Below are 57,671 nucleotides of genomic sequence, written 5' to 3' on the forward strand. Positions count from 1 at the left end.
TCTTCTGGGCCTCAGAGCTGACCGCGAGGTCCGGTGTGATGCCCCGGTCGTCGACGCTGCGGCCCGCCGGAGTGCGGTAGTGGCCCACGGTCAGCTCGGCCACCGCACCGCCCGCGAGCTTGCTCGGCATCTGGACGGAGCCCTTGCCGAAGGTGCGCGAGCCGACCGTGACCGCGCGCCCCCGGTCCTGCAGCGCGCCGGTCAGCAGCTCGGCCGCGCTCATCGTGCCGCCGTCGATGAGGACGACGACGGGGCGCTCGGTGTCGCCCCCCGCGTCCGCGTACAGGGCGCGCTGCTCCCCGTGCACGTCATAGGTGGCGACCAGGCCGCCGTCCAGGAAGGCGGAGGCCGCGGTGACGGCCTCCGTGACCAGCCCGCCGGAGTTGCCGCGCAGGTCAAGCAGCACACCGGCGCCCGCGGGTGCCTTCCGGACTGCGTCACGGACCTGAGTGCCGGAACCCTTGGTGAACGAGCCGACCTCGATCAGTACGGCCGAGCCGGATTCGGGCCGTTCGGGGCCGAGCCGCCGCACGGTGACCGCCTCCGTGGTGAGCCGGGCCCTGCGCAGCGTCTCGGTCCGGCTGACGGAACCCCGCTGCACCCCCAGCACCACGGCGCTCCCCTCGGCCGCGCCCTCGCGGTCACCGCGCAGCAGGGCCACCACGTCGGAGACCGGGCGCCGGTCGACCCGGCTGCCGTCGACCGTGCGGATCAGGTCGCCCGCGCGGACACCGGCCCGGTCCGCGGGGCTGCCCGGCTGGACCCGGGCGACCGCGACCAGCCCGTCGGCGGAGCGCCTGGCTGCGATCCCGACGCCCGTGTACGAGCCGTCGAGGGCCTGCTCGAACTCCTCGTACTCCCGCTCGTCGTAGACCGCGCCCCAGCGGTCCCCGCTGCGGCTGACGACCTCCTCGGCCGCCTCCGTACCGGACTTGCCGTCCGCCACCGCGTCGGCTGCGGCGTCGGCCACCGCGTCGCGGTCCGCGACGGAGGCGACGGACCGGGTCTGCGCGTCCCGGCCCCGCCCGTCGCCGCGGGGCAGCGAACCGGTGGCGGCGCCGGTGGCGAGCACACTCGCGAAGACCAATGTCAGGGCAGCCCCGCGGCAGAGGCCGCGGGACCCTGCACGGTGCACGGGGCCAGACATGCTGCCTAGCCTAGGACAAGGCTCCGGGGCGCACGGGCTGTTGGCCGCGCGCCCCGGGAGGCGATCGTCATACCTTGAGGTACTTGCGCAGCGCGAAGAGTGCGGCAACCGCGGGCATCAGCAGGCCGATCGCCAGAACCAGCGGGAGCTTGGTGAGCACCGCGTCCCAGCCGATGAAGTCGATCAGGTTCAGCTTGTCCTGGAGCGCGAGGCCGCCGTCGATCAGGAAGTAGCGCCCGGCCAGCAGCATGACGCAGGCCAGCACGCCGCCGATCAGTCCGGCGAACGCGGCCTCCATGATGAACGGCATCTGGATGTAGAAGCCGGAGGCGCCGACGAGCCGCATGATGCCCGTCTCCCGCCGTCGGCTGAACGCGGACACCCGGACGGTGTTCACGATCAGCATCAGCGCGATGACCAGCATCAGCGCCATCACGAACAGCGCGGCGACGTTCATGCCGTTCATCAGCCCGAAGAGGTTGTCCAGGATGCTTCTCTGGTCCTGGACCGACTGCACCCCGTTGCGTCCGGCGAACGCGGTCGCGACGACCTTGTACTTCGTCGGGTCGTGCAGCTTGACGCGGAAGGACTCCGGCATCTGGTCCGGCGTGATGTTGCCGGCCATCGGGGAGTCGCCGAACTCCTCCTGGTAGTGCTTGTACGCCTCGTCGGACGATTCGTACGTCACCGTCTCGACGACGTCCATCTTCTTGAGATCGCCCTCGATCTCCTTCTTCTGCTGCGCGGTGACAGCGCCCTTGGCGCACTGGACCACCGTCTCCGCATCACCCTTGCCGCAGAGGTAGATGGAGACGTTGACCTTGTCGTACCAGTAGTCCTTCATCGTGCTGACCTGCTCGCGCATGAGCAGCGCGCCGCCGAACAGGGCAAGCGAGAGGGCGACGGAGACGACGACGGCGAAGGTCATCGTGAGGTTGCGACGGAGGCCGACGCCGATCTCCGACAGGACGAACTGGGCGCGCATGGCGTCCTTTCAGTACTCGGTGCTCAGTGCTGGTAGCCGTAGACGCCGCGCGCCTGGTCGCGTACGAGACGGCCCTGCTCGAGCTCGATGACGCGTTTGCGCATCTGGTCGACGATGTTCTGGTCATGGGTCGCCATGATCACGGTGGTGCCGGTCCGGTTGATCCGGTCCAGCAGCTTCATGATGCCGACGGAGGTCTGCGGGTCGAGGTTGCCGGTCGGCTCGTCCGCGATCAGCAGCATGGGCCGGTTCACGAAGGCCCGCGCGATCGCCACGCGCTGCTGCTCACCGCCGGAGAGCTCGCCGGGCATCCGGTCCTCCTTCCCGCCGAGACCGACGAGGTCGAGGACCTGCGGGACCGCCTTGCGGATCTCGCCGCGCGGCTTGCCGATCACTTCCTGGGCGAACGCCACGTTCTCCGCGACGGTCTTGTTGGGAAGCAGCCGGAAGTCCTGGAAGACGGTGCCCAACTGGCGCCGCATGTGCGGCACCTTCCAGTTGGACATGCGCGCGAGGTCCTTGCCAAGGACGTGGACCATGCCCTGGCTGGCGCGCTCCTCACGGAGGATGAGTCGCATGAAGGTGGACTTGCCGGAGCCGGAGGAGCCCACCAGGAAGACGAACTCGCCCTTCTCGATATCGAGAGACACATCCCGTAGAGCGGGACGGCTCTGCTTGGGGTAGGTCTTGGAGACGTTGTCGAATCGGATCACGGATGCACCACGGTCGGCCGGGAGTAGGTGAGCGTGACCATACGCGAACCGGACTGACGCGTGCAGGCGCGCGTACCGGGATGGGTGATTTATGCCGGAACGCAAGCGGACGCGAACCGGGAGCTTCCGTTACCTGTCCGGCGGGCCGCGCCGAAATCCTCGCGAGCTGGCACAGTGGTAGGGGGAACGGTCGCGTTTCCGTGAGCGTTGTGCGGAGAGAAAGCTTGTGCGGCTCCGCCGCGCGGGAGGAGGAAAGCGCATGACCTATGACCGATTGGTGTGCGCGAACTGTGCGGCGCCCGTGGCCGAGGGCCGCTGCCCCGTGTGCCGGGCCAGCCGCGCGCGGCTGGAGGAGCAGGGACAGGGCCAGGGTCCCTTCGGCGGGATGAACCCCATGATGCTGATCGCCCTGCTGGTGGTGCTGCTGTGCGCCCTTGCGCTGCTCGCGCACCAGGCGGCGTGACCGGGAGCGACCACCTCGTTACCTGAACTCCCCCGTCCCGGTCGCGCCGGAACGGTCGTCCGGTACGCCCCTGTGACCGACTGCGGCACGGTACGGCGGCCGATGGGGCCGATTCCGTGGAAACCCGCGCCGAAGGGGCCCTCAGGGGCGGGGAAGGGCCGTACACGCACAGGGACCCGGTCCGCCGAGGCGGACCGGGTCCCTGTGGTCGTACAAGTACCGCTTGGGCCGTCAGGCGGCCGTGCGGCCGTTCACCAGGCGCGGGAGGATCCGGAAGCCGATGCCTCCGGCGATCATCGTCGCGGCACCGATGAGCAGGAACGTGGTCTCGGCCGCACCGGTCTCGGCGAGCTCGTCCTTGCCCTTGCCCTGCTCGGCCGGCTGGTTGCCGACCGAGTCGGTGTCGGTGTTGTCGGCGCACTCGGCACCGTTCAGGTCGACGGTGCAGTCGCCGCCGCTACCGCCGTCGGTCGCGGAGCCGGAGCCGCCGGTGGTGGTGTCGCCGCCCGAGGCGTTGCCGCCACCGTTGGAGTCGCCACCGCCGACAGCCGCGTCGCCACCACCAGCGGCAGCGTCACCGCCACCGGTCGCGTCGCCACCGCCGACAGCCGCGTCGCCACCACCCGCGGCGTCGCCACCGCCGACAGCAGCGTCGCCACCGCCTGCGGCGTCCTCACCACCGGCAGCAGCGTCACCGCCACCCGCAGCATCTTCACCACCAGCAGCAGCGTCGCCACCGCCTGCGGCGTCCTCACCACCAGCAGCAGCGTCACCGCCACCCGCAGCGTCCTCACCACCAGCAGCAGCGTCACCGCCACCCGCAGCATCTTCACCACCAGCAGCAGCGTCGCCACCGCCTGCGGCGTCCTCACCACCAGCAGCAGCGTCACCGCCACCCGCCACGTCGGCGCCACCGGCGACATCCGCGCCACCCGCGACATCGGCGCCACCGGCCGCGTCGCCACCACCGGCCGCGTCTTCGCCACCACCGGCCGCGTCTTCGCCACCAGCGGCGGCGTCGCCGCCACCCGCCGCGTCGTCCTGGCCGTCGATACCGATGTTCACGCCGTCCTGGTTGGCCTCGGCGTTGACGCCGATACCCGGGACGTCGACGCCGATCCCGACGGCCTGCGCCGCACCCGCGGCGGTGAGCGAGGCGCCTGCGGCAATGACCGCACCCGCGGCTATCCGCGCGACGCGTACTCGCGTCTTCTTCGTCATGTGCTGCTACCCCCAGTAGCTGTTCTCGTCAATGGAGCAGCCATATGCGGGGCCACGGCCCTGCGGGGTTTGCTCCGAACGCCGGCCGACGTTGTGCCGCGGCCATGCCGCCCGCCCCCGATCACACCCGTCCCAGACATACGCATGCTGCTCCAGCAGCCTGTCCAGAGTTAAGGACTACGTCAAGGCCGATCCATGCAATGTGCGGCGTTTTGGCGCCAATTGACCTTCATTCGGCATCAGGACTGTGACGCACTCGCCACGCCGTCTCCCCAACTGCCGGGCCGGAACGCGAAGGAGCCCGAACGGCGGTCACCGTCCGGGCTCAACTACTTCGCGGGTGAGGTTACTTCTCGTTCTGCTTGCGCCAGCGGATACCGGCCTCGACGAAGCCGTCGATCTCGCCGTTGAAGACCGCTTCGGGGTTGCCCATCTCGAACTCCGTACGCAGGTCCTTGACCATCTGGTACGGGTGCAGGACGTACGACCGCATCTGGTTGCCCCAGGAGTTGCCGCCGTCGCCCTTGAGGGCGTTCATCTTCGCCTGCTCCTCCTGGCGGCGGCGCTCGAGGAGCTTCGCCTGGAGGACGTTCATCGCGGACGCCTTGTTCTGGATCTGCGAGCGCTCGTTCTGACAGGAGACGACGATGCCGGTCGGCAGGTGGGTCAGCCGGACCGCGGAGTCCGTGGTGTTGACGCCCTGGCCGCCGGGGCCGGAGGAGCGGTACACGTCGATGCGGAGCTCGGACTCGTCGATCTCGACGTGGTCGGTCTGCTCGACGACCGGCAGCACCTCGACGCCCGCGAAGGACGTCTGACGGCGGCCCTGGTTGTCGAAGGGCGAGATCCGGACGAGCCGGTGGGTGCCCTGCTCGACGGAGAGCGTGCCGTAGGCGTACGGCACCTCCACCGCGAAGGTGGTCGACTTGATGCCGGCCTCTTCGGCGTACGCCGTCTCGTAGACCTCGGTCTTGTAGTTGTGCCGCTCGGCCCAGCGCAGGTACATGCGCTGCAGCTTCTCCGCGAAGTCCGCCGCGTCGACGCCGCCCGCCTCGGCCCGGATGGTGACCAGGGCCTCGCGCGCGTCGTACTCGCCGGACAGGAGGGTACGGACCTCCATCTCGTCGAGCGCCTTCTTCACGGAGGTCAGCTCGGACTCGGCCTCCGCGAGCGCGTCGGCGTCGCCCTCGTCCTCGGCGAGCTCGAAGAGGACTTCGAGATCGTCGATGCGGCCGCGCAGGGCCTCCGTCTTTCGGACCTCGGCCTGCATGTGCGAAAGCTTGCTGGTGATCTTCTGCGCCGCCTCCGGGTCGTCCCAGAGAGACGGAGCGGCAGCCTGCTCCTCGAGCACGGCGATGTCACCCCTCAGCGCATCCAGGTCCAGGACGGCCTCGATCGACCCCATGGTCGAGGAGAGGGACTTCAGCTCTTCGGAAATATCGACGACTGCCACGGGTCCAGCGTAACGGCTGTCGGCGCGGACGTTCCTCGGGCCGCGTGATCGCGTCCCGCAGCCCCTTCTTTCTCAGGGCTCTCAGCGGGTGCCGGGGGCACTCAGGGGGTGCCGGGGGCGGAGCTGCTGGTGTCCTGCGGGGTCGCACCCGCGTCGTCATCGCTCATCGCGAGCCAGCCGCCGACCCCGAGTGCCGCCACGAGTATCAGTGCCGCCGCGCCCAGGGTGAGGCGGCGCTTGCGGATGGCCGCCGCCTTGTTGCGCGCCGAGCCGGGCCGGGGCCGGCCGGGGGCGCGCGGGGCGCGGGCGGTGCCCCGGGGGCCGCCGGAGAGCTCGTCGGGGGCCGGGACGCGCATGCTCGTGTGGGTGTCCCGGTTGGAGTCCGGGGACGAGCCGGGGACCAGCGGCACCGCGCCCCGGCGGCGGGGCTCCTCGGCCGCCGGGGTGTACTGCTGCTCGTCGTAGCTCTGCCCGTGCGACTGGGGCTCCGGTTCGTCGTCCGGCTCGTCCACATCCAGCGGCGGGATACCGGCGAGCTGCGGGAGCTGTTCGCGCAGCCGGGCCGCCAGCTCGGAGGCGCGCAGCCGGGAGGCCGGGGCCTTGGCCAGACACTGGACGAGCAGCTGCCACAGCTCCTCGGGGATGCCGGGGAGCGGGACGACGGTCTCGGTGACGTGGCGGCGCAGTACGGCGCCGGGGTGGCCGCCGCCGAAGGGCGTGAAGCCCGCGAGGAGCTCGTACAGCACCGTCGCGAGGGCGTAGATGTCGACGGCGGCGCGCGGCGGGAGGCCTTCGACGATCTCGGGGGCCAGGTAGTCGGGCGTCCCGATGATCTTGGTGGCCTTGGTGCGGCGCGGGGTGTCGATCAGCTTGGCCACGCCGAAGTCGGTGAGCAGCGCGGGGTGGGAGTTGCCGGGCCCGAGCGGGCCCTCCATGTCGAGCAGGATGTTCTCCGGCTTGACGTCGCGGTGGACGACCCCGGCGGCGTGGGCGGCGGCGAGGCCGTCCGCGACGTCCGCGACGATCGCGACGGCGGCCTCCGGGGCCAGCCTGCGCTCGCGGTCGAGCCTGGTGCGCAGATCCGTGCCGCGCACCAGGTCCATGACCAGCGCCAGGTCGTTGCCGTCCACCACGAGGTCGCGGACGGCGACGATGTGCGGATGGTCGAGGCCGAGCAGGGCGGTGCGCTCCTGGACGAACCGGCCGACGAGCTCCTGGTCCGACGCGAGGTCCTCGCGAAGCAGTTTGATCGCGACCGGCCCCTCGGGGCCGTCGCCGAGCCACACCGTGCCGGCGCTGCCGCGCCCCAGGATCTGGTGGGCGGTGTACCGGCTGCCGATATTCCGTGCCAAGACTGCTCCCTCAGCGGCTGGCGATTGGGCCCTCGCGCAACAACCCCCGGTCGACAAAGTTACGCGGCGATCGGGGGGTTGCGTGCCCTGGATGGCGCCAACCTTCACTTCTGCGTACGAATTGCCAGCGAATTGGTTCGCAGAAGTCGATATAGCTACAGAATTGACGGGGCGTCCAGCCGGACCGGCGGCGCCCCGTCCCCGTCAGTTACCGCTGTCGCCGCCCAGCGCCGAGACCCAGTCGCTGATCTGGCCGGCGGCGTCGCTGATCGCGTGCCAGTAGCTCTGGCCCTGCCCGATCCAGTCCTTCAGCGGCGTGAGTTCCCAGATCAGCCAGCTCGCGACGACGAGGAGGACCAGCGTGAACAGGCAGCCCTTCAGGCAGCCGAGGCCGGGGATCTTCATCGGGTTGGCGCTGCGCTGCCGGGGCTCGCGCGGCGCGCGCTGAGCAGGCTGCTGGGGTTGCTGCGGCTGCTGAGGCGGCGCGTACTGCTGACGCTGCTGCTGCGGCTGGTACTGCTGCTGGGGCTGGTACTGCTGTTGCTGCTGGGGGTACTGCTGCTGAGGCTGCTGCCGGTTCTGCGGGGGGTACTGCTGCTGCCCGCGCGGCTGTTGAGGCTGCTGTTGCGGCTGGCGCTGGGGGCGGCGGCGCAGCGGGTCCTGGCTCGGGTCGAGGTACTGGACCTGGGTCTGGTCGTTGCGGTCGCGGGCGGCCTGGAGCTGCGACTGCCAGGGGTGCGGCCCATCGGACTGCGGGGCGCCCTCGGGCTGTGCCGGGACCGGCGGCATGACCGCGGTCGGGTCGGGGTGGCCGCCGCCCTGGCCGGCGTTCTGCTGCATCACGCTGGTGGCCGCGTTCGGGTCGTACGAGCCGGCGTTGCTCGGCAGCACCTGCGTCGGGTCCGCCGCTCCGGGCGTCTCCGGGACGGCGGTGGGCGCCGGGTCGGGTGCCAGCAGGACGGCCACTCCGTCGGCGGCGGCGATCTGCGCCGAGTTCGCGTGCACGCCGATACCGGCGGCGACGGTGCGCAGCGCGCGGGCCAGGTTCTCCGCGCTGGGCCGCCGGTCCGGGTCCTTGCTCAGGCAGCGCTCTATGACGGTCCACAGGGGCTCGGGGACCGTGCTGGGGCGGCGGGGCTCCTCGCTGAGGTGGCGCTGCAGGACTTCGAGCGCGGTGCCCCCGGCGAACGGCGGGCGGCCGGTGAGCAGCTCGTACAGCAGGATCCCGGCGCCGTAGATGTCGACGGCGGAGGTCTGCGGGCGGCCCTCGGCCGACTCGGGCGCCACATAGGCCGGCGTGCCGACGAACTCGTGGGTCCGGGTCAGCCCCGGGGAGTCCGCGAGCCGGGCGATGCCGAAGTCGGTGAGCATCGGGTGCATCTGGCCGTCGCGCTCGGAGACCAGCACGTTGGCGGGCTTCAGGTCGCGGTGGACGACGCCGTCGGCGTGGCTGGCGGCGAGCGCGTCCGCGATCTGCGCGGTGAGCAGCGAGGCGGCGACCGGGCTGAGCGGGCCGTTGTCGCGCAGGTAGTGGTGCAGGTCGGGGCCGTCGATCAGGTCCATCACCAGGGCCAGGAGGTCTCCCTCCACGACCAGGTCACGGGTGCGCACGATGTTCTCGTGGGTCAGCCGCAGCAGCACGGAGCGCTCGCGCAGGAACCGCATCACGACATCCGCGTCGTTGGCGAGCTCCTCCTTGAGGACCTTGATCGCGACGAGCTCGCCGGGCTGGCCGGTGACGGCCGCCTCTGCGCCCGCGGCCTCGCGCTGGCGGGCGCGCCAGACGGTGCCCGTGGCGCCGCGTCCCAGCGGCTCCTCGAGCAGGTACTTGCTGCCTACCGGCCGCACGTCATGCGCTCCCTGCTGCTCGTGGTACTTGCGGTCCCCCGGATTCCCTCCAGGAGTTTCCGGCCCACTCTAGAGCCTGTCCGGGGGTGGGCGACCGACTCCGTCCGGTTGCCGCTTTGTCCGGAATTCCCTGAGGGGGCGGGTCTTGGCGCCCCGGGGTGCACCGGTTGCGGAGGAAGACGCCCACTTCGTACGGATGGTTGCCGCACCGGGGGGCGCACGATGTCTCCGGGCGCCGGAACGGACCGTACCGGCCGCGCCGGGAACGGGCCAAGCAGGCACTTTTGTGCGCACAGCAGACGTTTCAAGATCACTTAGCGGTGACCCCCGGGCGTGTTGTCAGTGGCAGGTGCGAGGATGCCTCAAGCACGGAACTGTGGGGGCGGGAGCCCCGCGTTACGTGACGAACCTGTACCGGACGACGCGTCCGTGCCGGGTGGGGGGAATCACAGGGCGTTTCCCCTGCCGGGCACCGCGCGCAGAAGGGACCGCTGACGGCGATGCAGATCCGGCTGACCGTCCTCGCGCCGCGCAGCGGCCAGACCCCGGCGCGCGCCTGCGATGTGCTGGTCACCGCCCCCGTGGGGACGGCGCTGGCCACCGTGGCGTCCGGCCTGGCCGCGGCCGTCTCCGGGGCCGACGGCTCCCTCGGCAGCGGCGCGGTGGTGCTGTTCGCCGGGCGGGAGCGGCTCGACGCGCAGCGCAGCGCCCTCGGCGAGCCGCCCCTGGTCGACGGGGCGGTGCTCTCGCTCCAGGTCCCGGGCGAGGACGAGTCGACGGACGAGACCGTCCCGGCGCGGCTGCACGTGGTCGCCGGACCGGACGCCGGCGGGGTCCACCTGCTGCACGGCGGGCAGATCCGGATCGGGCGCTCGGCCGAGGCCGATGTGCCGCTCGACGACCCGGACGTCTCGCGGCTGCACTGCGCGGTGACCGTCTCCGACGACGGCCGGGTCACGGTGGCCGACCTGGGCTCCACCAACGGCACCTCGCTGGACGGCGCGGAGGTCCGCGACCGGCCGGTCCTGCTGCAGCCGGGTGCGCTGCTGCGGCTCGGCGAGTCGACGCTCCGGCTGACCTCGGGTGCGCGTACGCCGACGCTGGCGACGGCGCCGGACGGCGAGGGGCATCTGCGGGTGGCCGCTGCCCCGGCCGACCCCGGCCCCGGTCACGGGGACGGCTCCGCCCACGCGTACAGCGCGGCCGTTCCCCCCGGGTCCGGCGCCGACGACGAAGCCGCCTTCCACGAACACGGGCACGGGCACCGACACGGGCCCAGCCACGAGCACAGCGCGGACGACGACGGGCGCGGGCAGTCCCGGCCCCGGCCCGGCTCCGAGCCCCCCGGCCGCCACCCGGACGAGGAGGCGCCCCGGCGCGGCATAGGCGCCTGGGCCCGCCGGCTCGCGGGCGGCAAGGGCGATCCGGTGCACGAGAGCGCGCCCGACGAGACGCCCGCACCGGTCCCGGCCCCCGCCACCTTCACCGCACTGCCCACCGCTCCGGAGGGCACCTGGCCCGATCCGGCCGCCGTCCTGCTGACCGCGCTCGGCCCCGGCCCCCGGCTGTGGGAGCGCGACACCGCGCATCCGGAGGCGCTGGTGGTCCGGCTGGGCACCACCGAGCGGGCCGAGCTGCCGGCCGTACCGGTGACCGTGGGGCTGCGGGAGGCGGGCTCACTGGGGCTCGCCGGACCACGGGACCGGCTGGCCGGGCTCGCCCGCTCGGCCGTGGCACAGCTGGCCGCCCTGCACTCCCCCGCCGATCTGGAGATCGTGCTGATCAGCACGGACCGGGCGCGCGGGCTCGACGAGCGCAGGCGCGAGTGGTCCTGGCTCGGCTGGCTGCCGCATCTGCGCCCGATGCACGGCCAGGACTGCCGGCTGCTGCTCGCGTACGACCGCGAGCAGGCCGCCGCCCGGACCACGGAGCTGGTGCGCCGGCTGGACGACGGGCCGCTGGGCCCCGGCTGGGCGAGCCTGGACCGCGCGACGGTCGCCGAGGCCGCCCGGCACTACGAGGGCCCGTTCACCGTGGTGATCGTGGACGGCGACCCCGGCTCCTCCGCCCTGCGGGAGAGCACCGCCCGGCTGGCCTCGGCGGGCGCGGCGGCGGGCATCCACCTGATCTGTCTGGCCGAGACCCCGGCCGCCACCCCCACCTCCCCGGTCGCGGCGACGTACGAAGCGGCGTGCCACGCCTCCATCGCGTTCCGGGAGTGCGGGGCCGTGGCGATGCTCAGCGGTGACGTGGCGACGGCCCTGCGGCTGCTGCGCACGGCGGGCGGCCGGGCTGCGGGCCACGGCACGGTCGCCACGGTGGACGCGGTCTCCGCGCACTGGGCGCAACGATTCGGCAGGGCGCTGGCCCCACTGCGCGCGGAGGGCCCGTCCGGGCTGCCGGGCCGACCCGCCGCGGTGGCGCTCCCGCCCTCCGCCCGGCTCCTGGACGAACTGGGCCTGGCCCGTGCCACCCCGGCCTCCCTGATGGCCCGCTGGGCCTCGACGGCGGACGACCAGCCGGGCGCGACGGTGCGCGGCTCCGGCAGCTGGACGGGCACCCGCGCCCCGGGCCCGCGCGTGGGCGCCCAGCGCACGAGCTCCGAATCAGCCCGCACGGACGGCCCCGGCTCGGGCCGCACGCCGTACCCGGAACGGCCCGGCGCATACGACAACAGCACCTCGGGCCGCACCCCGTACCCGGACCGCTCCGGCACGTACGACACCACCGGCTCCGGCCGCACCCCGTACCCCCGGGTGGGCGGGCAGCGGTACGACGCGGAGACACGGGAACCGCAGAGTTCGCGCACCCTGCCCGGCTCCGACACCCGCGGCTCCGATACCCGCGGCTGGGACGGGTCCGCGGATGTGCGGGACAGCGACAGCCTGCGGTCCGCCGGTTCCGGGCGCTCCTCCGGCCGGGTCAGCGGGCCGCGTCAGGGCGACGCGCCCCGGGTCTCCACCGCGGACCCCGGTGCCCGCCCGGCGGCCCGTCCCGATGAGGGTGCCGCGTTCGCCGGGCGGCCCGTCGTGGTGCTCGGGGCCGGTCCCCGGGGCCCGGTGAGCGTGGATCTCGCCGACGAGGGGCCGCACCTCCTCATCGAGGGGCCCGGCGGCAGCGGACGTACCGAGCTGCTGAGGGCCGTCGCCGCATCGCTGGCGGCCGCCGCCCGGCCCGACCGGCTCGGCATCCTGCTGGTCGACGGCGCCGGGGGCGAGCGCGGCGAGAGCCTGCGCCCCTGCACCGAACTCCCGCACGTGTTCACGCACTTGGTGGCCTCGGATCCGGTCAGGATGCGGGAGTTCGCGCAGGCGCTGGGCGCAGAGGTGAAGCGGCGGGCCGAGCTGCTCGGCGGGCTCGACTTCACCGAGTGGCACAGCCGGTCGGACGCGGCGCGGCGTTCCGCCGGTCAGCGGCCGCCCAGCACGCCCGGCGGACAACACGGCGACGTGGACTCCCAGATGACCGGCACCCTGCAGCTGCGGCCGATGGCCCGGCCGCCGGAGCCGGGCCCGTCACCGCTGCCCAGGCTCGTCGTGCTGGTGGACGACTTCGACGCGCTGATCGCCCCCGCCCTCGGCAGTCCGGGCCGGCCTGCCGCCGGTTCGGTCGTCAGGGCGCTGGAGACCGTGGCCAGGGAGGGCGGCCGGCTCGGCGTCCACCTGGTCGCGACGTCCGCCCGGCCGGACCGCACGCAGGACACCGACCTGGCGCACGGGGCCCGGCTGCGGGTCGTGCTCGATCCGCCCACCGTTCCGCCCTCACCGGACGCTCCGGCGCCCGGCCGGGGCCGGCTGGGCCATCCGGACGGGCGGGTGACGCCGTTCCAGGGCGGCCGGGTCACGGGCCGCATTCCGCGTACGGCGACGCTGCGGCCCACGGTCGTACCGCTGGAGTGGGAGCGGATGGGAGACCCGCCGACCCGCCGCCCGGTGCGCGAACTGGGCAACGGTCCGACCGATCTGGCGTTGCTGGCCAGCGCGCTGGAGCGGGCGGCGCGTTCGGTCAACGCCGTGCCGCTGGCACCCCTCGCACCCGCCCGTCCCTGAGGGCGACCGGCCCGCGACTACGGGCCGGTCGTCCCCAATCTCCGTATACCGTCACTGACTTGACGTCACGAGCCCACAACGATCATTGAGTTGGTCCCGATTCCGGTATTGCGGCACCCCGGTGCCGGGCGTAGGACTGTGCGCACACGACCAAGTGAAGAATGACCGGAACCGTCGGAGTCCGGCGGTTCCGATCGGTGCACGCGCACAGGAGAGACGGGGCAGGGATGCGCACAACGCTTCGGATTCGCAGGGCCGCCATGGTCTTCACAGCCATCGGAGCACTGGCCCTCACCGGCTGCGGCGACGACGGTGACGGCGGAAAGGGCAAGGCCGACGGGGGCGGCTCCGAAGGCGGCAAGGACAGCGCGTCGAGCGTCGTCCTGCCGAAACTGGACGGCGAGAAGATCTCCGTCGCGGCGGTCTGGACCGGTCCGGAACAGGCCAACTTCGTCAAGGTCCTGAAGGAGTTCGAGAAGCGCACGGGGGCGACGGTCACCTTCGTCCCGGCGCAGGACCCGATCGTCAACTTCCTCGGTACGAAGATCGCGGGCGGCCAGCCGCCGGACGTCGCGATGATCCCGCAGGTCGGCGCGATCCAGCAGGCCGTCGCGAAGAAGTGGGCGAAGCCCGCCGGGGACGCGGCGAAGGCCCAGCTGACCAAGAACTACTCCAAGGTCTGGCAGGACCTGGGCGCCGTGGACGGCACCCAGTACGGGGTGTACTTCAAGGCCGCCAACAAGTCGCTGATCTGGTACAACGCCAAGGCGTTCGAGAACGCCGGGGCGAAAGAGGCGAAGACCTGGAAGGACTTCCTGGCCACCGCCGAGACGGTGTCCGCCTCGGGTGTCACCCCGGTCTCGGTCGCCGGTGCGGACGGCTGGACGCTCACCGACTGGTTCGAGAACGTCTATCTCTCCCAGGCCGGTCCGGAGAAGTACGACCAGCTGGCCCAGCACAAGATCAAGTGGACGGACCCGTCCGTCAAGGACGCGCTGACCACCCTCGGGCAGCTGTTCGGCAAGCCCTCCCTGATCGCGGGCGGCGCGGACGGCGCACTCCAGACGGAGTTCCCGGCGTCGGTCACCCAGACCTTCACCGGCGGTGACCAGCCCAAGGGCGCGATGGTCTTCGAGGCCGACTTCGTCGGCGTCAACATCCAGCAGACCAAGGCCAAGATCGGTACGGACGCCAAGGTGTTCCCGTTCCCCGCGGTCGGCGCCGAGTCGCCCGTGGTGACCGGCGGGGACGCGGCGGTGGCGCTGAAGGACACCAAGGGCGCCCAGGCCCTGCTGACCTGGCTGGCCTCCGCCGACGCCGCGAAGATCGCGGCCGAGCAGGGCGGGTTCATCTCGCCCAACAAGGCCCTGGACGTGGCCGCTTACCCCAACGAGGTGCAGCGAACGATCGCGAAGGCACTCATCGCGGCCGGTGACGCCGTCCGGTTCGACATGTCCGACCAGGCCCCGCAGTCGTTCGGCGGGACGCCCGGCAAGGGTGAGTGGAAGAGCCTGCAGGACTTCCTGAAGAACCCGAAGGACATCGCGGGGACCCAGGCCAAACTGGAGTCCGACGCGGCCAAGGCGTACAAGAGCTGACGGGATGACGACAGCCGCAGCGGGGGGCGCCGACGAGGCGCCCTCCGCCGACACCGGAGCCCGCGGCGGGACCTCGGTACCCGCCCCCAGAAAGCCCGGGGACGGGCAGCCGCCCGTCCGCCGGGTGCCCAGCCGCAAGAGTGTGACCGGTACCCGAAGGGTCATCGCGGCGCTCTTCCTGCTGCCCGCGCTGGTCCTGCTCGGCGCGCTCGTGGTCTATCCGATCGTGTACTCCGTCTACCGGTCCTTCTTCGACCAGGCGGGTACCGGGTTCGCCGGACTCGACAACTACAAGGCGCTGTTCTCCGACGACACCATCCGTACCGCGATCAAGAACAACGCGATCTGGGTCGTCCTCGCACCGACCGTCTCCACCGTCCTCGGCCTGATCTTCGCCGTGCTGACCGAACGGATCCGCTGGGGCACGGCGTTCAAGCTGATCGTCTTCATGCCGATGGCGATCTCGATGCTCGCCGCAGGCATCATCTTCCGGCTGGTGTACGACCAGGCGCCGGAGCGCGGCATCGCCAACGCCGTCGCGGTGGGCGTGCACGACACGTTCAACGGGTCGACCGGGTTCCCCAAGGCGCACCCACTGCCCGTCCACCCGCTCAAGGCGGCCGGCGGCGGGTCCTTCGTGACCAAGGCGCCGGTCCGGGCCGGGGAACCGGTCCAGCTGCCCCTGGTCGGGGTGGCGCCCGCGAAGATGCCCGGCGACGCGAAGCCCGCGCGAACCCCCGCGAAGGCGGACGGCGGGAAGATCACCGGCACCGCCTGGCTGGACTTCACCAAGGGCGGCGGCGGGAAGCCCAACGTCATCGACGCCTCGGAGCTCGGCCTCAAGGGCATCGAGGTCGAGGCCGTCAAGGGCGGCGAGGTGGTCGCCTCGGCCACCGCGGGCGCCGACGGCACGTTCACACTGCCCGCGGCGGCGGACGGCGCCGAACTCCGGCTCCCCGCCTCCAACTTCAGGGAGCCGTACAACGGCGTCGACTGGCTCGGGCCGAGCCTCGTCACGCCCGGCATCATCGGCAGCTACGTCTGGATGTGGGCGGGCTTCGCCATGGTGCTGATCGCGGCCGGACTGGCGGGTCTGCCGCGCGAACTCCTCGAAGCGGCCCGGGTCGACGGGGCGAACGAGTGGCAGGTGTTCCGCCGGATCACGGTGCCGATGCTCGCCCCGGTCCTCGCGGTGGTCCTGGTGACGCTGATGATCAACGTCCTGAAGGTCTTCGACCTGGTCTTCATCATCGCGCCGGGCTCCTCGCAGGACGACGCGAACGTGCTGGCGCTCCAGCTCTACCGGTCCTCGTTCGGCACGGACGCGGACCTGGGGATCGGCAGCGCCATCGCCGTACTCCTGCTGCTGCTGGTGGTCCCGGTGATGCTCTTCAACATCAGGCGGATACGGAAGGAGGGGCGCCGATGACGACGTCCACGGCCACGGCCCCGCCCGCCGGGGCGGGCGACGCCCCGGACACCGGCACGGCGAAGGCCGGGCGGTCGCTCGGCGCCCGGATCGCGGCACGGGCCGGCGGCGGCGTGATGCGGGTCGTCCTGATCCTGGTGGCCCTGTTCTGGCTGATGCCCACCATCGGGCTGTTCCTGTCCTCGCTGCGCAGTGCGGACAAGATCGCGGCGACCGGCTGGTGGAAGATCTTCACCACCCCGTCCGAGCTGACCTTCGACAACTACCAGCGGCTGCTGGACAATTCGACGATCACCGACTCGCTGTTCAGTACGGTGATGATCACCGTCCCGTCGACCGTTCTGGTCGTGGTGATCGGCTCGCTCGCCGGATACGCCTTCGCCTGGATGGAGTTCCCGGGCCGCGACTGGTGGTTCCTTGTCGTGGTGGGGCTGTTGGTGGTTCCGGTGCAGGTGGCGCTGATCCCGGTCTCCAAGCTCTTCGGCACGGTCGGGATCTTCGAGACGACCTTCGGCGTGATCATCTTCCACACCGCCTTCGGACTGCCGTTCGCCATCTTCCTGTTGCGCAACTTCTTCGCGGAGATCCCGCGGGAACTGCTGGAGGCGGCGCGGCTCGACGGGGCGGGCGAGATCCGGCTCTTCACCCGGGTCGTGATGCCGCTGGGCGGTCCGGCGATCGCCTCGCTCGGGATCTTCCAGTTCCTCTGGGTGTGGAACGACATGCTGGTCGCCCTGATCTTCGCGGACTCCGACTCGCCGCCGATCACGGTCGCACTCCAGCAGCAGGTACGGCAGTTCGGCAACAACATCGACGTGCTGGCGCCCGGCGCCTTCGTCTCGATGGTGATTCCGCTCGCGGTGTTCTTCGCCTTCCAGCGCCAGTTCGTCTCCGGCGTCATGGCGGGCGCGGTCAAGTAGCCGCAGGGGCGGGAGCCGCGCCGCCCCTGCGGCCTGTGTGGCCCGTGCACGTCAACGCGGGGCAGTCCGGTCAGTCACCACGGACTGCCCCGTACGCGCGCCGGGGACGCCCCGGGCCCCCGGCGGCGGACCGGGAATACCACGCCCCTCGCGCCCCTGGATGTCCAAGGTTCACTTAAGGGTGTGCGTAGTATGATAAGTGGGGCCTTCATCAGCCGCGCGGTCGACCACCGCGGCCGCCCCACCGGGCCCCCCCTTCCCCCCTCCCCCGCTATCGCACCGTTGCCAGCCCCCTGCCCGTTCTGCTGGGCACTCCGCAGTAACCTGTCTGCGCCCCAGTACGCACAGTCCGAGAAAGAGTCTGTATGCCCCGGCTGAGTGTCATCATCCCCGTCCGCCGCGCCCGAGGAAGTCTGCGCGAGTGCCTGGAGTCGGTGCTCTCGCAGTCCTTCACGGACATCGAGGTGATCGGTGTGGATGACGGCGCTCCGGACGGCTCGGGGCTCGTGCTGGACGAGTTCGCCGCCCTCGACAGCCGGGTCCAGGCCATCCACCTGCCCGCGGGCGCGGGAGCCCACGGCCGGCGCAACGCCGGTGCGGAGCGGGCCACCGGGGACTACCTCCTGTTCCTGGAGGGCCACTACATCTACCTGCCGAACGCGCTGCGGGAGATCGTGGACGGGCTGGACGCCACCGGCGACCCCGATGTGCTGGTCTTCGGCCACCGCAAGCGCCCGTTCCGGGGCAAGACCCGGGCGACCCGGTCCCTCGAGCTGCTGAGCGGCATGCCCGCGGGCCCGCACACCCTGGCCAAGCGCAAGGACCTCCTGGACATCGCGCCCGTCTCCTGGAACCGGGCGGTCCGCCGCACCGTCGCCGAGCGCGAGAGCCTGGCCTTCGGCCCCGGCCCGCACGGTGAGCGCATGTACGCGCTCCTGACGCTCGCCGTCGCCGGCTCCGTCGCCACCCTGGGCACCGCCTGCGTCGAGCACCGCCAGCAGCGCTACCTGCCCGGCCTGGCGGACGACGCCGAGCCCACGGCCGGCACGACGCCGCTGGAGCTGATCGACGCGTACGGGGACCTGATGACCTCCGTCGAGGCACGCCCGGCCCTCAGCCCGGTACGCGGACTGCTCTTCGACCGCGCCGTCCAGGAGCTGCTGTCCGCGTACCCGACGGTGACCAAGCGCCGCAGGCAGTACGTCAGCGCCGTCGCCGCGTTCCACAGCGCCCACCGCCCCGACGGCTTCACGTTCCCGGGCGGCGCGAAGGGGCTCAGGCCGCAGCTGATGAGCGGCGGCAAGTACGCCGCGCTCGGCGCCCTGGACACGGCTCTGGCCACCCGCCGCGGCCTGCGCTCTGCGCCCACCACGGCACGGGCCAAGGCGAAGAAGTCGTTCACCGCGCGCTACTACAAGGCGCAGCGCAAGCTTCCGCTGGACCCGAAGCTCGCCGTCTACGCGGCCTACTGGAACCGCGGCGTGAGCTGCAACCCCGAGGCGATCTACCGCAAGGCCCAGGAGCTGGCCCCCGATGTGCACGGGGTCTGGGTGGTGTCGAAGAACCAGGTGGACTCGCTGCCGAAGGGCATCGACTACGTGGTGCCCGGCACCCGCCGCTACTGGTCGGTGCTGGCCCGTGCCACGTACTTCTTCAACAACGTCAACTTCGCCGACCACCTGGTCAAGCGCCCGGGTCAGATCCACGTGATGACCCACCACGGCACCCCGCTGAAGATCATGGGGATGGACCAGCAGAACTATCCGGCGGCCGCTCAGGGGCTCAACTTCGACCGGCTGCTCAAGCGGGTCGACCGCTGGGACTGGAGCGTCTCCGCCAACCCGCACTCCACCGAGGTGTGGTCCCGCGCCTACCCGAGCGCCGCGCGTTCTCTGGAGACGGGCTACCCGCGCAACGACGTCTTCGCGACGGCGACGCAGGAGCAGATCGAGACGATCCGCGAGGGCCTCGGCATCCGCCCCGGCCAGCGCGCCCTGCTGTACGCGCCCACCCACCGCGACTACGAGTCGGGCTTCACCAGCCGTCTCGACCTGGAGCGGTTCTGCGCGGCCGTGGGCCCGGACACCGTGGTGATGGTGCGCGCGCACTACTTCTACGGCGGCGCGGGGCTGCCCGAGAGCCCGTCGATCATCGACGTCTCCACGCATCCGCGCATCGAGGACCTCTGCCTCGCGGCCGACGCCCTGATCACGGACTACTCGTCGGTGATGTTCGACTACGCGCACCTGAACCGCCCGATCGTGGTGCACGCCCCGGACTGGGAGACGTACCGCACGGTACGCGGTGTCGTCTTCGACCTGCTGTCCGGCAAGCCCGGCGAGACCCCGGGCGCCGTCGCGACGACCACGGACGAGCTGGCGCGGGCGTTCACCGACGGCAGCTGGGACAGCCCCGCGAACGAGGCGCTACTGAAGGCGTTCCGTGAGCGGTTCTGCCCGTACGACGACGGCCGCGCCGCCGAGCGCGTCGTGCGCCGCGTCATCCTGGGCGAGGAGCCCGCGCCCAGCACGGCCTGACCCGCCGCGCACCGGACCGTAAGGGCCCGCCACCGGAGCGTTCCGGTGGCGGGCCCTTCGCCGTGCGCGGGCCGGCCTCACGGGTCAGTACACCTAGCGCTGCTGGCCCGCCATCACCGTGGCGAGGCCGACGACCACGAGCGCCGAGCCGCCCCAGGTCCACATCGAGGTCCGCTCGTGCAGCACGGTCGCCCCGGCCAGCACGATCAGCAGGTAGCCGAGCGCGTTGAACGGGTACGCGATGGAGAGCGGCACCTTGGCCAGGGTGGACATCCAGGCGAGGGCGGAGACCGCGAAGACCACCAGGCCGACGACCACCCAGGGGCTGGTGGCGGCCCGCAGGGCGACCGAGCCACCGTGCTCCCCGGCGGCGGCCGCGGCACCCTTCATCCCGTGCTTGAGCATGATCTGGCCGCCCGCGGACGAGAACACGGCGAACAGCAGCAGCATCAGACTGGGAACGGTCAAGACCTTGCTCCTGAGGGCGGCGGCCGGGTTCTCGGACGCGTGGGCTGCGGTGGGTGGGGGGATGGTCGCCTCAGACGCCGACCCGGTCGGCGGGGACGTACTGTCGGTTGAGGATGTCCTGTACATCGACGTGCTCTCCAGCGATGATCGTCTCGGCCGCATGCGGGGTGAGCAGTGCGACGTGCTGATAGCCGAACAGCGTCGGCCGGATCCGGGTCAGCAGCCTCGAAAGACCGCCGAGTACCGCCGCGAGCGGGCCGCGCCCGAGCAGTGACCAGAACGGCGCCCCCGTCGAGGCGATGTCCAGGACGTCGTAGCCCGCGGCGCGTACCGTGCGGCGCAGGCTGGCCCTGGTGAAGAAGCGCAGGTGCGTCTCGTCGAGGATGCCCCGGCGGTCGTAGTCGAAGGCGCCGACCGCGACCCGCATCCGTGAGTACCAGTGGCTGAAGTTCGGCACGGACAGCAGCACCTGGCCGCCGGGCCGGAGCACGGTGGCGACCTCGGTGAGCACCCGCTCCGGGCGGGAGAGGTGCTCGATGACGTCCCCGGCGACGACGTAGTCGAAGTCGGTGCAGAGCTCGGGCGGCAGGCCCTCCTCCAGGTTGGCGAGGTGGAAGTACGTGCACTTCTCGCGCACTCCGGGCACCTCGACGAAGTCCACCCCGGTCACCTCGTGGCCGAGTGCCTCCAGCCGCTGCGCGAACAGGCCGCCGGAGCAGCCGAGGTCCAGGACCCGGCCGGGCGGCAGCTTGCGCATCTTCTCCAGGATGACCGCGTGCGAGGAGCCGTCGCCCTCCTTGAAGGCGTACTCGACGGGCTTCGGGATCCAGGCGCAGGTGCCGAACCCCTTGACCGCCAGGCGGTATTCGAGGACGTCCTTGACGACGTCCTTGGCGTACTTCATGCCGTTGACGTAGCAGATCTCGTCGCCGTAGTACGTGGGCACGGGGATCTCCTTGATCCGCATTCCCGCGTCGAGCAGCTGGACGATGATCTGGGTGTCGAAGTCGAAGGCGTCGGTGTTCCGGTCGACCGGCAGCTTCTTCAGGGCCTCGACGCTGTAGGCGCGGTATCCGGAGTGGAATTCGGTCAGTTGCGAACCGAGGAGACCGTTCTCCAGCCGGGTGAGGATGCGGTTGCCGAGCCATTTGTAGAGCGGCATACCGCCCTTGAGGGCGTTCCCGGATTTCATCATCCGGGACCCGAACACCGCCTCGCACTCGCCGCGTTCGATGGGTGCGACCATTTCGGGGAGCAGTTCCGGGGCGTACTGTCCGTCGCCGTGCAGGAGCACGATGATGTCCAGTCCGTGTGCGGCTGCCAGCGCGTATCCGGCTTTCTGGTTTCCGCCGTATCCGAGGTTCTTGGTGTGCCGCATCACCACGGTGCGCGGCATTCCCTCGGCCTGCGACCAGCGGCAGCCGGCGGTGAAGGTCGCGTCGTGGCTGGCGTCGTCGAGAATGAGAATCTCGTCGACCCTGGACCGGAAATCCTCCGGAATCCGGTCGAGGGTCTTCTCCAGCGTTGTCTCCGCGTTGTACGCGACCACCAGGATGCCGATCCTGGGACTCGGGCTTTCCTTCACGGGGCGTTCTCCAGTTGCGCTCGGTGCTCGTTGCTGGGATCGGGAACAGGTCGGTGGGGGGGGTGCGGCCCCGTTGTGCGCGGTCAGTTGACGGCGGAGCCGGACCGCTGCGACGTACGGGGGCCGGCGAGCGGCGGGCAGACGGCAGTTTGACGACAGGCCCTAGTGGCGAGGATGTGGCGGACGCCGGTGGCGAGGCCGACCGCGAGGACGATCCAGCCGGCGGCGCCCAGCTCCAGCACCGGTTCGCTCCAGCGCACCGCGGAGCGTCCGCTGTAGCCGAGGACGGCCGTCAGCCCGGCCACGGCGCTGTACGCGAGCCCTTCCCAGAACCCGAGAACGAACGTTCCGGCGGCCGCCCAGGTCAGGTACTGGAGGCCGGATGCGGTGGACAGGAGCAGCAGCAGGCCCAGCGTGACGGCGACGACCCCGGGCAGTTGCGCGGGCCGCAGCCACGCCAGCCAGACCCCGGCGGCCACGCAGACCAGCACGAAGAGGAAGTGGCCGCCGCCCTGCATGAAGGTGATGACGGACTCCGGCAGCCCGAGCACGTCGGCGAACCGGACGAGCCCCCAGAGCCGGTAGCTGCCGCCCTCGTACTCCAGGACGTTCTCCTTGAGCTGCAGCGGCACGGTCACCAGGACCGGCCCCCAGACCAGCGCGAACAGTGCGCCGAATCCGGCGGCGAAGCGGACCAGCACCGGCCGGCCGCCGCGCAGCGCGGCGACGAACAGCGCCGGGATCACCACCACCGGAACGAACTTGACGCTGATCGAGAGCGCCGCGGCCACCCCGGCGGCCAGCGGTGACTTCCGGTCGGCCAGCAGATGGGCCGCTGCCAGCGCGAACGCGATGGCGACCGCGTCGGTGTTGCCGTGGTAGCCGGAGGTGGCGATCAGTACCGGGCTGACGGCGACTCCGACACCGCACAGCACCGCCGTCGTCTGAGCGGCCCGGCGCCGGACGATCTCGAACACGAGAATCGCGCAGCAGAAATCAGCGAGGGAAGCGGGCGAACGGATGAGCGTGGCGAACGACATTCCGAGTTCGGAAAGACCGTTCAGGCCGAGCAGCATCCAGCCGGCCAGGGGCGGGTGGTTGTAGACGGGCAGTCCGGGCAGCGGGTGCTCATAAATCCGGACGGGGCCGTACGCGGTGACCGCCTTCGCGAATCCCGCGAAGATGCGCACATCGGCGGGGCCCGGCGAATTCGCCGCGATGACCATGCGAGTCAGTAGGCCGACGGCCGCGGCAATGAGCACAACGGCTCTTGCGCGTCGCACGTCCCAGGATTCGCATCGCATTCGGATACCCATGAAAACAGAACGTAGCAACCCGGCGACGCTATGCAACGCACCGATGAGCACACTTTTACGGCGCACGGCTCGAATACACCGCGCGCCGGAGCAAACACCGGGAAGGCAAAATCACCCGAACGGTTCACGCGGTCCGCACGGTCCGTACGCCGGTCTCCGTTCACCGTGGCGCCGCCCGGGGGTTCACCACACGCCGGTGCCCGGCCGGTACGGGTACCGGCCGGGCACATGTGCCCCCGCGGGGGCGGTGTTTCGCGCGGAGCGCGGACTACAGCATCCGGTCGACCACCCGGGCGGTCGCACGGCCGTCGTCGAGGTCGCAGAAGTCCCGCTTGAATGCCTCGTACGCTTCCGCGTGTCCCGCGATGGCCCGGACCGGGTCGCGCAGGGCCTCGATCAGCTCCTCGGAGCCCGGGATCAGCGGGCCGGGGGCGCGCTCCTCGAATTCGAAGCTGAATCCGCGCAGCGTGTCGCGGTAGTGCTCCAGGTCGTAGGTGTGGAACAGCATCGGACGGCCGGTCTGGGCGAAGTCGAACATCAGCGAGGAGTAGTCGGTGACCAGGGCGTCGCTGATCAGCATCAGCTCGCCGACGTCCGGGTAGCGCGAGACGTCGCGGACGAATCCGGTGCCGCTGTCCGGCAGCCGGTCGGTGACCATGTAGTGACGCCGCACCAGCAGCACGGTGTCCGCGCCCAGTTCGCGTTCGGCGGCGGCCAGGTCGAGCTGGAGGCCCAGCGAGTAGCGTCCGCCGCCCAGCTGCTGGTCCTCGCGCCAGGTCGGCGCGTACAGGACGACCCGCTTGTCCTTGGGGATCCCGAGCCGCTCCCGTACCGCCGCCGCGACCTTCGTCCGGTCGGCGGCGTGGAAGAGGTCGTTACGGGGATAGCCGCACTCCAGGACCTCGCCCTCGAAGCCGAAGGAGCGGCGCAGGACGGGGGTGGAGAAGGTGTTCGGGGAGACCAGGAAGCTCCACTGCCGGGCGCGCTGCTTGAGCGTGCCGATGTAGGCGGCGTTCGCCTGGACCGTGCCCGCGAGCTCCAGGCCGATCCGCTTGAGCGGGGTGCCGTGCCAGGTCTGGACGACGGTCTGGTCCTCGCGGCGCTCGAACCACTCGGGCAGCTGCGTGTTGGTGACGACGTACCGGCTGCGGGCCAGCGCCTCGTGCCAGGCGGCCGACCCGTGCTCCACGGCGACGGCGCCCGCGGGGATGATGGCCTGCTGGTCGCGGACCACCCACAGGTGCTCCAGCTCGGTGCCCCTGGCGACCAGTTCCTCGTAGACCGCCCGCGGCGAGTCGGAGAACTGGCGGCCGTCGAAGGTGCTGTACAGGGCGGCCTCGCGCAGCGGCGCGGTGCGCTGCGCGGCGTAGGCGTCGCTGAGCAGCTTCTTGGCGCGCGGGCCGCGCTCCGAGGCGGCGAGCACCGGGGCGGAGACGACCAGGAGCTGGTCGCCGAAGCGCCGCGCGATGGTGTAGTCGCGGCCGGTGAGGGTGCGGGTGGCGGGCAGGGTGCGGAAGGCCGAGGCGGGGATGCGCAGCGCGATGTCGCCGCTCTCGTCGGCCGCGCCCTTCTCGCGGAAGAAGAAGTACCAGTTGCCCTCGCCCAGCGGGAGCGGGCCGCCGGGTCCCTCGACGGCGTCGGGGCGCAGTTCGGCACGGAAGCGCCGGGCGTCCTCGTCTCCGGAGAACTCGACCGGGAAGGTCGTCTCCTCGCGGTGGGCGCTGTTCTGGACCACCAGCTCGACGGGGTGTGCGCGGTCCTCGGGGAACGTGCCCTCCAGGAGGAGCCGCCCGTCGTCGGTCCAGCCGGCCAGCTCGACGTGGGGCTGCACGGTGCGGTCGCTGATCAGCAGGTTTCCGCGCGAGCTCGTGACGAGGGCGAGCTCGCGGCGTGCGCCGTCCTCGCCGTCGTCGAGCGGGTAGCGGCCGGGCAGCACCGGGCCGGGCACGTCGATCGGCGTCCGCCGCGCCTCGGGGCCGACGAGGTGGACGCTGTAGCCGAGGTTCTTCGGCGTGCTGTCCGCCGCCGGGCGGGCCGCTGTGACGGCCGCGAGCGGGAGTTCGGCGGTGAAGCGGCGCCAGCCGGCGGCCGAGGACTCGGCGCCCTCGCCCACCGTGACCGGGAAGTCGCAGGTGGCGCCGGTGGCCTTGTGGGTGAGGCCGAGCCGCAGCTCGCCCTTGGCGAGGCGGTCGCGGACCATGCCGGAGACGAGGACGGTGCCGGCGGTGTCGCCCGCGCGGTGGGTCTCGAAGCGGGCGTCGATGCGCTCCGCGTGCAGGACCAGCTTGTCGCCGTCGAAGGCCGGGGCGATGCGGTGGTCGCCGTCCGGACGGTAGACGGGCGGTGCCACGGTGGCCTCGCGGACGGAGGGGATGGCGCGGCGCAGCAGGCCGTTCCTGGCGACGCCGATCTCCAGGTTCCAGGTGAGCTGCTTGGGTTTGCCGTCGGCGGCGATGCGGAGCTTCGCCGGGTCGACGACCGCCTCGAAGCCCGCGCGGTCGTAGTCGTGCAGGCTCTGCCGGGCGCGGGCGGTGGCCTCCGGCTCGTCGGTCCTGCGCAGCCGCAGCGGCACCACGTTGCGCCGGCCGGCCCGCAGCCAGCCGATCCGGAACTCGCCGGGGCCCGAACCTGCGGGCAGGTTGCGGATGTAGGCGTACCCCGTGAGGTGCAGTTTGCCGTCGCGCCACTGGGCGTCCCGCAGCCGGGCGGCGAGCGGGAGGTCGCGGTCGGCCACGCGCAGCACCTGGGCCGGCACCGGCTGCTTCAGTACGGGGTACTCGGCCTGCCGGCGGCGCACGCCGCGTACGGCGAAGGCACCGGGCTCGCGCTTGTCGTAGGTGAGCAGCGCGAGGAGTTCCTCCATGCGGTGCTCGCGCACCAGGTACCACATCACGCGCAGCCGCAGCGGGAGTCCGTCCAGGACCTTCGGGTCGACCTGGTCGATGAAGGCGTTGCAGTGCGTCAGGAAGGCCTCGCGGTAGTCCGCGTCGCCGTCGGGGAGGACCTCCATGAAGTACCAGAGGTCGTTGGCGAGGGCGTGTGCCTCGTAGTGGTTCTTGTCGGCGGCCGGACGGTTCTCCGCCAGGAAGGTGGAGACCCCCTGCACGTGCGCGACCCGGTCGCGGACGCCCCGGACGACGGCCCGGCTGGTGGTGATCGAGCCCGGCCGGTCCCGCCAGTGGTAGACGGGGTCCTTCACGATGTCGACGGAGCCGGCCAGGAAGTGGGCGGGCAGCACGACGGGGATGTCCTCGTAGAGCGCGCCGACCGGGAAGGCGAACTCGTGCTTGTCCCAGAAGGAGCGGCGGAAGACCTTGTTGCAGGCGATCCGGTCCCCGAGGAGCTCCAGGTCGCGGGAGACGTGGGTGCGCATCCGGGTCGTCGCCATCGGCTTGCGGAACATCGGCGACTGCTGGAGCTTGCCGTTGGCGCGCAGCCGCAGCACGTTGCCGGACGCGAGGTCGGAGCCGGTCTCCTCCAGCGCCCCGACGAGCAGTTCGTACGCGTTCGGCGGGATGATGTCGTCACTGTCGACGAAGGCCAGGTAGCGGCTCTCCGGGTCGCAGTTGCGGACACCGGTGTTACGGGCGTGCCCCAGCCCGCCGTTCTGCTGGCTCACCAGCCGGAAGCGGTCGTCCCGCGCGGCGAACTCGGCGGCCAGTGCCGCGCTGCCGTCGGTGGACCCGTCGTCGACCATCACCACCTCGAGGTCGGCCATGGTCTGCTCCGCGAGGGACTGCAGGCAGTCCGTCAGGAAGAGTTCCACGTTATAGACGGGGACAACGACACTGAGCCGTGGCGGCATGTTGAGCACGTCCGTTCATCGGGGGCCTGGCTGTCCGTATGGCTCAACCGTGGATACGGTCGGGGGTCACCGGTTACGGTCCCGAACGAGTGACTACGCCTGCCCCGTGCTCGCCCCGTGGGCAAAGCCGCTCGGGGGGTGACGGCCGTGCCTGGGGCTTCGCCCGGACGGTCCTGGAGCACACTCGGCGCATGCTCCGGAAGGCCCGGTGGGCGGCCCGCCGACCACACTAGCGGATGGCCGGTGACCCCTGAAAAACGCGCTGGGGCGCCCGTACGGACAGCACCCCGGTATACGGGCGATCGCACCGCGGCCCGCGCTCAGCGGGTGAGCGCGGCCACCGCCGAGACCGCCAGGTCATCCAGGTATCCCGCGGGCAGCTCGCCCCTGACCACCGCGAGGCGCCAGTAGAGCGGGCCGACGATCAGGTCGAGGGCGCGGTCGGGGTCGCTGTCCTCCGGCAGTTCCCCGCGCGCCACGGCGTCCCGTACGACGACGGCGGCGATGCCCTGCTGCGGGTCGAGCAGGGCGGCCTTGATGGTGGCGGAGATCTCCGGGTTGCGGGCCGCCTCGACGAGCAGGTCCGGGATGACCTGGGAGGCGAGCGGGTGGCGCAGGGCGTAGGCGGCCAGTTCGAGCACGGCGCGCACGTCGCCGTACAGCGAGCCGGTGGCCGGGGCGGGCATGCCCTGTACCGCGACGGCGGAGACCAGGTCCAGGACCAGGTGCAGCTTGGACTTCCAGCGGCGGTAGACCGCGGTCTTGCCGACGCCCGCGCGCCGGGCGATGCCCTCGATGGACATCCGGGCGAAGCCGACCGCGGCCAGCTCCTCGAAGACCGCGCTGCGGATCGCATCGGTCACGTCCTCGCGCAGCACGGCGGCTCCGGCGGGGGCACGGCGGCGGCTTCCCGGGGCGGTGGTCATGGCCCGAATCATAGTCCGTTACGACGAAACGGTTGCGTTGCGACGTCGCGGCGTCCTACCCTCGGCGTTGCGACGATACGGTTGCGTCCCGTCGCTCATGTGTGTTCCTGCCCCTCGACGAAAGCGATCGTGGTGAGCCAGACAACAGCCCCGGCGGCCCCGGCGACCCCGGCTGCCCCGGTGGTCACCCCGCCGGCCGCGTCCCTTCCCGTGTACGCGCCGGGAGAGCTCGCCGCCCTCGCCGCCCGGCACGGGCTGACCGTGAGCGGCGCCCGGCCGTCCCTCCCCGCGTACGTACGGGAGCTGTGGGGGCGGCGGCACTTCATCACGGCGTTCGCCACCGCCAAGCTGACCGCCCAGTACAGCCAGGCGAAGCTCGGCCAGATCTGGCAGATCATGACCCCGCTGCTCAACGCGACGGTCTACTACTTCATCTTCGGCGTCCTGATGAAGACGAAGCACGGCGTCCCCGACTACGTGCCCTTCCTGGTCACCGGCGTCTTCATCTGGACCTTCACCAGCAGCTCGATCACCGCGGGCACCCGCGCGATCAGCGGCAACATCGGGCTCGTCCGGGCGCTGCACTTCCCGCGCGCCTCGCTCCCCGTCGCGCTGGCCCTGCAACAGCTCCAGCAGCTGATCTTCTCGCTGGGCGCGCTGGTGCTGATCCTGCTGGTGTTCGGCCAGTACCCGCAGCCCTCCTGGCTGCTGGCGCTGCCGGCCCTCGCACTCCAGGCCGTCTTCAACACCGGCATCTCGATGGTCATGGCCCGGCTCGCCGCGCGCACCCCGGACATCGCCCAGCTGACACCGTTCATCCTGCGCACCTGGATGTACGCGTCCGGCGTCATGTGGAGCATCGGCACGATGCTCCAGGGCGACCGGGTCCCGCACGCGGTGAAGCTGGCTCTTGAGGTCAATCCGGCCGCCGTCTTCATCGACCTGATGCGGTTCGCGCTCATCGACAGCTTCGACGGCGGTCAGCTGCCCCCGCACGTGTGGCTCATCGCCACGGGCTGGGCGCTGGTGTGCGGCGTGGGCGGATTCATCTACTTCTGGCAGGCAGAGGAGAGTTACGGACGTGGCTGACAGCACTTCGCCCGGAGTACCGACGGTCGTCGTCGACGACGTCCACATCACGTACAAGGTCAACGGCGCCCGCACCGGCAAGGGCAGCGCCACCTCGGCCCTCAGCCGGCTCGCCTCGCGCCGGCAGTCCCCCGGAGTGCGCGAGGTGCACGCCGTGAAGGGGGTCAGCTTCGCCGCGTACAAGGGGGAGGCGATCGGCCTGATCGGCTCCAACGGCTCGGGTAAGTCGACGCTGCTGAAGGCCATCGCCGGACTGCTGCCCGCCACCAGGGGCCGCGTCCACACCCAGGGCCAGCCCTCGCTGCTCGGGGTGAACGCCGCGCTCATGAGCGATCTGACGGGCGAGCGCAACGTCGTACTCGGCGGACTCGCGATGGGCATGACCCGCGCCGAGATCCGCGAGCGCTACGCGGAGATCGTGGAGTTCTCCGGCATCAACGAGAAGGGCGACTTCATCACCCTGCCGATGCGCACGTACTCCTCCGGCATGGGCGCCCGGCTGCGCTTCTCGATCGCCGCCGCCAAGAACCACGACGTCCTGCTGATCGACGAGGCACTGTCCACCGGCGACGCGAAGTTCCAGCGCCGCAGCAAGGACCGGATCATCGAGCTGCGCCAGCAGGCCGGCACGGTCTTCCTGGTGAGCCACCACAACAAGTCGATCACCGAGACGTGCGACCGGGCGATCTGGCTGGAGGCGGGAACGCTGCGGATGGACGGCCCGGCGAAGGAAGTGGTCGCCGCCTACGAAAAGTTCACCAAGAAAAAGTAACGCCCCACTCAAGCCCCCGATCCCTCTCACCCCACCCGGGCCCTCTCACCCCGCCCAGGCCCTCTCAAGCCCGTCCGGCGATTGAGGACATCTTTTCAGCCCGTCCGGCGCTTGAGGACACCCCCAAGCCCGTCCGGCGATTGAGGACGAGGCGGCCCCCGGGTCCGCACCCGGCAGCCGCCTCGCCTCACCCCCGCACCACTACACGTGCGTACGCAGCAACGTCCGCATCGTCCGCATCGCCACCGACAGGTTCGCCAGGTCGAACGCGTCCGACCCCTGGATCTCCTCCAGCGTCGAGCGCGACCGCGTCAGGATCGCCGCGTTCTTCTCCTCCCACGCCTCGAACCGCTCCTGCGGCGTCGCGGAGTCCCCGCCGACGCTCAGCACGTCACCCGTGAGCGCCGCGTGCGCCGCGTACAGGTCCTCGCGGATGGAGGCACGGGCCATCGACTGCCAGCGGTCGGCCCGCGGCAGCTCGATGATCCGGTCCATCAGCTGGGTGATGGACAGCCGGTCCGCGAGGTCGTAGTACACCTCGGCGACGGACAGCGGGTCCGTCCCCGTCCGGTCCGCGATCGCCACGATGTCGAGGGCCGGGAAGGCGGACGAGAATCCGGCGACGCGTTGGGCCAGCTCGTCCGGAACACCCGCCTCCGTGAGCTCTTCCAGGATCGACCGGTACCACTCCTGGTCGGCGCCCATCAGCATCTTGGGCAGCTCGGCCCAGACCTGCTCGACCCCGGCCCGGAAGAAGTCGATCGTCCCGGCGATCTCCAGCGGCTGCGGCCGGTTACCGAGCAGCCAGCGCGAACCGCGCTCGACGAGCCGCCGCGAGTGCAGCCTGATCCGGGTCTGCACATCGGCGGCCACCCGGTTGTCGAGCGCCTCCACGGCGTCCCACACCGTGGCGAGCCCGAAGATCTCGCGGGCCGCGACCTGCGCCCGCACGATCTCCTCGATCGAGGCCCCGGTCTCCTCCCGGAGGCGGTGCAGGAACGTTGATCCGCCGCTGTTCACCGTGTCGTTGACCAGCACCGTGGTGATGATCTCGCGCCGCAGCGCGTGCCCGTCGACCGCCTCGGGGAACCGCTCGCGCAGCTGCCGCGGGAAGTAGGCGTGCAGCAGCTTCTGCAGGTACTCGTCGTCCGGCAGGCTGGTTCCGATGAGCTCCTGCGCCGCGGTGATCTTGGTGTAGGCGAGCAGCACGGCCAGCTCGGGCTGGCTGAGCCCCTTGCCGGCGCTGAGCAGCTCGCGGATCTGCCGGTCGGTGGGCAGGAACTCCAGCGCCCGGTCGAGATGTCCGTCGCGGCCCAGCCGGCGCATGAAGCGCTGGTGGGCGTGGAGCAGCGAGGGCGCCTGGGCGACCGCGTTGGCGAGCGCCGTGTTCTGCGCGTAGTTGTTGCGCAGAACCAGGTGGCCGATCTCCTCGGTCATCTCGGCCAGCAGCTTGTTGCGCTGCTTGACGGTCATGTCGCCGTCCCGCACCAGACCGTTGAGCAGGATCTTGATGTTCACCTCGTGGTCGGAGGTGTCGACGCCGGCGCTGTTGTCGATCGCGTCGGTGTTGATCCGGCCGCCGGTACGGGCGAACTCGATCCGGCCGAGCTGGGTGGCGCCGAGGTTGCCGCCCTCGCCGACGACCCTGGCCCGCAGGTCCTCGCCGTTGACGCGGATCGCGTCGTTGGCCTTGTCACCGACGTCCGCGTTCGACTCGGCGGAGGACTTGATGTACGTACCGATGCCGCCGTTCCACAGCAGGTCGACGCGCGCCTTGAGGATCGTCTGCATCAGGTCGGCGGGCGTCATCTTGGTGACTCCCGGCTCGATGCCGAGCGCCTCGCGGATGTGCGCGTTGACCGGGATCGACTTGGCGCTGCGCGGGTGGATGCCACCGCCCGCGGAGATCAGCTCCTTCTTGTAGTCGGCCCAGGAGCTGCGCGGCAGGTCGAAGAGGCGGCGCCGCTCCGCGTACGAGACGGCGGCGTCCGGCTTCGGGTCGATGAAGATGTGCCGGTGGTCGAAGGCCGCGACGAGCCGGATGTGCTCGGAGAGCAGCATCCCGTTGCCGAACACGTCACCCGACATGTCGCCGACGCCGACGACGGTGAAGTCCTCCGTCTGGGTGTCGTGGCCGAGCTCCCGGAAGTGCCGCTCGACGGAGACCCAGGCGCCCCGGGCGGTGATGCCCATGCCCTTGTGGTCGTAGCCGGCCGAGCCGCCGGAGGCGAACGCGTCACCCAGCCAGAAGCCGTACGCGACGGCGACCTCGTTGGCGATGTCGGAGAACTTCGCGGTGCCCTTGTCGGCCGCGACGACGAGGTAGGTGTCGTCCTCGTCGTGCCGGACGACACCCTTGGGGTGCACGACCTCGCCGGCCACCATGTTGTCGGTGATGTCGAGCAGCGCCGAGATGAAGGTGCGGTACGAGGCGATGCCCTCGGCCAGCCAGGCGTCGCGGTCGACGGCCGGGTCGGGGAGCTGCTTGGCGACGAAGCCGCCCTTGGCGCCGACCGGCACGATGACGGTGTTCTTCACCATCTGCGCCTTGACCAGGCCGAGGATCTCCGTACGGAAGTCCTCGCGCCGGTCCGACCAGCGCAGACCACCGCGGGCGACCTTGCCGAACCGCAGGTGGACGCCCTCGACCCGGGGCGAGTAGACCCAGATCTCGAACGCCGGGCGCGGGGCCGGGAGGTCCGGGATGGACTGCGGGTCGAACTTCATCGACACGTAGTTGTGCGGCTTGCCGCTGTCCGCGCGCTGGAAGAAGTTGGTGCGCAGGGTGGCCTTGATGACGGTGAGGAAGGACCGCAGGATCCGGTCCTCGTCGAGCGAGGCGACCTGGTCCAGGGCCCCGTCGAGCTCTTCGAGGAGCCCGTCGGTCAGCTCGGTGCCCGCGCTCTGGCGCTCCGGCGACATCCGGGCCTCGAAGAGCGAGACCAGCAGCCGGGTGGTGTGGACGTTGTTCTGGAGCGTGCTCTCCATGTAGTCCTGGCTGAAGGTCGATCCGGCCTGGCGCAGGTACTTCGCGTAGGCGCGCAGCACCATCGCCTGCCGCCAGTTCAGACCGGCGCTCAGCACCAGCGCGTTGAAGCCGTCGTTCTCGGCCTCGCCGGTCCACACGGCGGCGAAGGTCTCCTGGAACCGCTCGCGGGCGTCGTCGGCCAGGTAGCCGCCGTTGCCGGTGGCCTGCGGCATCCGCAGCCCGAAGTCGTAGATCCAGGCGTGTGTGCGGTCCGCGCAGCGCAGCTCGTACGGGCGCTCGTCGACGACCTCGACACCGAGGCGCTGGAGCGCCGGGAGGACGGCGGACAGGGAGACCTGCTCACCGGTCCGGTAGATCTTGAAGCGGCGCTCGCCCGGGGCGGAGCCGACCGGCTCGTACAGGCTGAGGGCGAAGTCCCGCTCGTTCTCCTTGAGGGCTTCGAGGTGGACGAGGTCGGCCACGGCGGCACGCGCCGAGTGGTCGGCCTTGTAGCCCTCGGGGAACGAGTGCCCGTACTGGCGCAGCAGCTCGGCCGCGCGCTCCTCGCCGCACTCGGCGTTCAGCGCCTCCTGGAACCCGTCGGCCCAGGAGCGGGCTGCCTCGACGAGCCGGGCCTCGATGCGGTCGGCCTCGGCGTCGGTGAGGGTGGTCAGCTCGCTGCCGGGGGCGACCCGGACGACGAAGTGCAGCCTGGAGAGGATCGATTCGGTGTTCCAGGCGGTGAAGTCGACGCTGGTGCCGTTCAGCTCCTCCTTGAGGATGTCGATCAGCCGCAGGCGCACGCCGGTGGTGTAGCGGTCGCGCGGCAGGTAGACGATCGCGGAGTAGTAGCGCCCGTACTCGTCCTGGCGCAGGTAGAGCCGGAGCCGGCGCCGCTCCTGGAGGTAGAGCACCGAGGTGACGATGGAGCGCAGCTGGTCGGGCGGCGTCTGGAACAGCTCGTCGCGCGGGTACGTCTCCAGGATCTGGAGCAGGTCGCGGCCGTCGTGGCTGTTGTACGTGAAGCCCGCGCCCTCCAGCACCTCCGCGACCTTGCGGCGGACGACGGGCACCCGGCGCACGGACTCGGTGTAGGCGGCGGACGAGAACAGTCCGAGGAAGCGGCGCTCACCGATGACGTTGCCCTCGGCGTCGAACTTCTTCACGCCGACGTAGTCGAGGTAGCTGGGGCGGTGCACGGTCGCCCGGCTGTTCGCCTTGGTCAGGATGAGGAGCTTGTGCTCCCGGGCCTTGGCACGGGCGTCGGCGGGCAGCCGGTCGAAGGAGGGGCTGACCGGGTGCGCCTCGTCCTCTGTGTGGTGCGGGTCGGAGCGCAGGATGCCGAGGCCGGTGCCGGGTACGGCGGCCAGCGCGTCGGAGTCCTTCAGCTCGTACTCGCGGTAGCCCAGGAAGGTGAAGTGGTCGGCGGCGAGCCAGCGCAGCAGCTCCCTGGCCTCGTTCACCTCGTCGTCGGCGAGGTCGTCGAGCGGTTCGCCGGGCAGGTCGTCGGCGATGCGCAGCGCGGCGTCCCGCATCTTCTCCCAGTCCTCGACGGTCTCCCGTACGTCGGACAGCACGCGCAGCAGGTCGGCCTGGATCTGCTGGAGGTCGGCGCGGTCGGACTCGCGGTCGATCTCGACGTGGATCCAGGATTCGACGAGCGCGTCGTGCGGGAGCTCGGCCTTGGCGTCCTTGGCCCCCTTGGCGTTCTTGCGGCCGTTCTGGGGACCGGTGGAGACGCCGGCGCCGTCGGTGAGGACCTCGATCAGCTTGCCGGCCACATCGCGGCGGACGATGACCTGCGGGTGGATCACGACGTGGATGCCGCGCCCCTGGCGGGACAGCTCATTGGTGACGGAGTCGACCAGGAACGGCATGTCGTCCGTGACGACCTCGACGACGGTGTGCGTGCACGTCCAGCCGTTCTCCTCGACGGTCGGGGTGTGCACCCGGACGTTCGCCGTGCCCTGCGGGCGGTTCTCCGCCAGCCGGTAGTGCGAGGAGGCGGCGCCGAAGACGTCGACCGGGTCCCGGCCGCCGATGTCCTCCGGAGCGGTGTGGAGGTAGTAGCGCTGGAGGTAGGCGAGCAGTACGTCCTGGCCCGGACGCTCCTGCCCGGCCCCGTCGCCGTTGTCGGCCCCGGTGGCCGCAACGTGCACCCGGGGGGAACCCCCCGGGCCACCGACACCACCGCCCGGGCTGTTGTCAGCTACCTTGGCGGCCCGTGCGAGCAGCTCGGCCTTGGCTTCGTCCAGCTTGGTCTGCATGTCCTCTGGCTCCTGTCGCGCGCCGTTGCGTGACGTAGGTGAAAAAGACGACGTACCGCCACGACACGGGGTTTCCGGTCTGAGTCGACGCTATGCCGCAATGAGAGACGCCCGGGACCTTATTGGCCATTTTTGGCAGTCGGGCCGGGCTGAGGGGATCAGTCGGGGCCCGGGTGCTGTGGCACTCCGGGCGCAGGCCGGGGGCTTCGCTGCCCCCGAGGGCTATCGCGCTGATCACGGGGTCCAGGCTATCTCCCCCGCCCCGGTAACCGTCACGAGCCGTATGTGTACAAAAGAAAGCCCCAGACTTTGACACTCTGGACAGCGCGTCGAGCCGCTCTGTCGCACTCTGGTATCCGGAACCGGTACCCGGAACAGGCATCCCCGGTACCGAACAGGCCGACGAACCGTGGGAGCCCCGCCATGGCACCGAAGATCCTCATCGTCACCGGCGACGCCGCCGAGTCCCTCGAAGTCCTCTACCCGTACCAGCGGCTGCGCGAGGAGGGGTACGAGGTCCACATCGCCGCTCCCACCCGCAAGACGCTCCGCTTCGTGGTGCACGACTTCGAGCCCGGTTTCGACACGTACACGGAGAAGCCCGGCTACACCTGGCCCGCCGACCTGGCCTTCGCGGAGGTCGACCCGGACGACTACGTGGCCGTGGTCGTGCCGGGCGGGCGCGCTCCCGAGTACCTCCGCAACGACGCCCGGCTGCGCGAGATCCTCAAGGCCTTCTTCGACACGGACCGCCCGGTGGCCCAGATCTGCCACGGCCCGCTGATGACGGCCGCGGCGGGCGCGCTGAAGGACCGCAGGGTCACGGCCTATCCCGCGCTGGAACCGGACATGGAGTCGGCCGGAGCCGCCTTCCAGGACACCGAGGTCGTGGTGGACGGCACCCTGGTCTCGTCCCGCGCCTGGCCGGACCACTCGGCCTGGATGCGCGAGTTCCTGACCGTGCTGCGCGCGAAGGCCCCGATCGCCTGACGACGAGCCCCGTGGGTGTCGCCGCCGCTACGCGACGAGTTGCTCGGCCAGGGCCGCCGCTTCGGCCAGGGTGTCCACGACGGGCACTCCGGCCGCCTCCAGGCTGGCCCGGCTGTGCGAACCGCCGGTGTAGAGCACCGCTCTCGCGCCGACGTGGGCGGCGGCCACGGCGTCGTCCACGGCGTCACCGATGATCACCGCGTGCTCCGCGGATATCCCGTCCAGCGCCGCGAAGTGCCGCTCCATGTGCTGTGCCTTGCTGCCGCCGGAGCGCCCGGTGCGGCCGTCGACGCGCACGAAACGCGGCTCGATGCCGTATCCCCGCACCACGGGGACCAGCTCGTCGTGCCCGTACATGCTCAGCAGGGACTGGCTCCGGCCTGCCTGCTGCCACTGCGTGAGCAGCTCCGCGGCCCCCGCCGTCAGCCCGCAGCCCCCGCGCTGCTCGGTGTAGTGGCGGTGGAAGACCAGATCCATCCGGTCCCACTCGGTCTCGGTGGGCAGCCGGCCCATCAGCCGTTCGTAGAACCGGGGTATCGGTATGCAGTACATCTCCCGGTACTGCTCCAGGGTGATCGGCGCCACGCCGACCTCTCCGAAGGCGGCGTTGGTCGCGCCGACGACCGCGAGGTTGTCGTCGAGCAGCGTGCCGTTCCAGTCCCAGACCAGATGTGTGCGGTATTTCCCCTGCGTCCCCATGCCAAGAAAAATACCCGCCGCCACTGACAGTCGGCGAGGCAGCCGCCCCCCGGCTCCCTCTCAGCCGATCAGGTTGGGAATCTCCTGGATCCCGAACCACAGGAGCTCGTGGTCCTCCGCGCCGTCCACGGTGAACTGGGCGTCGTCGTCACCGAGGTCCGCCGCTCCCAGCGCGGCCGCGGCCGCCGTGACGTCCTTGTCGGCCTCGTCCGAGTCGACGTGCACCGCGGCCGCCTTCGCCAGCGCCACCGCGGAGGCGATCGTGACCTCACCGAGCGAGGAGGCGTCCAGGATGTGGTCCGGGTCGGCGACGGCGTCCCCGTCCGGCACATCGACCGCGACGACGACGCGGCGGCGGGCGGCGCCGGGGTCCCCTGCGATCAGCCGCAGGGAGGCGGACGCGGCCCGGTTGAGCGCCGCGTACTCCAGCTCCTCGATGTCGTCGGAGACGTACCACTCGCGCAGCCCGGGGGTCACCGCGTAGGCGGTGAGCGGGCCGGGGCCCAGTTCGCCCGCCCGGTGCGCCGCTGCGAGACCGGAGAGGGTCAGGGGGACGTACACGCGCATGGCTTGGCCGCTTTCGTAGTCGGAGACGCCCTCAGGATACGTGCGGCGTCCCCCTTTGGGATTACCTCTACGGGCCCCGCCCCGTCCACCCGGCAACCGCCGCTCACCCTGCCCGCCCCGTCCCCGCTCCCCGCCCCGTACCCGGTCCGCCACCCGGATAGGTGAATTCCGGGCCCGCTCCCCCGCGCCCTCGGACGCTTGCGGCCGGTCCGCCGCCCCCGCTAGAAGGTCCACAGCAGAAGTTACCGCCCGGTATTTGCCGGGCCTCTGAAGCACGGGGGCGATGAGCAGTGACCATGAACAGGACCCGGCCCGCCGGACGGCACGACGCACGCAGGCCCGAGACCGTCCCCCCGCAACGCCTCCGGACGCCCCGGCGCGTCCGCCCCCACCAGTGGTTCGCGGAACGCCTCCTGGCCGTTCTCAGCGGCCAGCGCCCCGTCCACTGGATGCTCGGCCACACCATCGGCGAGGCCTACGACCAGCTGGCCGAACTGGCCCCCGCCACACCGCTCAGGAGCCACGGCGCCCGCCCGGTGATCCGCATGTGCCGGGGCGCCCAGCCGGCCCCCGGCGTGGTGGAGGCCTGCGCGAGCATCGCGGCGGGCGAACAGGTCCGGGCCATGGCCTTCCGCCTGGAACAGGGCCCCGACCTCCGCTGGCGCTGCGCCGCAGTGGAACTGGGCAGCACCCCGGCCCGCCACCCCTGACGAGAGGAGCCCACCACCGGCCCGTACGGGCCCGATCGCAGACCTCACCATCAATCCATAACCACTGGCCACCGCGGAGCCCTCACGGGCCCACACAGGCCCGCGCACCCACCTCCCGGCCCCGCTTCCAGCCCCTCCGGCGTTTGAGGAGCGGGGTCCGGGGCGGAGCCCCGGTTAGGGGAAGGGGCGGGGAGGGGACAAGGCCCGCCGCAGGCACACCCACCGCACCCACCACGTCCGCCCCACCGCACCCCACCACGTCCACCCCACCGCCACACAGAACGGCCGGGGCCGGACACCCAAACGGTGCCCGGCCCCGGCCGTCATCCAGACTCCAGATTCCAGCGATCAGCGTGCGCTACTTCTTGCGGCGCCGCCCACCCCCACCACTCTTTTGCGCCTTGCGCCGCTCAGCCCGAGTGAGCCCGTCGGACTCGCCCCCGGCCCCCGCACCAACCGCGTCACCGTCGACGTTGGAGAAGTCGCCCTCGACGACACCGCCCTCACCGTCCACCGTGGGAGCGGAGAAGTGCAGCCGGTCGGGACGCTGCGGAGCGTCGAGCCCCTTCGCCCGGATCTCCGGACGCGCCGCCGGAACGGCGTCCTCCTTGGTCAGCGAGGTCGCCGCCGAGTCCTGCACCGGCACCTCCTCGACCTGCTGCTCGACCTGGACCTCCAGGTTGAACAGGTAGCCGACGGACTCCTCCTTGATGCCCTCCATCATGGCGTTGAACATGTCGAAGCCCTCGCGCTGGTACTCGACCAGCGGGTCCTTCTGCGCCATGGCCCGCAGGCCGATGCCCTCCTGGAGATAGTCCATCTCGTAGAGGTGCTCACGCCACTTGCGGTCCAGCACGGACAGCACCACGCGCCGCTCCAGCTCGCGCATGATGTCGGAGCCGAGCGTCTTCTCACGCTCGTCGTACTGCTCGTGGATGTCGTCCTTGACGGACTCCGCGATGAACTCGGCGGTGACCCCGGCGAGATCCCCGGCGGCCTCCTCCAGCTCGACGACCGTGACCTTCACCGGGTAGAGCTGCTTGAACGCGCCCCACAGCCGGTCCAGGTCCCACTCCTCGGCGAACCCCTCCGCCGTCTCCTGGCGGATGTAGTCGTCGATCGTGTCGTCCATGAAGTGACGGATCTGGTCCTGGAGGTCCTCGCCCTCAAGCACCCGGCGCCGCTCGCCGTAGATGACCTCACGCTGCCGGTTGAGCACCTCGTCGTACTTCAGGACGTTCTTACGCGTCTCGAAGTTCTGCTGCTCGACCTGCGACTGGGCCGACGCGATCGCCCGCGTCACCATCTTGTTCTCGATCGGGACGTCGTCCGGCACATTGGCCATCGACATCACGCGCTCCACCATCTGCGCCTTGAACAGGCGCATCAGGTCATCGCCCAGCGACAGGTAGAAGCGGGACTCGCCCGGGTCGCCCTGACGGCCGGAACGACCGCGCAGCTGGTTGTCGATACGGCGCGACTCGTGCCGCTCGGTGCCCAGGACGTAGAGCCCGCCGAGGTCCGTGACCTCGTCGTGCTCGGCCTTCACCGCCTGCTCGGCCTTCTCCAGCGCCGCCGGCAGCGCGGCCGCCCACTCCTCGACGTGCTCGACCGGGTCGAGTCCGCGCTGACGCAGATCCGCCTCCGCCAGGTCGTCGGGGTTGCCGCCGAGCTTGATGTCCGTACCGCGGCCCGCCATGTTCGTCGCGACCGTGACGGCACCCTTGCGGCCGGCCTGCGCGATGATCGGCGCCTCCCGGTCGTGCTGCTTGGCGTTGAGGACCTCGTGCTGCACACCGCGCTTGGAGAGCTGCTGCGAGAGGTACTCGGACTTCTCGACCGAGGTGGTGCCGACCAGGATCGGCTGGCCCTTCTCGTGCTTCTCCGCGATGTCGTCGACGACGGCGGCGAACTTCGCGACCTCGGTGCGGTAGATCAGGTCCGACTGGTCGGCCCGGACCATCGGCCGGTTGGTCGGGATCGGCACCACGCCGAGCTTGTAGATCTGGTGGAACTCGGCGGCCTCGGTCATCGCCGTACCGGTCATTCCGGAGAGCTTGCCGTAGAGGCGGAAGAAGTTCTGCAGGGTGATCGTGGCAAGGGTCTGGTTCTCGTCCTTGATGTCCACCCCTTCCTTCGCCTCGATCGCCTGGTGCATGCCCTCGTTGTAGCGGCGGCCGGCGAGGATACGGCCGGTGTGCTCGTCGACGATCATGACTTCGCCGTCGATGACGACGTAGTCCTTGTCCTTCTTGAAGAGTTCCTTGGCCTTGATCGCGTTGTTGAGGTACCCGACGAGGGGGGTGTTCACCGACTCGTAGAGGTTCTCGATGCCGAGCCAGTCCTCCACCTTCGCGACACCGGGCTCGTGGATCGCGACGGTCCGCTTCTTCTCGTCGACCTCGTAGTCGCCGGTCTCCTCGATGCCCTTGAGCGGGTTGCCCGCCTCACCCTTGGCCAGCCGGGTGACCAGCTTGGCGAAGTCGCCGTACCACTTGGTGGCCTGGTCGGCGGGGCCGGAGATGATCAGCGGCGTACGGGCCTCGTCGACCAGGATCGAGTCGACCTCGTCGACGATCGCGAAGTTGTGACCGCGCTGGACGAGCTCGTCCTGCGACCACGCCATGTTGTCGCGGAGGTAGTCGAAGCCGAACTCGTTGTTCGTGCCGTACGTGATGTCGTTGCCGTACTGCTCGCGGCGCTGGGCCGGAGTCATGTTGGCGATGATGCAGCCGACGCTCAGTCCGAGGAACTTGTGGACCCGGCCCATCATCTCCGAGTCACGCTCGGCGAGGTAGTCGTTGACCGTGATCAGGTGCACGCCCTTGCCGGAGAGCGCGTTGAGATACGCGGGCAGCGTGCCGACCAGGGTCTTGCCCTCACCGGTCTTCATCTCGGCCACATAGCCGAGGTGCAGGGCTGCGCCGCCCATCATCTGAACGTCGTAATGGCGCTGTCCGAGGACTCGCTTGGCGGCCTCACGGACGGTCGCGAATGCTTCGGGAAGCAGGTCGTCCAGGCTCTCGCCGTCCGCGTACCGTTCCTTGTACTCGTCGGTGAGCGCCCGCAGCTCGGCGTCGGAGAGGTTGACGAAGTCCTCTTCGATGGAGCTGACCTGGTCCGCGATGCGGTGCAGTTTGCGCAGGATCTTGCCTTCGCCTGCACGCATGAGCTTGTTGAAGACGGACACTGAGGCTGGTCTCCTTGCCGGTCGGGCCTGGCACTGGGTCGTGTTATGGACTCTGGCGCGGGCACGGCAGGTGGGCCCCACCGCAACGGCCATCGTAAGCGAGGACCCCGCCGCGCCGGGAGGGCTGCCACCGCCTTGAGCTCGCAGTGCCCTCCCGGATCAACGGACGAAGGGCGCCGAAGGTGCCGGGAAGGGCGAAAAGTGCTCGCCCCCGGCCCCGGCCGGTCAGCAGAATCCGTACATGGAACCGATCACCCTCACCACCGACCGTCTGCTGCTGCGCCCCTTCGCCCCGGGCGACGCGGCCGAGGTGTACGCCGCCTGTCAGGACCCCGACATCCAGCGCTGGACGGTCGTCCCCTCGCCGTACAGCCGCGCCGACGCGGATCTCTTCACCGGCCGGTTCTCGCCCGTCGGCTGGCAGGACGACTCCATGTACAACTTCGCCGTCGTCCTGCGTGACGGCGGGGCGCTGACCGGGGCGCTCGGCATCAACCGCGGCAACCAGCCGGGCACCTACGAGGTGGGCTTCTGGACCGCGGGGGAGCACCGCGGCCGCGGCTACATGACGGAAGCGGTCCGCCGCGCCGCCCACTGGACCTTCACCTCGCTCGGCGGCGACCGGCTGGAGTGGCGGGCCGAGACCGGCAACGTCCCCTCACGGGCCGTGGCGCTGCGGGCCGGTTTCGTCATGGAGGGCGACCAGCGCTCCGGGCTGCTCAACAAGGGGGTGCGCCGCGATACGTGGACCGGCGCGCTGCTCCCGTCCGACCTCGGGCTGTCCGGGACCTGCGCCTACCTTCCGGCGAGCGCCCCCGTCCGCCCGTGAGTACCCCGAGGGCCGAACCGGGAGTGCGCGAGGGCCGGACCGGGAGTGTCAGTGCCGCCCTCTAGGGTTCGAGGCATGACGCCTGTGCAGCCTCCCGCAGTCGAACTCTCCGCCGATCAGGCCCGCAGGATCGCCCTGCGCGCCCAGGGCTTCCTGGGCGCTCCGGACCGCCGGGCCGGGGTGCCGGGCGTGCTGCGGCATCTCGGCGCCGTCCAGCTCGACACGATCTCGGTGCTCGCGCGATCGCACGAGCTGATCCCGTACGCGCGCCTCGGCGCGGTCGGCCGCCGCCCGGTCGAGGAGGCGTACTGGTCGGGCGGGCGCGCCTTCGAGTACTGGTCGCACGCGGCATGCGTCCTGCCGGTCGAGGAGTGGCCGCATTTCGCCTTCCGCCGCCGCGCCTACCGCGCCCGCCCGCAGTGGCACCACGACCTGCCGGACGGCGCCTACGACACGGTCATCAAGCAGCTGCGCACCGAGGGACCGCTGACGGCCACGGAGCTGGGCGGTGCGAACAACGGCGGGGAGTGGTGGGACTGGTCCGCCTCGAAGGTCGCCGTCGAGCGGGCCCTGATGTACGGCGAGGTGGTGTGCACGGAGCGGCGCGGCTGGAAGCGGGTCTACGACCTCGCGGAGCGCGCCCTGCCCGCCTCCGTGCTCCACGACGATCTGGACGACGCGGAGTGCGTGCGCCGGCTGGTGGCACTCGCCGGGCAGTCGCTGGGCGTGGGCACCCGCGCGGACATCGCGGACTACCACCGGCTCAAGGCCGAGCAGTTCGACGCGGTGGTCGCGGACTCCGGCCTGGTGCCGGTGGCGGTGCGGGGCTGGACGAAGCCGGCCTGGGCCGATCCGGCGGCGCTGGCCTCCGAGCCGCGCGGCCGGCACCGTACGACGCTGCTGTCGCCGTTCGACTCGCTGGTCTGGGAGCGGGCGCGCACCGAGCGGATCTTCGCCTTCACCCACCGGCTGGAGGCCTACGTCCCCAAGCCCAAGCGGGTCCACGGCTACTTCGCGATGCCCCTGCTGGCGGGCGGCAGGCTCCAGGGCCGGGTCGACCCTGCGCGTGAGGGCACGACACTGGTCGCCCGGCAGGTGTCCCTGGCGGGACCGAAGGCCGTGGTGCCGATGGCGGAGGCGCTGGTCGAGGCGGCCTCCTGGGTCGACTGCACGGACGTCCGCCTGGAACGGGTCGACGCACCGGAGCTGCGCGGACCGCTCACCCGGGAAATCGCCCGCCTTCTGGCATAGCTCCAGGCATTCCCAGGTCTTTACCCGGCCCGGTCACCTGATCTCAAGGATTTTCTCCCGCATGGCGTAGACCACGGCTTCCATCCGGGAGTGCAGCTGGAGCTTCTCCAGAATGTTGCGGACGTGGTTCTTCACGGTGTTCTCGGAAATGAAGAGTTCCTTCGCGATATCGCGATTGTTCATGCCCGTGGCGACCAGTTTGAGGACTTCGAGCTCACGTTCGGTGAGCCGGGGCGCCGGTACCAGCCGGCGTTCGTCGGTCCGCTGAATCATCGACTTGAACTCGGTGAGCAGTTTCGACGCCATGGACGGGCTGATCTGGGACTGCCCGTCCGCCACCGCTCGGATCGCCGTGGCGACCTCGTCCGTGGAGATCTCCTTGAGGAGGTAGCCGGTGGCGCCCGCCTTGATGGCGTCGTAGAGGTCGGCCTCCTCGTCGCTGATCGTCAGCATGATGATCTTCGCGCTGGGGGCCACCTCCTTGATGGCGGTGCAGGCCTCGATGCCGCCGCGTTTGGGCATCCGTACATCCATCAGCACGATGTCGGGCAGCAGATCGGCCGCCTTGTCGACGGCTTCCGCCCCGTCCCCGGCCTCACCGACGACCTGGATGTCCTCCTCCTGCGCGAGGACGATCTCCAGCCCTCTGCGGAAGAGGGCGTGGTCGTCGACCACGAGGACCCGGATCGGTTCCTTGCCTGAACCGCCGTCATCGTCCGTTCCGGTGCGGGCACCGGAAGCAGCGTCGGCATCATTCGCATCGCGCACGGGCCCGAAGGTGTCCGCCATCGTTCCTCCCCCTGAAGGCCACGGCCTGAAGTTCAAACTGTCCGCCAACGGCAGTTCACACAGCACCGATTGGCTTGGGTCGCCATGATTTCATGCCTGGACGTCAGAGCGGTGATCCGGTGGTGGCACGAGGGTGCCCCTGGGGGCGCACAAGGCGCTCCAGGGGCACCACGGAGTGGCGCTGTCAGCCGCCGAGCGCCCCACCCGCGCCGCCCGCCTCATCGGCGGCCAGCGGGTCGGTCCTCAGGTGGATGACGCCGTAGTCGTACGCGTGCCGCCGGTAGACGACACTCGGTTCCTTCGTGTCGGAATCGACGAACAGGTAGAAGTCGTGTCCGACCAGCTCCATCTCGTAGAGCGCCTGGTCCAGCGACATGGGTGCCGCGACGTGCGTCTTCTCGCGCATCACCAGCGGCCCTTCGCCCTGTACCTCGAGCGAGCCGATCCTGGTGGTGGGCACGGGCTTCGCGACTTCGTCGGCGATCAGCTCGCCGTCGCCGTTGAACGAAGCCGCTTCCGGTACTACTTCGCCGACCTCGGCGGCCGGGGTGCGGCCCGAGCCGCGACGGCTGTAGCGCTTGTCGTGCTGCTTGCGCAGCCTGGCCTCCAGCTTGCCGGTGGCCAGGTCCAGCGCTGCGTACGGGTCGCCTGCGGCCGCTTCCGCCCTGATGACCGGTCCACGCGAGCGGAGCGTGATCTCCACCCGGTCGGAACGGTCGGCCTGACGGGGATTCGGCTCCTTGGACACCTCCACGTCGAGGCTGATCACCTTGCCGTCGAACTTCTGGATCTTGTCCAGCTTCAGCTTCTCGGCCACGTGCTTGCGGAACCGCTCGGGCACCTCGGTCTTGCGGCCCTTGACGACGATGTCCACGCAGAACTCCGTTCCCGGATCGCTCCGCTCGGTGGCGGAGCATCTCCCTTTTGCACCAGGCCCCGGTGGTAACCGGAGCCGCGGACTCGGTGGGTTCCACCTCCTCCTCCCCCGGCGGCGAGGTCTGCACCCCACCGAATTTCCGGGTTCTGAACTGCTGGTGGGTCACCTGCCCGAAACCTGGTAGAGCATTCGCCGAGGTCTGGCATTCACCATTCCTCACAACCGAACATAGCCTGCTCGGCCGCCTGTCGGCACCCGCTACTCGCACGTACCTCCGTTCAGGTCCTTTTACCCACTCACTACCTGCAACGATGCAAGTTCAGTTCCAGTTCCGGTTTATTTCGAAGGCGGACGGAGATACTGCGACAACGGCCGCCCGGTGCTCTCCGGAACCCGCGCGTTCCGGTCCTGCCGCCCGGTCGATCGCGCGTGCCGCCTCGGCCAGCGAGGCACCCGTCGTGAGCAGGTCGTCGACCAGCACCACCTGCCCGGTGCCCAGCAGCTGTCCGCCTCCGGCCACCACCCGCAGCGCCCCCGCCAGATTCGCCCGGCGGTCCCCGGCGCCGAGCCCCGACTGGTCGGCGACCTGACGCCGCTGCCGCAGCACCGCCGCCACCCCGGCCGGGGTGCCCGTGCGCCGCAGTTCCACCGCGGCCGCCAGCGCGATCCGGCGCATCGGATCGTGTCCGCGCGCCGCCACGGCCCGGCGCGACGACGGCACGGGTACGAGCAGCAGCGGTCCGGGAACGGGCGGCGGGCCCGCCCCGGCCCTCACGGCACCCGCCAGCGCCTTGCCGAGCGCCCCTGCCAGGCCGAGCACGCCCCGCTCCTTGTGTGCCAGGAGCAGCGCACGTACCGCGTTCTCGTAGCAGGCGGCCGCGTGCACCGCGGGCAGACCGGGCGGCTCGGGATCGGGCCGCACCCGGCGCGGCGGTGCGCCGTGGAGCTGGCAGGCGCACTCCTCGCACAGCTCGGTCCGCGGTCTGCCGCAGCCCCCACAGGCCACTGGCAGGACCAGTCCGGTGATCTCCCGCCACCACCCGCGCATGACTCCACTGTGCCCCCGCCGGGGCCGCCGGACCACCCCTGTGGAAAACCTTCCGGGACCGGCGGACGCGCCCGGTGCGGAGGGACTCGCACGCGGTGTCGGCGTCAGCCCGGGTAGACCAGCGCCGAGCCCTCCTTGAGGACCGTCTGCCAGTTGTCCCCGGGCAGCAGCTTCACTATTCCGTCGCCCTGGGTGTCCGCCATCAGCGGCAGCTGCTCGTCGTCCGCCGCGGCGATCGCCCGCACCTGGTTCACCCCGGGCAGGACGCCGGAGGACGGTGTCGAGCCGTCCGCCTGCACATAGCGGACCTGCTGCACGCCGCCCTGCTCCTTGCCGACCACCACGAGGCGGCTGCCGCCCGACCACGACATCGCGGTGACATCCGCCAGCTGTGGGGCCGCCTGCCGCAGGTCCACCACGGAGACCTTCGGCTTGTCCTGCGGTCCGTGGCGCTCGATCCGGCCGATCTTGAGCGTCGTATGGCCGTCGCTCGTCAGTAGCAGCGCGATGCGCACTCCGTCCGAGGACAGCCGCAGCCCCGTGATCCGGCTGCCGTTCAGACTGGGCACCGTGACCTCCTGCGGCTTGCCCGCACCACCGGCCAGCCGCAGCAGCCGGGGATTGTCCGGGTCCTGGTCGGCGACCCAGAGGTCGCCCCTGCCGTCCCAGCTGGGCGCCGTCAGCCGGCGGTCGGCACTACTGGCCCCGCTCGTCACCGCCGGGGCGGGAAGCTGGCCGTCCTCGGTGATGGAAGCCACGTAGAGCGCGTCGCGATGCTGCGAGAGCGCCGCCGCCAGCTGCTCGTCCCGGGCCACGCCGACCTCGCTCACCCGCGCCGGACCCGCACCGAACGGTCCGGGCACCGGTTCCGGTTCCCCGCTGCCCCGGGTGCTCCCCGGAATGCGCTGCACATGCCCCTTGGCATCGACGAAGTACTGGCTGTCGGGCCCGCCGGAGGAACCGTCGGGGGCGTACTCCTCCGCCTGGTCGGAGCCGAGCACGCACAACGGCGAACCGTCCGAGCGCTGGAGCTCCACCTGCTCGACCCGGGCCGAGGTCAGGTCCCGGAGGGTGAAGAGCACCTGCGACGCCATCATCCGGCAGGAGCGCTGGCCGGCCCCGTCCGCCTTCTTGTTGAGCGGGACCTTCAGCACGTTGCGGTCGTCGGGCGTCAGCGAGATGACATCCTTCCGCAGCTTCGTCCCGGCGGGGAAGCGCGATCTGACCACCGGCCGCAGCCAGTCGGTCGGGCCCCCCAGGAGGCTGCGGACCGCCTGCGTGACGGTGTCCATCCCGGTGGTGGGGTCCGTCCGGTTTCGGATGTAGACGGGGTCGGCGACGAGCGTGGACTCCGCCTCGGACAGCCCGGTGGCGAAGTAGAACTTGTTGACGGAACGGTAGAGCCGCTTGAAGTCCGACTGCCCGAGCACCAGACCGTCCGGCACCGTGTCGATGCGCCACTCCTTGCCGTCCGGCCCGTTCCGCCGCACCAGGTGGACAGCGCCGGTGTAGTCCGCCGGGGCCAGCGGCTGGTAAGCGTTCTGCTCGTCGACCGTCGCCACCTTCTCGCCGGACAGGGTGTAGCTGACCTCGGTGGTGGAGCGGTCGCTCTCGTGGACCGGGCGGTCGCTCCGGTTCGGCGCCTTGGCCAGCACGGTGGTGAGGGCACTCGGCTTCCAGGACTTCGACGCCTCCGGCGTGAGGTATTTGCGCGTCGTCTGGAAATCGGAGTCGTCGCTGGTCATCGACTCCAGGAATCCGTCGACCACCTCGTTCGGAGTGGCCCCCTCACGCGGTGCGACCGCGTACACCTGCACCTGGGAGTCGCCGGGCTGCGAGGCGTCCACAGCCTTGACGTCCCCGGTGACGGGCATCGAGCCGCATGCGGTGAGCAGCAGCGCGCCGCATCCCAGCAGTACGGTCAGCTCCGCCGCACGTCCGCGGCCGCCCTGCTGACGGTCAGTGCCCACGAGTCGTGTCCTCCCGCCCGGGATCCTGTCCCGGGGAGTCGTTGGCGCCGGTCCGCTCCCCGGCGGGTCGCGGCACCACCCGTGCGCCGTTGCCCGGCAGCGCGGCCGGGTGCACCGAGGCCGGTGTGGTCCGGGCGGTCGCGGGAGCGCGGGCGGGGACCGGCAGCGGTGAGCGGTCGGTGCCCGGCGTCTGGGAGGGGACCGCCATCAGCCGGTGCTCGCTGCCCGTGGCCTGCACGGGCGCCGCGGCGGCCCGCTCCCGGCTCTCCCGGTTGCGCCGTGAGTCCTCGGGCTCCAGCGGTATCGGTGAACCACGCAGCGGCTCGTCCGCCGTGCGCGGCAGTGTCAGCCTGAACTGCGAGCCGCCGCCGGGTTCGCCCCAGGCCTGCAGCCAGCCGCCGTGCAGCCGGGCGTCCTCGACGGCGATCGACAGCCCCAGCCCGGTGCCGCCGGTCGTCCGTGCGCGGGCCGGGTCGGCCCGCCAGAAACGGTTGAAGACCCGGGTCGCCTCGCCGGGCTTAAGGCCCACCCCGTAGTCCCGGACGGCCACGGCGACCGCTCCGCCGGCCACCCCCATCCGCACCACGACATCGCGGCCCTCACCGTGCTCGACGGCGTTGACGACCAGATTGCGCAGGACCCGCTCGACGCGTCGCGCGTCGGCCTCCGCTATCACCGGCTGCTCGTCACCGACCACCCGGATCCGGGTGCCCTTGCGTTCGGCCAGCGGCTCGGCGCCGCCGATCACCCGCCGCACGACCTGCCGCAGGTCTATCGGCTCGGCCTCCAGTGCCGCGGCTCCCGCGTCGAACCGGCTGATCTCCAGCAGATCGGAGAGCAGCGACTCGAAACGGTCGAGCTGATCACCGAGCAGCTCCGCGGAGCGAGCCGTGACGGGGTCGAAGTCGACGCGTGCCTCATGGATGACATCGGCGGCCATCCGTACCGTCGTCAGGGGCGTGCGCAGCTCGTGCGACACGTCAGAGACGAACCGGCGCTGCATCCGCGAGAGCTCCTCCAGCTGCTGGATCTTCAGCTGAAGGTTCTGCGCCATCTTGTTGAAGGCCTCACCGAGCCGGGCGATGTCGTCCTCGCCGGTGACCTTCATCCGCTCCTGGAGCCGGCCGGCCGAGAGCCGTTCAGCGATCCCGGCCGCCATGCGTACGGGGGTGACGACCTGGCGCACCACGAACCAGGCGATGGCTCCGAGCAGCACGACCACGAAGAGACCTGCGGTGGCCAGCGTGCCCTTGACCAGGGTCAGCGACTTCTCCTCCTGCGTCAGCGGGAAGAGGTAGTAGAGCTGGTAGGGGTTGCGGTCGATGTCGTACAGCCGCTTGCCGACGACGAGACCGGGCTGCGATTCCTGCCCGTTCGCGTAACGGATCAGAGAGTACGTCTGGAATGCTCCGGGGCCCTTGTTCACGGACTCACGGAGACTCTGCGGGATGCTCGCGGCCTCGACGCCGCCCGAGCCGCGGGGCGCGCGGGAGCCCTCGTCGGCGCTGAGCGCCACGACGTTGAAGGCGTTCTTCCCGCCACTGGCGAGCTGATCGACCAGCTCGGTCCGCCAGGAGTTGTTGGCCGTCGTGCCGTCCGCGGCGTCGCCGCCCTGCCCGGGAGTGGGGGTGAGCGGTGCGTTCGCCTTCTCCTGGGCGGCCGCGAATCCGCCCGCGGCCTGGGTCTGGGCCGCCTTGCCCTTCGCGTCCAGCAGGCCGTTGCGCACCTGCCCGATCACGACCAGGCCCAGCAGCAGCACCACACCGAGCGACATGAGCAGCGTGCCCGCGACGACCCGTAGCTGAAGGTTGCGCCGCCACAGCCGCACGGCCGGCAGCAGCGGACGCCGCACCCAGCGCATCAGCAGTCGGGGCACCGGCCCGCCGGGCGCCCGGTTCTGGAACAACCGGCCGCCCTGCAGGAAGAGCCCGACGTGAGACGGCGTGTGCCCTGAACCGGCAGCCCGCTCCGCACGGGCTCCCGGCTCCCCGGGCTTCGGAGCAGCGCTACCCAGGGACATGTCAGCTCGGTCCGGCCTTGTAACCGACACCTCGGACGGTCACCACGATCTCCGGCCGCTCCGGGTCCTTCTCGACCTTGGAACGCAGACGCTGAACGTGCACGTTCACCAGCCGGGTATCGGCGGCATGGCGATATCCCCACACCTGCTCGAGCAGTACCTCACGGGTGAAGACCTGCCACGGCTTACGGGCGAGCGCGACCAGCAGATCGAACTCCAGCGGGGTCAGGGCGATGGACTGCCCGTCCCGCTTCACCGAGTGCCCGGCCACGTCTATGACCAGATCACCAATGGTGAGCTGCTCCGGTGCCGGCTCCTCTGACCTCCGCAAACGTGCCCTGATCCGGGCAACCAACTCCTTAGGTTTGAACGGTTTGACGATGTAGTCGTCGGCCCCGGACTCCAGGCCCACCACCACGTCAACCGTGTCGCTCTTGGCAGTGAGCATGACGATCGGCACACCTGACTCGGCCCTGATCAGCCTGCAGACCTCGATGCCGTCCCTACCGGGCAGCATGAGATCCAGGAGAACCAGGTCCGGCTTCGCCTCACGAAATGCAGCAAGTGCCTTGTCGCCGTCCGCTACGAACGACGGCTCGAATCCCTCACCACGCAGCACAATGCCGAGCATCTCGGCCAGTGCGGTGTCGTCATCGACGACAAGGACGCGTCCCTTCATAATCGACATCATCCCATTAGCTAATCGTTATCTGCGATGACCTGGCACACAGCTCTGCCAGCCCGACCCCTGTGACCGGGGAGATTACGCCCTCCTCCGTGACAATCGCCGTGACCAGCTCCGGCGGTGTGATGTCGAAGGCGGGGTTGTACGCCGGGGATCCCCGCGGTGCGACAACCACACCGCTCGTTTCCCGGCCGCCCGGCCCGGACCGAGAGAATGTGACCTCCGTCACCTCTCGCCCGGGACGCTGCTCGACGATGATCGACGCCCCGTCCGCGGTGTCCAGATCCACGGTCGTGGTCGGGGCCACCACGATGAACGGTACGTGGTGATACTGCGCGAGCACCGCCAGCGGATAGCTCCCCACCTTGTTGGCCACCGATCCGTCCGCGGCGATGCGGTCCGCCCCGATGAGCACGGCGTCCACCTCCCCCGCCGCGAACAGCGATCCTGCGGCGTTGTCCGTGAGCACGCTGTACGCCATGCCGTTGCGAGCCGCCTCGTACGCGGTCAGCCTCGCACCCTGGAGCAGCGGACGGGTCTCGTCGACCCACAGCCGCCTCAGCCGGCCGGCCCGGTGCGCGCCGAGCGCCACCGCGAAGGCGGTGCCCTCCCCTCCTGAGACGAGCGCCCCGGTATTGCAGTGGGTCAGCAGCTGATGACCGCCGTCGGGCAGCAGCTCGTCCAGGAGGGCGAGCCCGAACCGCGCCATACGGCCGCTGGCCTCGGCGTCCTCCCGGTGCAGGGCCCTGGCCTCCGCCAGCGCCTGCGCCGCCGCCTGCTCCGGGCCTGCCCCCTTCTCGACCGCCGCCCGGTACACCGCGGCGGTCCGCCGCACCCCGTAGCCGAGGTTCACCGCGGTGGGCCGCGCCTGCTCCAGCAGTCCTGCGGCAGCCGCCACGTCCTGACCCCGTACCGCGGCGAGGGCCACGCCGTAGGCCCCCGCGATGCCCAGCAGCGGCGCTCCCCGTACCGCCAGGGCCCGGATCGCCTCGACCAGTGCGGGCACATCGGCGCAGACCAGCTCGGCTTCCTCCGCGGGCAGCCGCGTCTGGTCGAGGAGCACCACCGCAGGACCTTCCGGGGGCTCGTCCCAGCGAAGTACGGAGAGGGCCGAGGGGGCGATGCCCACCGGCGGTTGCGCGTCCTGATCAGCCATCCGCCCAGTCTGCCCGGTGAGGCGCCCGGAAATGAAGGTACGAAGGAGATGGAGCACCAGGACCGGACCGGTGCGACGCGTGGCACGATGGCTGCCAACCTGCCGCCCCGATGAGCGGGCAGGACCGTTAAGGAGCGCGAATGAACGACACTCCGGGCTGGGCCCCGCCCGGATCTGCCCCCTCCGACGGCCAGGAGACGGGGATCCCCCGGCCCTCCGAACCTGTCGACAGCAGCGGACCTGCGGGGAACTGGTCTTCCACACAGCCGCCCGCAGGGCAGTGGTCCCCACCGAGCAGTCCCGGCACCGGCCCCGGCGCACCGCCTCCCGCTCCTGGCTGGGGCGGCAGGCCCCAGGGCCCCGGCTGGGGCAGGCCGCACGCGGCCCGGCCCGGCGTCATCCCGCTCCGGCCACTGGGTGTCGGCGAGATCCTGGACGGGGCCGTATCCACCATGCGCGCCCACTGGCGCACGGTCCTCGGCCTCACGCTCGCCGTCTCCGTGATCGCGCAGACCGCGATCATCCTCGTACAGCGTTATCTGCTGCCCGATCCCCCGTCGTTCGACGCGGACGCCACGGGCTCGGAGGCCCTGCGCCAGACAGCCGACTCGCTCCGGGCCAGCCTGCTGGATCTTGGCCCGTACCTGCTGATCACGATGCTCGCCACCCTCTTCACCACAGCGGTGCTGACCGTGGTGATCAGTCGCTCGGTGCTCGGCCGCCCCGTCACCCTCTCCGACGCGTGGACCGAGGCCCGGCCCCGGCTGCTCCCGCTGCTGGGCCTGACACTGCTGCTCGCTGTCATGGCCGTGGCCATCATGGCCGTCGGGCTCCTCCCCGGCTTCCTGCTCGGTGACACGGCAGGTCTCGGGCTCGCCTTCCTCGGCCTTCTCGCCGCATGTGTCGTGCTGGCCTGGCTGATGGTCCGCTTCTCCCTCGCCTCCCCCGCGCTGATGCTGGAACGGCAATCGATCACCGCCTCGATGCGACGCTCCGCCAAACTGGTCCGGGGCGCCTGGTGGCGGACCTTCGGCATCCTTGTACTCACATGGCTGCTGACTCTCATCGTGGCCGTGGTGATCGGAATTCCGTTCGGCATCATCGCGATGGTGGTGGACGGTGGCGGGGTCAGCGCCTTCCTCACCGATGGCGCCAACAGTTTCGGCTGGTCGTTCCTGATCGTCTCCGGAATCGGTGACGTGGTCGTCGCGACGATCACCTACCCGCTCTCCGCAGGAGTCACGGCGCTGCTCTACGTGGACCAGCGCATCCGGCGCGAGGCACTCGACCTCGAACTCGCCAGGGCAGCCGGGCTGCCGGGCTACGACAACAGGAGTTGACGCCGTGTCGGGGGCGGGCGGCACGGCGGCCGCACAGCTGCTGATCCGGGCCGGCGGCGGCATACCCGTGGACACCCCACGGGTGCCCGCCCGCGAGGCGGCACGGCACGAACTGTCCGATCCGATGTACCACGAGAACGACCCGAACGTCCTCCAGCGTGCTCTCGACCACCTGTGGAATTGGGTCGGTGATCTCCTCTCGTCCGCCTCGGGCGCCGCCCTCGGCGGTCCCGCGGGGCTGGTCGTACTGGTACTGATCGTTCTCGCCCTGGCCGCCGCACTCCGGTGGCGGCTGGGAACCCCGCAACGCGGTCCAGGAACGGCGGACGCCCTCTTCGAAAGCGGCCCCCGCAGTGCTGCGGAACACCGCACCGCCGCCGAGACCCACGCCACCGCCGGCCGCTGGAACCAAGCGGTCCAGGAACGGATGCGGGCCATCGTCCGCTCCCTCGAAGAACGCGCCCTCCTGGACCCGCGCCCCGGCCGCACGGCCGACGAAGCCGCCGCGGAGGCCGGACGGCCGCTCCCCGCACACGCCACGCGACTGCACGCGGCGGCCCGGCAGTTCGACGACGTCACATACGGCGGCCGCGCCGCCGACCAGCAGGCGTACCGGACCCTGCTCGCCCTGGACCTGGAGCTCGAAACCGCAAAGCCCCAGCTGACCGGCACACTCCCGGGAGCCGCCGGATGACCGTGGCCACCGCCGCTTCCTCCTCGGCCTCCCCGACCGCTCGTCAGGTCTGGACGCGCACACGCGGGCCGCTGCTCGCCGTCCTCGTGCTCGTCGCCGCCGGCATCGCCCTGGCCGCCACCCACTCCGGCGACCGGCACGGACGTCTCGACCCCCGCTCCGCCGACCGCTACGGCAGCCGGGCCGTCGCCGAACTCCTCAAGGACCGCGGCGTCTCCGTCCGGGTCGTCACCACACTCGAGGACGCCACGTCGGCGGCGGGACCCGACACCACCCTGCTCGTCACCGCACCCGACCTGCTGACGCCCGACCAGCAGCGCACCCTCCGCACGGCAACCACCGACACCGCGGGCCGGACCGTATTCCTCGCCGCAGGACCTCCCTCCGTGCGCGCATTGGCCCCCGGTGTCCGCGTGGAGTCCGCCGCACCGGTGGCCACACGCGCCCCCCGGTGCTCCCTGGAAGCAGCCCGGCTGGCCGGCACCGCCGAGACGGGTGGCCTGCGCTACTCCAGTGGCAGCCTCGACGCCCTCGCCTGCTACCCGGCCGACGGCCTTCCCTCCCTGCTGCTCCTGCGCCACCCGGCAGCGGGCGACACCGTCCTTCTCGGTTCCCCCGACATCCTGTACAACGATCGTCTGGACAAGCAGGGCAACGCCTCGTTGGCCCTTCAACTCCTCGGTTCCCACTCGCATCTGGTCTGGTACCTCCCCTCGCTGGATGACCCCTCCGCCGCAGGCGGCGGCGAACACGATGACGGCGGAACGGGGAACGGGAGCGTGGGCGGCGAGAGCAGCTTCATCGACCTGATCCCCTCGGGCTGGCTGTGGGGCACTCTGCAACTGGCACTCGCCGTCGTACTTGTCGCCGTCTGGCGGTCACGTCGCCTGGGCCCCCTGATCGCTGAGCGGCTGCCCGTGGCCATCCGCGCCTCCGAGTCCACCGAGGGCCGCGCCCGCCTCCACCGCAAGACCAACGCCCGCGACCGGGCCGCCGCCGCACTGCGTCACGCCTCTCGCACCCGCATCGCTCCTCTCGTCGGCGTCTCCCCGCAGAACGCCCACTCCCCCGCCACCCTCCTGCCCGCCGTCTCCGCACGCCTCAGCACCGCCGACGACGGCCTTCGATCACTGATCTTCGGCTCGGCTCCCTCCGACGATGCCGCGCTCGTCCTGCTGGCAGACCAACTCGACTCCCTCGAAAGGGAGGTCCGTACCTCATGACCGCCCCGCCCCCCGTTTCCGCCGGGACAGCCGACACCAACCGGAGCGACGACACGGCCCGCGCCTCCCTGGAAGCCCTGCGTTCCGAGATCGCCAAGGCCGTGGTCGGGCAGGACCCGGCGGTCACCGGCCTTGTCGTCGCACTGCTCTGCCGAGGCCACGTCCTGCTCGAAGGCGTGCCGGGCGTGGCCAAGACCCTCCTGGTGCGGGCCCTCGCGGCGTCGCTCGAACTCGACACCAAACGCGTCCAGTTCACCCCCGACCTGATGCCCAGCGATGTCACCGGGTCCCTCGTCTACGACGCCCGCACCGCGGAGTTCTCCTTCCAGCAGGGGCCGGTCTTCACCAACCTCCTGCTTGCCGACGAGATCAACCGGACACCGCCCAAGACCCAGTCCTCCCTCCTGGAGGCGATGGAGGAGCGTCAGGTCACCGTCGACGGAACCCCCCGGCTACTCCCCGACCCCTTCCTCGTCGCAGCAACGCAGAACCCGGTGGAGTACGAGGGCACATACCCGCTCCCCGAGGCCCAGTTGGACCGCTTCCTCCTCAAACTGACGGTGCCTCTGCCTTCCCGCGAGGACGAGATCGACGTCCTGACCCGCCACGCCGACGGCTTCAACCCCCGAGACCTCACAGCAGCGGGTATACGCCCGGTCGCGGGACCGGCCGATCTGGAAGCCGCTCGTGCCGCTGTCGCCAGGACCAGCGTCTCCCCCGAGATCGCCGGCTACGTCGTGGATATCTGTCGTGCCACGCGTGATTCCCCCTCACTCTCCCTCGGGGTCTCACCCCGAGGTGCCACTGCTCTGCTCTCCACCGCACGGGCCTGGGCCTGGCTCACAGGCCGCGACTACGTGATTCCGGACGACGTGAAAGCCCTGGCCCTCCCCACGCTCCGCCACCGCGTCCAGCTCCGGCCCGAAGCGGAAATGGAAGGTGTCACCCCCGACTCCGTCATCACCGCTGTCCTCGCCCAAGTCCCCGTACCCCGATGAGGCGGTGAGTCGTGGCCCTCACCGGACGCACCGCTCTGCTCGCCGCCCTGGGGTCACTCCCCGTAGGCATCCTGGCCCCGAGCTGGACGGGCATGCTCGCGGTCAATGCCCCGCTGTCTCTAGCAATTCTGTGCGACTATGCCCTGGCTGCGCCAGTGCGTCCGCTCCAGTTCACCCGATCCGGTGATACAACCGTTCGACTTGGTGACAGCGCGGAAGCGCAACTCACCGTAGTCAATCCTTCCCGCCGACGCCTGCGGGCACACCTCCGTGATGCCTGGCCTCCCAGCAGTTGGCAAGCCGGCACGGAGCAGTCGGCGTCCCGCCACAGGCTGACGGTCCCGCCGGGCGAACGACGCCGCATCACCACGTTCCTGCGTCCCACCCGCCGCGGCGACCGACGGGCCGAGCAGATCACCGTCCGTTCGTACGGCCCGCTGGGTCTCGCCGCGCGCCAGGGCAACCATCAACTTCCTTGGACAGTACGGGTCCTGCCGCCGTTCACCAGTCGCAAACACCTGCCGTCCCGTCTCGCAAGACTGCGAGAACTCGATGGCCGCACCAGCGTCCTGACCCGTGGCGAGGGTACGGAGTTCGACAGTCTTCGCGCCTACGTTCCGGGCGACGACACCCGCTCGATCGACTGGCGGGCAACCGCCCGCCAGTCTGCCGTCGCCGTGCGGACGTGGCGCCCCGAGCGCGACCGTCATATCCTCGTCGTCCTTGATACGGGCCGGACATCGGCTGGGCGGGTCGGTGACGTTCCTCGTCTCGACGCTGCGATGGACGCGGCACTGCTCCTGACTGCTCTCGCCACACGAGCGGGCGACCGGGTCGATCTGCTCGCCTACGACCGCCGTGTGCGCGCCCGCGTACAGCGCCGGGCAGCCGGGGAAGTCCTGTCGGCCATGGTGGATGCGATGGCACCGCTCGAACCGGAGCTGGTGGAAACAGATGCACGCGGCCTCAGCGCCATGGCTCTGGCGAACGCCCCTCGCCGTTCCCTGATCGTGCTTCTGACCAGCCTCAACTCGGCCCCCGTCGAGGAAGGGCTGCTGCCCGTCCTGTCCCGCCTGACCCAACGCCACACCGTGCTGCTGGCAGCTGTCAGCGATCCGCACATCGAGAAGATGGCCGGCGCGAGAGGAACAGTGGACGCGGTCTACGAGGCGGCTGCCGCTGCCCAGGCCAAGGCCCGACGTCGCAGAACGGCGGATCAGCTCCAACGACACGGGGTTGCTGTCGTCGACGCCACTCCCGACACCCTCGCGCCGGCTCTTGCCGACGCCTACCTGGCTCTCAAAGCAGCAGGTCGTCTGTAGCTGGGCTACAGGATGCAGCGGATCGGATCCGAGCCCGGTATTTCAGGAAGTGGCAGACGTACCGGGCTGGGATCCGATCAGGAATCAAGAATCGGGAATCAGCAATCAAGCCCGTTCTTCTGGCCGGGAACGCAGAAAAACCCCGTGCCACAAGGGCACGGGGCTCAACTATTTAAAAGGAGTTCGGCGGCGTCCTACTCTCCCACAGGGTCCCCCCTGCAGTACCATCGGCGCTGAAAGGCTTAGCTTCCGGGTTCGGAATGTAACCGGGCGTTTCCCTAACGCAATGACCACCGAAACACTATGAAATTAACCAACACCGGAACAAAACACGGCCGTTCGTTATTTCAGAACTAACACAGTGGACGCGAGCAACTGAGGACAAGCCCTCGGCCTATTAGT

40 protein-coding genes and 2 rRNA genes (2 of these 42 only partly in view) are annotated in these 57,671 nt (G+C 70.8%); 17 read left to right on the plus strand and 25 right to left on the minus strand.

Annotated elements, in window-relative coordinates; genetic code table 11:
• From OG892_RS14595 to ftsE, 3 genes are all read right to left on the minus strand, one after another.
• Nucleotides 1-1,147: the 5' portion of a S41 family peptidase gene (locus OG892_RS14595; RefSeq protein WP_371629376.1), read on the minus strand. It extends 41 nt beyond the left edge of the window; 1,147 of the gene's 1,188 nt are visible here — the first part of the coding sequence; the start codon lies at nucleotides 1,145-1,147; its stop codon lies off the left edge, out of view.
• A gap of 67 nt (nucleotides 1,148-1,214) precedes the next feature.
• A complete protein-coding gene (gene ftsX / locus OG892_RS14600; RefSeq protein WP_024489198.1) occupies nucleotides 1,215-2,132 on the minus strand; it encodes a permease-like cell division protein FtsX in 918 nt (305 codons plus the stop codon).
• A 23-nt stretch (nucleotides 2,133-2,155) separates the two neighbouring features.
• Nucleotides 2,156-2,845: a cell division ATP-binding protein FtsE gene (gene ftsE / locus OG892_RS14605; RefSeq protein WP_024489199.1), complete on the minus strand. Its 690-nt coding sequence runs from the start codon at nucleotides 2,843-2,845 to the stop codon at nucleotides 2,156-2,158.
• A 259-nt stretch (nucleotides 2,846-3,104) separates the two neighbouring features.
• Here ftsE and OG892_RS14610 point away from each other — a divergent pair, with 259 nt between their 5' ends.
• Nucleotides 3,105-3,308: a hypothetical protein gene (locus OG892_RS14610; RefSeq protein WP_073738165.1), complete on the plus strand. Its 204-nt coding sequence runs from the start codon at nucleotides 3,105-3,107 to the stop codon at nucleotides 3,306-3,308.
• Between the two features lie 231 nt (nucleotides 3,309-3,539).
• Here the strand turns inward: OG892_RS14610 and OG892_RS14615 are convergent, their stop codons facing one another.
• The 4 genes from OG892_RS14615 to OG892_RS14630 all read right to left on the minus strand — a co-directional run bounded on the left by OG892_RS14615 (nucleotide 3,540) and on the right by OG892_RS14630 (nucleotide 9,182).
• Nucleotides 3,540-4,529: an LPXTG cell wall anchor domain-containing protein gene (locus OG892_RS14615; protein ID WP_371629377.1), complete on the minus strand. Its 990-nt coding sequence runs from the start codon at nucleotides 4,527-4,529 to the stop codon at nucleotides 3,540-3,542.
• Nucleotides 4,530-4,875: 346 nt separating this feature from the next.
• Entirely contained in the window at nucleotides 4,876-5,982 is a 1,107-nt protein-coding gene (prfB, locus tag OG892_RS14620; protein WP_024489202.1) for a peptide chain release factor 2, read from the minus strand.
• Between the two features lie 101 nt (nucleotides 5,983-6,083).
• Nucleotides 6,084-7,334 (minus strand): serine/threonine-protein kinase, encoded by a 1,251-nt coding sequence (locus OG892_RS14625; RefSeq protein WP_328866876.1) that lies wholly within the window; start codon nucleotides 7,332-7,334, stop codon nucleotides 6,084-6,086.
• A 204-nt stretch (nucleotides 7,335-7,538) separates the two neighbouring features.
• Nucleotides 7,539-9,182, minus strand: a complete 1,644-nt coding sequence (locus tag OG892_RS14630; RefSeq protein WP_371629378.1) for a protein kinase — start codon at nucleotides 9,180-9,182, stop codon at nucleotides 7,539-7,541.
• Between the two features lie 500 nt (nucleotides 9,183-9,682).
• Between OG892_RS14630 and OG892_RS14635 the strand changes: the two genes are divergently transcribed.
• The 5 genes from OG892_RS14635 to OG892_RS14655 all read left to right on the plus strand — a co-directional run bounded on the left by OG892_RS14635 (nucleotide 9,683) and on the right by OG892_RS14655 (nucleotide 19,715).
• Complete coding sequence (locus tag OG892_RS14635; protein ID WP_371629379.1) at nucleotides 9,683-13,231, plus strand: FHA domain-containing protein; 3,549 nt, start codon at nucleotides 9,683-9,685, stop codon at nucleotides 13,229-13,231.
• Between the two features lie 227 nt (nucleotides 13,232-13,458).
• A complete protein-coding gene (locus tag OG892_RS14640; RefSeq protein ID WP_199884510.1) occupies nucleotides 13,459-14,829 on the plus strand; it encodes an ABC transporter substrate-binding protein in 1,371 nt (456 codons plus the stop codon).
• A 4-nt stretch (nucleotides 14,830-14,833) separates the two neighbouring features.
• The gene (locus OG892_RS14645; RefSeq protein ID WP_371629380.1) at nucleotides 14,834-16,258 is read left to right on the plus strand and encodes a carbohydrate ABC transporter permease; all 1,425 of its coding nucleotides are present in this window, start codon (nucleotides 14,834-14,836) and stop codon (nucleotides 16,256-16,258) included.
• Nucleotides 16,255-17,178: a carbohydrate ABC transporter permease gene (locus OG892_RS14650; protein ID WP_328866872.1), complete on the plus strand. Its 924-nt coding sequence runs from the start codon at nucleotides 16,255-16,257 to the stop codon at nucleotides 17,176-17,178. The genes OG892_RS14645 and OG892_RS14650 overlap by 4 nt, the downstream gene beginning before the upstream one ends.
• A gap of 365 nt (nucleotides 17,179-17,543) precedes the next feature.
• On the plus strand, nucleotides 17,544-19,715 hold the full coding sequence (locus OG892_RS14655) for a CDP-glycerol glycerophosphotransferase family protein (protein WP_371629381.1): 2,172 nt from the start codon (nucleotides 17,544-17,546) through the stop codon (nucleotides 19,713-19,715).
• Nucleotides 19,716-19,808: 93 nt separating this feature from the next.
• Here OG892_RS14655 and OG892_RS14660 read toward each other — a convergent pair whose 3' ends face one another.
• The 5 genes from OG892_RS14660 to OG892_RS14680 all read right to left on the minus strand — a co-directional run bounded on the left by OG892_RS14660 (nucleotide 19,809) and on the right by OG892_RS14680 (nucleotide 27,827).
• Entirely contained in the window at nucleotides 19,809-20,183 is a 375-nt protein-coding gene (locus OG892_RS14660; RefSeq protein ID WP_328866871.1) for a hypothetical protein, read from the minus strand.
• A gap of 70 nt (nucleotides 20,184-20,253) precedes the next feature.
• Nucleotides 20,254-21,768, minus strand: a complete 1,515-nt coding sequence (locus tag OG892_RS14665; protein WP_073738155.1) for a bifunctional glycosyltransferase/class I SAM-dependent methyltransferase — start codon at nucleotides 21,766-21,768, stop codon at nucleotides 20,254-20,256.
• 83 nt (nucleotides 21,769-21,851) lie between these two features.
• Nucleotides 21,852-22,994, minus strand: coding sequence for a glycosyltransferase family 39 protein (locus tag OG892_RS14670; RefSeq protein WP_371629382.1), 1,143 nt, complete (start codon nucleotides 22,992-22,994; stop codon nucleotides 21,852-21,854).
• Between the two features lie 358 nt (nucleotides 22,995-23,352).
• Complete coding sequence (locus OG892_RS14675) at nucleotides 23,353-26,898, minus strand: CDP-glycerol glycerophosphotransferase family protein (protein ID WP_371629383.1); 3,546 nt, start codon at nucleotides 26,896-26,898, stop codon at nucleotides 23,353-23,355.
• A 311-nt stretch (nucleotides 26,899-27,209) separates the two neighbouring features.
• Complete coding sequence (locus OG892_RS14680; RefSeq protein ID WP_073738153.1) at nucleotides 27,210-27,827, minus strand: TetR/AcrR family transcriptional regulator; 618 nt, start codon at nucleotides 27,825-27,827, stop codon at nucleotides 27,210-27,212.
• A gap of 120 nt (nucleotides 27,828-27,947) precedes the next feature.
• Here OG892_RS14680 and OG892_RS14685 point away from each other — a divergent pair, with 120 nt between their 5' ends.
• Entirely contained in the window at nucleotides 27,948-28,904 is a 957-nt protein-coding gene (locus tag OG892_RS14685; RefSeq protein ID WP_371629384.1) for an ABC transporter permease, read from the plus strand.
• Entirely contained in the window at nucleotides 28,897-29,676 is a 780-nt protein-coding gene (locus OG892_RS14690) for an ABC transporter ATP-binding protein (RefSeq protein ID WP_371629385.1), read from the plus strand. Before OG892_RS14685 ends, OG892_RS14690 begins: the two co-directional genes overlap by 8 nt.
• A gap of 201 nt (nucleotides 29,677-29,877) precedes the next feature.
• Here OG892_RS14690 and OG892_RS14695 read toward each other — a convergent pair whose 3' ends face one another.
• A complete protein-coding gene (locus OG892_RS14695; RefSeq protein WP_328866866.1) occupies nucleotides 29,878-34,911 on the minus strand; it encodes an NAD-glutamate dehydrogenase in 5,034 nt (1,677 codons plus the stop codon).
• Between the two features lie 423 nt (nucleotides 34,912-35,334).
• Here OG892_RS14695 and OG892_RS14700 point away from each other — a divergent pair, with 423 nt between their 5' ends.
• The gene (locus tag OG892_RS14700; protein WP_073738149.1) at nucleotides 35,335-35,901 is read left to right on the plus strand and encodes a DJ-1/PfpI family protein; all 567 of its coding nucleotides are present in this window, start codon (nucleotides 35,335-35,337) and stop codon (nucleotides 35,899-35,901) included.
• Between the two features lie 27 nt (nucleotides 35,902-35,928).
• Here OG892_RS14700 and OG892_RS14705 read toward each other — a convergent pair whose 3' ends face one another.
• Together OG892_RS14705 and OG892_RS14710 are read right to left on the minus strand one after the other, a co-directional pair.
• Nucleotides 35,929-36,600, minus strand: coding sequence for an HAD family hydrolase (locus tag OG892_RS14705; protein WP_073738148.1), 672 nt, complete (start codon nucleotides 36,598-36,600; stop codon nucleotides 35,929-35,931).
• 60 nt (nucleotides 36,601-36,660) lie between these two features.
• On the minus strand, nucleotides 36,661-37,167 hold the full coding sequence (locus OG892_RS14710) for a hypothetical protein (protein WP_073738147.1): 507 nt from the start codon (nucleotides 37,165-37,167) through the stop codon (nucleotides 36,661-36,663).
• A 290-nt stretch (nucleotides 37,168-37,457) separates the two neighbouring features.
• Between OG892_RS14710 and OG892_RS14715 the strand changes: the two genes are divergently transcribed.
• Nucleotides 37,458-37,877 carry an Rv3235 family protein gene (locus OG892_RS14715; protein WP_073738146.1) on the plus strand — a complete coding sequence of 140 codons (420 nt, stop codon included), beginning with the start codon at nucleotides 37,458-37,460 and terminating at the stop codon, nucleotides 37,875-37,877.
• A 358-nt stretch (nucleotides 37,878-38,235) separates the two neighbouring features.
• Here the strand turns inward: OG892_RS14715 and secA are convergent, their stop codons facing one another.
• Nucleotides 38,236-41,067 (minus strand): preprotein translocase subunit SecA, encoded by a 2,832-nt coding sequence (secA, locus tag OG892_RS14720; RefSeq protein ID WP_073738144.1) that lies wholly within the window; start codon nucleotides 41,065-41,067, stop codon nucleotides 38,236-38,238.
• A 241-nt stretch (nucleotides 41,068-41,308) separates the two neighbouring features.
• Here secA and OG892_RS14725 point away from each other — a divergent pair, with 241 nt between their 5' ends.
• On the plus strand, nucleotides 41,309-41,896 hold the full coding sequence (locus tag OG892_RS14725; protein ID WP_371629386.1) for a GNAT family N-acetyltransferase: 588 nt from the start codon (nucleotides 41,309-41,311) through the stop codon (nucleotides 41,894-41,896).
• 75 nt (nucleotides 41,897-41,971) lie between these two features.
• Nucleotides 41,972-43,147, plus strand: coding sequence for a DNA glycosylase AlkZ-like family protein (locus OG892_RS14730; protein WP_327337158.1), 1,176 nt, complete (start codon nucleotides 41,972-41,974; stop codon nucleotides 43,145-43,147).
• Between the two features lie 33 nt (nucleotides 43,148-43,180).
• Here OG892_RS14730 and OG892_RS14735 read toward each other — a convergent pair whose 3' ends face one another.
• From OG892_RS14735 to mtnA, 7 genes are all read right to left on the minus strand, one after another.
• The gene (locus OG892_RS14735) at nucleotides 43,181-43,936 is read right to left on the minus strand and encodes a response regulator transcription factor (RefSeq protein WP_073738141.1); all 756 of its coding nucleotides are present in this window, start codon (nucleotides 43,934-43,936) and stop codon (nucleotides 43,181-43,183) included.
• 184 nt (nucleotides 43,937-44,120) lie between these two features.
• Complete coding sequence (gene hpf / locus OG892_RS14740; protein WP_073738140.1) at nucleotides 44,121-44,810, minus strand: ribosome hibernation-promoting factor, HPF/YfiA family; 690 nt, start codon at nucleotides 44,808-44,810, stop codon at nucleotides 44,121-44,123.
• A gap of 322 nt (nucleotides 44,811-45,132) precedes the next feature.
• A complete protein-coding gene (locus OG892_RS14745; protein WP_371629387.1) occupies nucleotides 45,133-45,861 on the minus strand; it encodes a ComF family protein in 729 nt (242 codons plus the stop codon).
• A gap of 104 nt (nucleotides 45,862-45,965) precedes the next feature.
• Complete coding sequence (locus OG892_RS14750; protein ID WP_242436855.1) at nucleotides 45,966-47,735, minus strand: LpqB family beta-propeller domain-containing protein; 1,770 nt, start codon at nucleotides 47,733-47,735, stop codon at nucleotides 45,966-45,968.
• A gap of 85 nt (nucleotides 47,736-47,820) precedes the next feature.
• Nucleotides 47,821-49,851: an MtrAB system histidine kinase MtrB gene (gene mtrB, locus OG892_RS14755; RefSeq protein ID WP_371629388.1), complete on the minus strand. Its 2,031-nt coding sequence runs from the start codon at nucleotides 49,849-49,851 to the stop codon at nucleotides 47,821-47,823.
• 1 nt (nucleotide 49,852) lies between these two features.
• Complete coding sequence (mtrA, locus tag OG892_RS14760) at nucleotides 49,853-50,542, minus strand: two-component system response regulator MtrA (protein ID WP_187740742.1); 690 nt, start codon at nucleotides 50,540-50,542, stop codon at nucleotides 49,853-49,855.
• Nucleotides 50,543-50,546: 4 nt separating this feature from the next.
• Nucleotides 50,547-51,692, minus strand: coding sequence for an S-methyl-5-thioribose-1-phosphate isomerase (gene mtnA, locus OG892_RS14765; RefSeq protein WP_371629389.1), 1,146 nt, complete (start codon nucleotides 51,690-51,692; stop codon nucleotides 50,547-50,549).
• A 140-nt stretch (nucleotides 51,693-51,832) separates the two neighbouring features.
• Between mtnA and OG892_RS14770 the strand changes: the two genes are divergently transcribed.
• From OG892_RS14770 to OG892_RS14790, 5 genes are read left to right on the plus strand one after another with little or no spacing between them, the layout of a single operon-like run.
• The gene (locus tag OG892_RS14770) at nucleotides 51,833-53,032 is read left to right on the plus strand and encodes a glycerophosphoryl diester phosphodiesterase membrane domain-containing protein (protein WP_371629390.1); all 1,200 of its coding nucleotides are present in this window, start codon (nucleotides 51,833-51,835) and stop codon (nucleotides 53,030-53,032) included.
• A gap of 4 nt (nucleotides 53,033-53,036) precedes the next feature.
• On the plus strand, nucleotides 53,037-53,726 hold the full coding sequence (locus tag OG892_RS14775) for a DUF4129 domain-containing protein (protein ID WP_371629391.1): 690 nt from the start codon (nucleotides 53,037-53,039) through the stop codon (nucleotides 53,724-53,726).
• A complete protein-coding gene (locus tag OG892_RS14780) occupies nucleotides 53,723-54,949 on the plus strand; it encodes a DUF4350 domain-containing protein (protein ID WP_371629392.1) in 1,227 nt (408 codons plus the stop codon). Before OG892_RS14775 ends, OG892_RS14780 begins: the two co-directional genes overlap by 4 nt.
• Nucleotides 54,946-55,947, plus strand: a complete 1,002-nt coding sequence (locus OG892_RS14785; RefSeq protein ID WP_073738134.1) for a MoxR family ATPase — start codon at nucleotides 54,946-54,948, stop codon at nucleotides 55,945-55,947. Before OG892_RS14780 ends, OG892_RS14785 begins: the two co-directional genes overlap by 4 nt.
• An 11-nt stretch (nucleotides 55,948-55,958) precedes the next feature.
• Entirely contained in the window at nucleotides 55,959-57,269 is a 1,311-nt protein-coding gene (locus OG892_RS14790) for a DUF58 domain-containing protein (protein ID WP_371629393.1), read from the plus strand.
• 181 nt (nucleotides 57,270-57,450) lie between these two features.
• Here OG892_RS14790 and rrf read toward each other — a convergent pair.
• Nucleotides 57,451-57,567 (minus strand): 5S ribosomal RNA (gene rrf, locus OG892_RS14795).
• A 79-nt stretch (nucleotides 57,568-57,646) separates the two neighbouring features.
• Nucleotides 57,647-57,671: ribosomal RNA gene (locus tag OG892_RS14800) — 23S ribosomal RNA — on the minus strand; it runs 3,100 nt beyond the window's last position.

Source organism: Streptomyces sp. NBC_00341 (assembly GCF_041435055.1).
GTDB lineage: Bacteria > Actinomycetota > Actinomycetes > Streptomycetales > Streptomycetaceae > Streptomyces.

What these genes read in the sequence shown, in the direction of transcription:
- ftsX (WP_024489198.1), bottom strand. Translation starts at nt 2,132, where the DNA reads ATGCGCGCCCAGTTCGTCCTGTCGGAGATCGGCGTCGGCCTCCGTCGC.
- OG892_RS14610 (WP_073738165.1), top strand. Translation starts at nt 3,105, where the DNA reads ATGACCTATGACCGATTGGTGTGCGCGAACTGTGCGGCGCCCGTGGCC.
- OG892_RS14615 (WP_371629377.1), bottom strand. Translation starts at nt 4,529, where the DNA reads ATGACGAAGAAGACGCGAGTACGCGTCGCGCGGATAGCCGCGGGTGCG.
- OG892_RS14635 (WP_371629379.1), top strand. Translation starts at nt 9,683, where the DNA reads ATGCAGATCCGGCTGACCGTCCTCGCGCCGCGCAGCGGCCAGACCCCG.
- OG892_RS14640 (WP_199884510.1), top strand. Translation starts at nt 13,459, where the DNA reads ATGCGCACAACGCTTCGGATTCGCAGGGCCGCCATGGTCTTCACAGCC.
- OG892_RS14645 (WP_371629380.1), top strand. Translation starts at nt 14,834, where the DNA reads ATGACGACAGCCGCAGCGGGGGGCGCCGACGAGGCGCCCTCCGCCGAC.
- OG892_RS14650 (WP_328866872.1), top strand. Translation starts at nt 16,255, where the DNA reads ATGACGACGTCCACGGCCACGGCCCCGCCCGCCGGGGCGGGCGACGCC.
- OG892_RS14655 (WP_371629381.1), top strand. Translation starts at nt 17,544, where the DNA reads ATGCCCCGGCTGAGTGTCATCATCCCCGTCCGCCGCGCCCGAGGAAGT.
- OG892_RS14670 (WP_371629382.1), bottom strand. Translation starts at nt 22,994, where the DNA reads ATGGTCATCGCGGCGAATTCGCCGGGCCCCGCCGATGTGCGCATCTTC.
- OG892_RS14680 (WP_073738153.1), bottom strand. Translation starts at nt 27,827, where the DNA reads ATGATTCGGGCCATGACCACCGCCCCGGGAAGCCGCCGCCGTGCCCCC.
- OG892_RS14695 (WP_328866866.1), bottom strand. Translation starts at nt 34,911, where the DNA reads ATGCAGACCAAGCTGGACGAAGCCAAGGCCGAGCTGCTCGCACGGGCC.
- OG892_RS14700 (WP_073738149.1), top strand. Translation starts at nt 35,335, where the DNA reads ATGGCACCGAAGATCCTCATCGTCACCGGCGACGCCGCCGAGTCCCTC.
- OG892_RS14705 (WP_073738148.1), bottom strand. Translation starts at nt 36,600, where the DNA reads ATGGGGACGCAGGGGAAATACCGCACACATCTGGTCTGGGACTGGAAC.
- OG892_RS14710 (WP_073738147.1), bottom strand. Translation starts at nt 37,167, where the DNA reads ATGCGCGTGTACGTCCCCCTGACCCTCTCCGGTCTCGCAGCGGCGCAC.
- OG892_RS14725 (WP_371629386.1), top strand. Translation starts at nt 41,309, where the DNA reads ATGGAACCGATCACCCTCACCACCGACCGTCTGCTGCTGCGCCCCTTC.
- OG892_RS14730 (WP_327337158.1), top strand. Translation starts at nt 41,972, where the DNA reads ATGACGCCTGTGCAGCCTCCCGCAGTCGAACTCTCCGCCGATCAGGCC.
- OG892_RS14735 (WP_073738141.1), bottom strand. Translation starts at nt 43,936, where the DNA reads ATGGCGGACACCTTCGGGCCCGTGCGCGATGCGAATGATGCCGACGCT.
- OG892_RS14745 (WP_371629387.1), bottom strand. Translation starts at nt 45,861, where the DNA reads ATGCGCGGGTGGTGGCGGGAGATCACCGGACTGGTCCTGCCAGTGGCC.
- OG892_RS14750 (WP_242436855.1), bottom strand. Translation starts at nt 47,735, where the DNA reads ATGCCCGTCACCGGGGACGTCAAGGCTGTGGACGCCTCGCAGCCCGGC.
- mtrB (WP_371629388.1), bottom strand. Translation starts at nt 49,851, where the DNA reads ATGTCCCTGGGTAGCGCTGCTCCGAAGCCCGGGGAGCCGGGAGCCCGT.
- mtrA (WP_187740742.1), bottom strand. Translation starts at nt 50,542, where the DNA reads ATGATGTCGATTATGAAGGGACGCGTCCTTGTCGTCGATGACGACACC.
- mtnA (WP_371629389.1), bottom strand. Translation starts at nt 51,692, where the DNA reads ATGGCTGATCAGGACGCGCAACCGCCGGTGGGCATCGCCCCCTCGGCC.
- OG892_RS14770 (WP_371629390.1), top strand. Translation starts at nt 51,833, where the DNA reads ATGAACGACACTCCGGGCTGGGCCCCGCCCGGATCTGCCCCCTCCGAC.
- OG892_RS14780 (WP_371629392.1), top strand. Translation starts at nt 53,723, where the DNA reads ATGACCGTGGCCACCGCCGCTTCCTCCTCGGCCTCCCCGACCGCTCGT.
- OG892_RS14785 (WP_073738134.1), top strand. Translation starts at nt 54,946, where the DNA reads ATGACCGCCCCGCCCCCCGTTTCCGCCGGGACAGCCGACACCAACCGG.